The 57,043-nt window shown below is 57.8% G+C and carries 48 protein-coding genes and 11 pseudogenes (1 of these 59 running past the window's edge); 37 read left to right on the forward strand and 22 right to left on the reverse strand.

What is annotated here, in order from left to right:
* From B4968_RS03810 to B4968_RS03820, 3 genes and pseudogenes are all read left to right on the forward strand, one after another.
* Window positions 1-569 (forward strand): annotated as a pseudogene (locus B4968_RS03810) (NAD(P)H-dependent glycerol-3-phosphate dehydrogenase); it begins 393 nt to the left of the window's first position.
* Window positions 570-842 (forward strand): YciI family protein, encoded by a 273-nt coding sequence (locus tag B4968_RS03815; protein ID WP_083096747.1) that lies wholly within the window; start codon window positions 570-572, stop codon window positions 840-842.
* On the forward strand, window positions 842-1,264 hold the full coding sequence (locus B4968_RS03820; RefSeq protein WP_083096749.1) for an EVE domain-containing protein: 423 nt from the start codon (window positions 842-844) through the stop codon (window positions 1,262-1,264). Before B4968_RS03815 ends, B4968_RS03820 begins: the two co-directional genes overlap by 1 nt.
* A 393-nt stretch (window positions 1,265-1,657) precedes the next feature.
* Here the strand turns inward: B4968_RS03820 and B4968_RS03825 are convergent, their stop codons facing one another.
* Together B4968_RS03825 and ahcY are read right to left on the reverse strand one after the other, a co-directional pair.
* Window positions 1,658-1,999 carry a DUF2853 family protein gene (locus tag B4968_RS03825; RefSeq protein WP_083096751.1) on the reverse strand — a complete coding sequence of 114 codons (342 nt, stop codon included), beginning with the start codon at window positions 1,997-1,999 and terminating at the stop codon, window positions 1,658-1,660.
* A gap of 217 nt (window positions 2,000-2,216) precedes the next feature.
* Entirely contained in the window at window positions 2,217-3,608 is a 1,392-nt protein-coding gene (ahcY, locus tag B4968_RS03830) for an adenosylhomocysteinase (RefSeq protein ID WP_083096752.1), read from the reverse strand.
* 209 nt (window positions 3,609-3,817) lie between these two features.
* On the opposite strand from ahcY, the gene B4968_RS03835 reads away from it, so the two are divergent.
* Window positions 3,818-4,414, forward strand: coding sequence for an HD domain-containing protein (locus B4968_RS03835; RefSeq protein WP_083096754.1), 597 nt, complete (start codon window positions 3,818-3,820; stop codon window positions 4,412-4,414).
* 48 nt (window positions 4,415-4,462) lie between these two features.
* Here B4968_RS03835 and B4968_RS03840 read toward each other — a convergent pair whose 3' ends face one another.
* The 3 genes from B4968_RS03840 to B4968_RS03850 form a co-directional block, all read right to left on the reverse strand.
* Entirely contained in the window at window positions 4,463-5,602 is a 1,140-nt protein-coding gene (locus tag B4968_RS03840) for a glycosyltransferase family 61 protein (RefSeq protein WP_083096756.1), read from the reverse strand.
* A 9-nt stretch (window positions 5,603-5,611) separates the two neighbouring features.
* Window positions 5,612-6,166, reverse strand: coding sequence for an ActR/PrrA/RegA family redox response regulator transcription factor (locus tag B4968_RS03845; RefSeq protein WP_083096759.1), 555 nt, complete (start codon window positions 6,164-6,166; stop codon window positions 5,612-5,614).
* An 82-nt stretch (window positions 6,167-6,248) separates the two neighbouring features.
* The gene (locus B4968_RS03850) at window positions 6,249-6,869 is read right to left on the reverse strand and encodes an SCO family protein (protein WP_083096761.1); all 621 of its coding nucleotides are present in this window, start codon (window positions 6,867-6,869) and stop codon (window positions 6,249-6,251) included.
* Between the two features lie 167 nt (window positions 6,870-7,036).
* On the opposite strand from B4968_RS03850, the gene regB reads away from it, so the two are divergent.
* The 11 genes from regB (at window position 7,037) to B4968_RS03905 (ending at window position 20,263) form a co-directional block, all read left to right on the forward strand.
* Window positions 7,037-8,428, forward strand: coding sequence for a sensor histidine kinase RegB (regB, locus tag B4968_RS03855; RefSeq protein ID WP_083096764.1), 1,392 nt, complete (start codon window positions 7,037-7,039; stop codon window positions 8,426-8,428).
* An 89-nt stretch (window positions 8,429-8,517) separates the two neighbouring features.
* Complete coding sequence (locus B4968_RS03860; protein ID WP_083096766.1) at window positions 8,518-10,074, forward strand: PAS-domain containing protein; 1,557 nt, start codon at window positions 8,518-8,520, stop codon at window positions 10,072-10,074.
* Window positions 10,075-10,185: 111 nt separating this feature from the next.
* Window positions 10,186-10,743, forward strand: coding sequence for a tRNA (adenosine(37)-N6)-threonylcarbamoyltransferase complex ATPase subunit type 1 TsaE (gene tsaE / locus B4968_RS03865; RefSeq protein ID WP_083096769.1), 558 nt, complete (start codon window positions 10,186-10,188; stop codon window positions 10,741-10,743).
* The gene (locus tag B4968_RS03870) at window positions 10,730-11,728 is read left to right on the forward strand and encodes an aminoglycoside phosphotransferase family protein (RefSeq protein WP_083096772.1); all 999 of its coding nucleotides are present in this window, start codon (window positions 10,730-10,732) and stop codon (window positions 11,726-11,728) included. The genes tsaE and B4968_RS03870 overlap by 14 nt, the downstream gene beginning before the upstream one ends.
* Window positions 11,725-12,420, forward strand: coding sequence for a nucleotidyltransferase family protein (locus tag B4968_RS03875; protein WP_241525534.1), 696 nt, complete (start codon window positions 11,725-11,727; stop codon window positions 12,418-12,420). Before B4968_RS03870 ends, B4968_RS03875 begins: the two co-directional genes overlap by 4 nt.
* Entirely contained in the window at window positions 12,407-15,364 is a 2,958-nt protein-coding gene (gene addB, locus B4968_RS03880) for a double-strand break repair protein AddB (protein WP_173907528.1), read from the forward strand. The genes B4968_RS03875 and addB overlap by 14 nt, the downstream gene beginning before the upstream one ends.
* Window positions 15,361-18,744 (forward strand): double-strand break repair helicase AddA, encoded by a 3,384-nt coding sequence (addA, locus tag B4968_RS03885; protein WP_083096777.1) that lies wholly within the window; start codon window positions 15,361-15,363, stop codon window positions 18,742-18,744. Before addB ends, addA begins: the two co-directional genes overlap by 4 nt.
* 62 nt (window positions 18,745-18,806) lie before the next feature.
* On the forward strand, window positions 18,807-19,127 hold the full coding sequence (gene trxA, locus B4968_RS03890) for a thioredoxin (RefSeq protein ID WP_083096780.1): 321 nt from the start codon (window positions 18,807-18,809) through the stop codon (window positions 19,125-19,127).
* A 69-nt stretch (window positions 19,128-19,196) separates the two neighbouring features.
* Window positions 19,197-19,415, forward strand: coding sequence for a DUF6500 family protein (locus tag B4968_RS03895; RefSeq protein WP_083096783.1), 219 nt, complete (start codon window positions 19,197-19,199; stop codon window positions 19,413-19,415).
* Window positions 19,416-19,523: 108 nt separating this feature from the next.
* Window positions 19,524-19,871, forward strand: a complete 348-nt coding sequence (locus B4968_RS03900) for a Lin0512 family protein (RefSeq protein ID WP_083096786.1) — start codon at window positions 19,524-19,526, stop codon at window positions 19,869-19,871.
* Window positions 19,872-19,897: 26 nt separating this feature from the next.
* Window positions 19,898-20,263, forward strand: a complete 366-nt coding sequence (locus B4968_RS03905; protein WP_083096895.1) for a Lin0512 family protein — start codon at window positions 19,898-19,900, stop codon at window positions 20,261-20,263.
* A 96-nt stretch (window positions 20,264-20,359) separates the two neighbouring features.
* Here B4968_RS03905 and B4968_RS03910 read toward each other — a convergent pair whose 3' ends face one another.
* A complete protein-coding gene (locus B4968_RS03910; RefSeq protein WP_083096788.1) occupies window positions 20,360-20,551 on the reverse strand; it encodes a DUF1127 domain-containing protein in 192 nt (63 codons plus the stop codon).
* Window positions 20,552-20,890: 339 nt separating this feature from the next.
* Between B4968_RS03910 and hslV the strand changes: the two genes are divergently transcribed.
* The 4 genes from hslV to B4968_RS03930 all read left to right on the forward strand — a co-directional run bounded on the left by hslV (window position 20,891) and on the right by B4968_RS03930 (window position 25,096).
* Window positions 20,891-21,469, forward strand: coding sequence for an ATP-dependent protease subunit HslV (gene hslV / locus B4968_RS03915; RefSeq protein ID WP_083096791.1), 579 nt, complete (start codon window positions 20,891-20,893; stop codon window positions 21,467-21,469).
* Between the two features lies 1 nt (window position 21,470).
* The gene (locus B4968_RS03920; RefSeq protein ID WP_083096793.1) at window positions 21,471-22,541 is read left to right on the forward strand and encodes a hypothetical protein; all 1,071 of its coding nucleotides are present in this window, start codon (window positions 21,471-21,473) and stop codon (window positions 22,539-22,541) included.
* A gap of 12 nt (window positions 22,542-22,553) precedes the next feature.
* Window positions 22,554-23,864 carry an ATP-dependent protease ATPase subunit HslU gene (gene hslU / locus B4968_RS03925; protein WP_083096796.1) on the forward strand — a complete coding sequence of 437 codons (1,311 nt, stop codon included), beginning with the start codon at window positions 22,554-22,556 and terminating at the stop codon, window positions 23,862-23,864.
* 344 nt (window positions 23,865-24,208) lie between these two features.
* Window positions 24,209-25,096: an alpha/beta hydrolase gene (locus tag B4968_RS03930; RefSeq protein ID WP_241525535.1), complete on the forward strand. Its 888-nt coding sequence runs from the start codon at window positions 24,209-24,211 to the stop codon at window positions 25,094-25,096.
* A gap of 9 nt (window positions 25,097-25,105) precedes the next feature.
* Here B4968_RS03930 and B4968_RS03935 read toward each other — a convergent pair whose 3' ends face one another.
* From B4968_RS03935 to B4968_RS03945, 3 genes are read right to left on the reverse strand one after another with little or no spacing between them, the layout of a single operon-like run.
* Window positions 25,106-25,693, reverse strand: coding sequence for a Smr/MutS family protein (locus tag B4968_RS03935; protein WP_083096798.1), 588 nt, complete (start codon window positions 25,691-25,693; stop codon window positions 25,106-25,108).
* A complete protein-coding gene (mltA, locus tag B4968_RS03940) occupies window positions 25,693-26,769 on the reverse strand; it encodes a murein transglycosylase A (protein WP_083096801.1) in 1,077 nt (358 codons plus the stop codon). The genes B4968_RS03935 and mltA overlap by 1 nt, the downstream gene beginning before the upstream one ends.
* Complete coding sequence (locus B4968_RS03945) at window positions 26,766-27,422, reverse strand: Tim44/TimA family putative adaptor protein (protein WP_083096812.1); 657 nt, start codon at window positions 27,420-27,422, stop codon at window positions 26,766-26,768. The genes mltA and B4968_RS03945 overlap by 4 nt, the downstream gene beginning before the upstream one ends.
* A 115-nt stretch (window positions 27,423-27,537) precedes the next feature.
* Between B4968_RS03945 and B4968_RS03950 the strand changes: the two genes are divergently transcribed.
* The gene (locus B4968_RS03950) at window positions 27,538-28,080 is read left to right on the forward strand and encodes an FxsA family protein (protein ID WP_083096815.1); all 543 of its coding nucleotides are present in this window, start codon (window positions 27,538-27,540) and stop codon (window positions 28,078-28,080) included.
* Window positions 28,081-28,170: 90 nt separating this feature from the next.
* Window positions 28,171-28,655 (forward strand): annotated as a pseudogene (gene secB, locus B4968_RS03955) (protein-export chaperone SecB).
* Between the two features lie 74 nt (window positions 28,656-28,729).
* Here secB and dnaQ read toward each other — a convergent pair.
* From dnaQ to B4968_RS03975, 4 genes and pseudogenes are all read right to left on the reverse strand, one after another.
* Window positions 28,730-29,461 (reverse strand): DNA polymerase III subunit epsilon, encoded by a 732-nt coding sequence (gene dnaQ / locus B4968_RS03960; protein WP_083096818.1) that lies wholly within the window; start codon window positions 29,459-29,461, stop codon window positions 28,730-28,732.
* Window positions 29,454-30,078, reverse strand: a pseudogene (coaE, locus tag B4968_RS03965) (dephospho-CoA kinase). Before coaE ends, dnaQ begins: the two are co-directional and overlap by 8 nt.
* Window positions 30,075-30,908, reverse strand: coding sequence for a shikimate dehydrogenase (locus tag B4968_RS03970; protein ID WP_083096820.1), 834 nt, complete (start codon window positions 30,906-30,908; stop codon window positions 30,075-30,077). Before B4968_RS03970 ends, coaE begins: the two are co-directional and overlap by 4 nt.
* The gene (locus tag B4968_RS03975) at window positions 30,905-31,504 is read right to left on the reverse strand and encodes a Maf family protein (protein ID WP_083096897.1); all 600 of its coding nucleotides are present in this window, start codon (window positions 31,502-31,504) and stop codon (window positions 30,905-30,907) included. The genes B4968_RS03970 and B4968_RS03975 overlap by 4 nt, the downstream gene beginning before the upstream one ends.
* A gap of 410 nt (window positions 31,505-31,914) precedes the next feature.
* Between B4968_RS03975 and B4968_RS03980 the strand changes: the two genes are divergently transcribed.
* From B4968_RS03980 to B4968_RS04010, 7 genes and pseudogenes are all read left to right on the forward strand, one after another.
* A complete protein-coding gene (locus tag B4968_RS03980) occupies window positions 31,915-32,370 on the forward strand; it encodes a CopD family protein (protein ID WP_083096823.1) in 456 nt (151 codons plus the stop codon).
* A 221-nt stretch (window positions 32,371-32,591) separates the two neighbouring features.
* Complete coding sequence (gene rho / locus B4968_RS03985) at window positions 32,592-33,863, forward strand: transcription termination factor Rho (protein WP_083096826.1); 1,272 nt, start codon at window positions 32,592-32,594, stop codon at window positions 33,861-33,863.
* A 30-nt stretch (window positions 33,864-33,893) separates the two neighbouring features.
* On the forward strand, window positions 33,894-35,192 hold the full coding sequence (gene mnmE / locus B4968_RS03990) for a tRNA uridine-5-carboxymethylaminomethyl(34) synthesis GTPase MnmE (RefSeq protein WP_083096828.1): 1,299 nt from the start codon (window positions 33,894-33,896) through the stop codon (window positions 35,190-35,192).
* Window positions 35,193-35,204: 12 nt separating this feature from the next.
* Window positions 35,205-37,078 (forward strand): annotated as a pseudogene (mnmG, locus tag B4968_RS03995) (tRNA uridine-5-carboxymethylaminomethyl(34) synthesis enzyme MnmG).
* Window positions 37,075-37,695: a 16S rRNA (guanine(527)-N(7))-methyltransferase RsmG gene (gene rsmG / locus B4968_RS04000; protein ID WP_083096831.1), complete on the forward strand. Its 621-nt coding sequence runs from the start codon at window positions 37,075-37,077 to the stop codon at window positions 37,693-37,695. Before mnmG ends, rsmG begins: the two are co-directional and overlap by 4 nt.
* Window positions 37,688-38,497, forward strand: coding sequence for a ParA family protein (locus B4968_RS04005; protein ID WP_083096834.1), 810 nt, complete (start codon window positions 37,688-37,690; stop codon window positions 38,495-38,497). The genes rsmG and B4968_RS04005 overlap by 8 nt, the downstream gene beginning before the upstream one ends.
* Before the next feature lie 14 nt (window positions 38,498-38,511).
* Window positions 38,512-39,405, forward strand: coding sequence for a ParB/RepB/Spo0J family partition protein (locus B4968_RS04010; protein ID WP_083096900.1), 894 nt, complete (start codon window positions 38,512-38,514; stop codon window positions 39,403-39,405).
* Here the strand turns inward: B4968_RS04010 and B4968_RS04015 are convergent, their stop codons facing one another.
* The 4 genes and pseudogenes from B4968_RS04015 to rph all read right to left on the reverse strand — a co-directional run bounded on the left by B4968_RS04015 (window position 39,406) and on the right by rph (window position 42,252).
* Complete coding sequence (locus B4968_RS04015) at window positions 39,406-39,759, reverse strand: YbaN family protein (RefSeq protein WP_083096837.1); 354 nt, start codon at window positions 39,757-39,759, stop codon at window positions 39,406-39,408.
* Window positions 39,760-39,784: 25 nt separating this feature from the next.
* Window positions 39,785-40,936 (reverse strand): radical SAM family heme chaperone HemW, encoded by a 1,152-nt coding sequence (gene hemW, locus B4968_RS04020; protein WP_139792564.1) that lies wholly within the window; start codon window positions 40,934-40,936, stop codon window positions 39,785-39,787.
* A gap of 114 nt (window positions 40,937-41,050) precedes the next feature.
* Window positions 41,051-41,542 (reverse strand): annotated as a pseudogene (locus B4968_RS22950) (non-canonical purine NTP pyrophosphatase); the annotation flags it as partial.
* The gene (gene rph / locus B4968_RS04025; RefSeq protein ID WP_083096843.1) at window positions 41,539-42,252 is read right to left on the reverse strand and encodes a ribonuclease PH; all 714 of its coding nucleotides are present in this window, start codon (window positions 42,250-42,252) and stop codon (window positions 41,539-41,541) included. The pseudogene B4968_RS22950 and the gene rph, both read right to left, overlap by 4 nt.
* Window positions 42,253-42,394: 142 nt before the next feature.
* Here rph and hrcA point away from each other — a divergent pair, with 142 nt between their 5' ends.
* Window positions 42,395-43,459: a heat-inducible transcriptional repressor HrcA gene (hrcA, locus tag B4968_RS04030; protein ID WP_083096903.1), complete on the forward strand. Its 1,065-nt coding sequence runs from the start codon at window positions 42,395-42,397 to the stop codon at window positions 43,457-43,459.
* 9 nt (window positions 43,460-43,468) lie between these two features.
* Window positions 43,469-44,030, forward strand: a pseudogene (locus tag B4968_RS04035) (nucleotide exchange factor GrpE).
* An 87-nt stretch (window positions 44,031-44,117) separates the two neighbouring features.
* Here B4968_RS04035 and mutS read toward each other — a convergent pair.
* A complete protein-coding gene (gene mutS / locus B4968_RS04040; RefSeq protein ID WP_173907529.1) occupies window positions 44,118-46,739 on the reverse strand; it encodes a DNA mismatch repair protein MutS in 2,622 nt (873 codons plus the stop codon).
* A 165-nt stretch (window positions 46,740-46,904) separates the two neighbouring features.
* Here mutS and B4968_RS25070 point away from each other — a divergent pair.
* Both B4968_RS25070 and B4968_RS04050 read left to right on the forward strand, forming a co-directional pair.
* A pseudogene (locus B4968_RS25070) lies at window positions 46,905-49,161 on the forward strand (NADP-dependent malic enzyme).
* A 5-nt stretch (window positions 49,162-49,166) separates the two neighbouring features.
* Window positions 49,167-50,040 (forward strand): annotated as a pseudogene (locus tag B4968_RS04050) (ribokinase).
* A 51-nt stretch (window positions 50,041-50,091) separates the two neighbouring features.
* On the opposite strand, the gene msrA reads toward B4968_RS04050, so the two are convergent.
* The gene (msrA, locus tag B4968_RS04055; RefSeq protein WP_083096906.1) at window positions 50,092-50,769 is read right to left on the reverse strand and encodes a peptide-methionine (S)-S-oxide reductase MsrA; all 678 of its coding nucleotides are present in this window, start codon (window positions 50,767-50,769) and stop codon (window positions 50,092-50,094) included.
* 141 nt (window positions 50,770-50,910) lie between these two features.
* Between msrA and B4968_RS04060 the strand changes: the two genes are divergently transcribed.
* Window positions 50,911-51,819: a D-amino acid aminotransferase gene (locus tag B4968_RS04060; protein WP_083096909.1), complete on the forward strand. Its 909-nt coding sequence runs from the start codon at window positions 50,911-50,913 to the stop codon at window positions 51,817-51,819.
* Window positions 51,819-52,532, forward strand: coding sequence for a sulfotransferase-like domain-containing protein (locus B4968_RS04065; protein WP_083096848.1), 714 nt, complete (start codon window positions 51,819-51,821; stop codon window positions 52,530-52,532). Before B4968_RS04060 ends, B4968_RS04065 begins: the two co-directional genes overlap by 1 nt.
* A 75-nt stretch (window positions 52,533-52,607) precedes the next feature.
* On the opposite strand, the pseudogene B4968_RS04070 reads toward B4968_RS04065, so the two are convergent.
* From B4968_RS04070 to B4968_RS04080, 3 pseudogenes are all read right to left on the reverse strand, one after another.
* A pseudogene (locus B4968_RS04070) lies at window positions 52,608-52,891 on the reverse strand (SCP2 sterol-binding domain-containing protein).
* 126 nt (window positions 52,892-53,017) lie between these two features.
* Window positions 53,018-53,376: pseudogene (locus tag B4968_RS04075) on the reverse strand (DUF1810 family protein).
* 95 nt (window positions 53,377-53,471) lie between these two features.
* A pseudogene (locus B4968_RS04080) lies at window positions 53,472-54,699 on the reverse strand (argininosuccinate synthase).
* A gap of 136 nt (window positions 54,700-54,835) precedes the next feature.
* Here B4968_RS04080 and B4968_RS04085 point away from each other — a divergent pair.
* The 3 genes from B4968_RS04085 to ilvA all read left to right on the forward strand — a co-directional run bounded on the left by B4968_RS04085 (window position 54,836) and on the right by ilvA (window position 56,914).
* Entirely contained in the window at window positions 54,836-55,126 is a 291-nt protein-coding gene (locus B4968_RS04085) for a hypothetical protein (protein WP_083096851.1), read from the forward strand.
* On the forward strand, window positions 55,065-55,604 hold the full coding sequence (locus B4968_RS04090; RefSeq protein WP_139792565.1) for a hypothetical protein: 540 nt from the start codon (window positions 55,065-55,067) through the stop codon (window positions 55,602-55,604). The genes B4968_RS04085 and B4968_RS04090 overlap by 62 nt, the downstream gene beginning before the upstream one ends.
* 71 nt (window positions 55,605-55,675) lie before the next feature.
* The gene (gene ilvA, locus B4968_RS04095) at window positions 55,676-56,914 is read left to right on the forward strand and encodes a threonine ammonia-lyase IlvA (protein ID WP_083096856.1); all 1,239 of its coding nucleotides are present in this window, start codon (window positions 55,676-55,678) and stop codon (window positions 56,912-56,914) included.
* The last annotated feature ends 129 nt before the right edge of the window (window positions 56,915-57,043 follow it).

The raw sequence follows: 57,043 nt of genomic DNA on the forward strand, positions 1-57,043 counted from the left end.
AGTTTTGCCGCCGACATCGCGCGCGGTCTACCCACGGCTCTGACGCTGGCCTGCGCTGACGCGGACCTGTGCCGCCAGCTGCAACAGCGCCTGACCACCGCCAATCTGCGCCTGTATCGCACCAGTGACACCTGCGGCGCCGAACTGGGTGGTGCCTTGAAAAACATTATCGCCATTGCCTGTGGCGCGGTGATTGGCGCCGGTCTTGGCGACAGTGCCCGCGCCGCGCTGATGACGCGTGGCTATGCCGAGATGCAGCGCATGGCGCTGGCCTGTGGCGCAAAACCAGAGACTCTGGCCGGGCTTTCGGGCTTTGGCGATCTCACCCTGACCTGCAGCTCGACCCTGTCGCGCAACTATCAGCTGGGGCTTGCAATCGGGCGTGGCGAAGGGTTTGATCCCAAAATCACGGTTGAGGGCGCCGCTACCGCCCGCGCCACTGCTGCAAAAGCACAGACCATGGGGCTTGATATGCCATTACCGAAACCGTTGTCGGGTTGCTCAATGGCGACTTGACGATTGCCACCGCCGGCGCTCAACTGCTGGCACGCCCTTTGAAAGAAGAATGAATGCTGATTGCCCTGATTGCCCGCGACAAACCTGACCACCTGCAGACCCGAATGGATAACCGCACGGCCCATCTGGCCTATATCGAGGAGACAGGTGTTGTGGCGCAGGCCGGCCCATTGCTAGACCAGGAGGGCAACATGGCGGGCTCGCTGATTATCCTTGAGGTCGAAGACATGGCCCCCGGTGAGGCCTGGGCGGCGGCAGATCCCTATAACAAGGCAGGCCTGTTTGAAGCGGTCGAGCTGATCACCTGGAAGAAAGTCATCGGCTGATGCGCTACTGGCTGTTCAAATCCGAACCCACCACCTGGGGCTGGCCTGATCAGGTTGCCAAGGGTGATGCCGGCGAGGAATGGGATGGCGTGCGCAACTACCAGGCGCGCAATTTCATGCGCGAAATGTCGCTTGGCGACCGCGGTTTCTTTTATCACTCGCAAAAAGAGAAGTCGGTGGTGGGCATTGTTGAGGTCTGCGCCACGTCGCACCCTGACAGCTCTACAACAGATGCGCGCTGGGACTGCGTCGACATCAAGGCGGTGCGCGGATTTGTGCAACCGGTGTCGCTGGATCAGATCAAGGCGGATCCCCGGCTGGAAGAGATGATTCTGGTGCGAAATTCCCGTCTGTCGGTACAGCCCGTCACCGCCCAAGAATGGCAGTTGATTTGCGCATTGGGTCAGACAGATCCGGACTGATCTGCCTGACTTTGGCACTGGTCTGCCCGTTTTCCGCACGGGTCTGCCTGTCTCTCGTATCGCAATGCTGTGTGACTGTTCAGATGACCGGACTGTAGTTGGCCGCGCCCTGTGACGCGAGGCGTCATGGGGGCCAAAAATAAAAAAGGGAAGATCCAACAGGAGAGCAGGATCTTCCCTTCCACCCCGCGTGCTCCACAGTACCACCACACGCGTATGAAAATTCGTTCCTAGCCGTCCTGGCTGGTCTCACCTTGATAGCCTAGCTATTGTTATTTCTGCAAATCATATACTTAGACAATGTTATTCAAATCCAAAACACCCGACAGGACTGCCGGGTGTTTTGACGATATAGCGTCTGTTTGGTCAAAGCTCGCTCTCTTTAAAGAGGGCTTATCCGTAGACGGATTCTTTGCCAAAATGCTTGGTCAGCATGTAGTAGACAACGGCGCGATATTTGTTGCGTTCGGACTTGCCGTAGATCTCGACAACCTTGCCAATCGCCTCCATCAGCTCGGGACCATCGGCCAGACCCAGTTTTTTGATCAGGAAGTTATCCTTGACGGTTTCCAGCTCGCTGGCCTGGCTGGATGCCACGGTAGAGGCGTCCGCGTTATAGATCGACGGCCCACACCCGATGGTGACCTTGGTCAACAGATCCATATCCGCATCCATACCGCATTTGTTCTTCAGATCATCGGCATATTGCGCGATCAAATCATCTCTCTTACCCATAAAAGTTCTCCAGCTACATGTAAGGTTGGTCAAAGTTAAGAAATTGCAGAGGCTTAACGAGAGACTAACGCCAGTCGCGCAAGAGACAAAGGAAAAGATTTCTCTGCTTTTCCCCCCTGCCCTGCCATGCGTGGCACAGAGCAAAAGACGCAAACAAAAAGGCCGCCCAGCAAATCTGCGGGCGGCCTTTTTTTTCAGGACCTTATGAGGCTATCGCTTAGTAGCGATAGTGCTCTGGCTTGAAGGGACCTTCGGGTGTGACGCCGATATAGGCGGCCTGCTCGGAGCTCAGAGTCGAGAGTTTGACGCCGATACGCTCCAGGTGCAGACGGGCAACCTTCTCGTCCAGATGCTTGGGCAGGATGTAGACTTCGTTTTTGTAGTTGTCACCGCGGATCCACAGCTCAATCTGAGCCAGAACCTGGTTGGTGAACGAGGCCGACATCACAAACGAAGGATGCCCTGTGGCATTGCCGAGGTTCAGCAAACGGCCCTCAGAGAGCAGGATCAGACGGCTGCCCGAGGGCATCTCGATCATGTCGACCTGTTCTTTGATGTTGGTCCATTTGTGGTTCTTCAGGCTTGCCACCTGAATTTCATTGTCAAATTGGCCGATGTTGCCAACAATGGCCATGTCCTTCATCTCGCGCATGTGCTCGATGCGGATCACGTCCTTGTTGCCGGTGGTGGTGATAAAGACATCAGCGCTGTCGACGACATCTTCCAGACGCACAACCTCATAGCCGTCCATCGCCGCCTGCAGGGCGCAGATCGGGTCGACTTCGGTGACTTTCACCCGTGCGCCGGCACCGGACAGCGAGGCAGCAGAGCCTTTGCCAACGTCACCATAGCCACAGACCACGGCAACCTTGCCGGCCACCATGGTGTCGGTGGCGCGACGGATGCCGTCCACCAGCGATTCTTTGCAGCCGTATTTGTTGTCGAACTTCGACTTGGTGACCGAATCGTTCACGTTGATCGCAGGGAAGGGCAGCTGGCCGTTCTTTTGCAGCTCATACAGGCGATGCACGCCCGTGGTGGTCTCTTCCGAGACACCCTGAATGGCAGCGCGGGTTTTGGTGAACCAGCCGGGGCTTGCCGCCATACGCTTTTTGATCTGGGCAAAAATGGCTTCTTCTTCTTCCGAAGTGGGCACTTCGATCAAATCGGTTTCACCGGCCTCAACACGGGCGCCCAGCAGCACATAAAGTGTCGCATCACCCCCATCGTCAAGGATCAGGTTGGCGCCTTCAGGGAACATGAAAGAGCGGTCGAGATAGTCCCAATGCTCAACCAGGGTCTGGCCTTTGATGGCAAAAACCGGGGTACCACCGGCCGCAATGGCAGCGGCGGCATGGTCCTGGGTCGAAAAGATATTGCAGGAGGCCCAGCGCACATCGGCGCCCAGCGCCACCAGTGTTTCAATCAGGACAGCTGTCTGAATGGTCATGTGCAGCGAGCCGACGATACGCGCGCCAGCCAAAGGCTTGCTGTCACCATATTCCGCACGCAGCGACATGAGGCCGGGCATTTCGGTCTCAGCAATATCCAATTCTTTGCGACCAAAGTCAGCCAGCGCAATGTCTTTTACAATATAGTCTTCGGCCATAGTCCGCTCCGTTCTGGTTACGAGTAATGTTTGTCGCCGCAGGTAACACTGCAATAGTTTATAAGCAACGAAGATGGGCGCAATGAGAACTCAGAGTCTCTGTTTGGCTGGGGTTTCCCTTTGAAAATCTTGCCCTGCCGCAAAATAACTTTCTTCACCCGGCGCAAGCGGCTAGTCAGAAGCTGATTTTACACCACCGGAATTCGCCTATGCCCGCTAAACCCGCCCGTGCCTGGCAACGTATGCTTTCAGGACGTCGCCTTGATCTTTTGGACCCAACGCCAATGGATATCGAGATCAGCGACATTGCCCATGGGCTGGCCTTTGTGGCGCGCTGGAATGGCCAGACGCGGGGCGATTTTGCCTATTCCGTTGCTGAACACTCATTGCTGGTCGAAGAGCTGTTTTGCCGCATGCAGCCCAAGGCGCCGGTGAAATGGCAATTGGCAGCCCTGCTGCATGATGCGCCGGAATATGTCATTGGCGATATGATCTCGCCGGTGAAATCTGCGGTGGGGCCGGGATACAGCGCGTTGGACCAGCGACTGACCTCCGCTATTCACATAAAGTTTGGCCTGCCCGCACAGCTGCCAAAAACCATCAAAGCCCAGATCAAACGCGCCGATAAGGTCTCTGCCTGGGATGAGGCGGTGCAGATTGCGGGATTTTCTGAAACCGAAGCCAACAAGCTTTTTGGCCGCCCAAAAACCGAAGTGATTGCCGGGCTGACCATTGATCTGCGCCCGCCGCTGCAGGTGCGGCAATCTTTTGTGGCCCGCCATGCGGAATTGCTGAGCCAGCTCTGAGTAAGGGGCCAACACCCTAACCGGCCAACACATCAAGGGGCCGGCGCTTTACGGTGCCGCCTCGCGCCGTTTGTTCAGGGGGGCCTCAACAAAGCCAGCCTGGCCACCCACGCCTTTGTCCGTCAGGATCTGGTCGCGTTCTGCCTCGCTCAGCATCTTCCAACGGGCTGTTTCAGAGATAAAGCCGCCTCGTGCCAGATTTTCGCCGATAACCTGATGGTTCAATTCACCAAAGCTCAACCGGCTGGATTTTTGTTTGGACTTGGGCACCCATTCGGCGCGCAGTCCCCCACTCACCAGCGGTGTGCGCGCACAAAAGCTCTCGACATGTTTTGCCAGCAGATTATTGGCCCCCGAGCGGCGCCGCAGGATCATCGCGACCTCCTGGTCAGCGCGTCCCACCATGGCAAAGAGATGCAAGGCAGATCCATCCGCCGCGATAACCTTTTTGGCCGCCTTGTAACGTGCGATCTGATCGCTGAGGCTGTGCTCCTGCGGGTGAAAGATCTCGTATCCTTCGGCCTCAAGCAGCGTTTCGAGCTGCTCTTCGCCCAGCAATCCGCCCTTGCCCAACCCGAGTTTTGACCGCGAGATATAAATCTTTTCCGCGCCTTCGGCCGGGATATCAGTGGCAAAACGGTCATGCACCGAACGACGGAACCTGCGCGTGCCCTCGGTGATCTTACCCAGTCCAAACCCCTGCCCCGGCACCACCAGCTCTTCTACGCGGGTGGGCTGCGCTGCCACGTGGATCGGCAGGTCGGTGCCAAACAGAGCGAGAAAATCGCGATGAAAGCCGCGCACCTCACTGCCCACTTTCGGCCGTTGGGGAATAAAGAGGATGCCCTGAATGTCATCTTCGACACTGGGCAAAGCCCACAAACGCGAGGAGCTTTCCACCAGAAAATGCCCAAAATGCGCCCACAGCACCCCACCCCAAAGCCAGCGCCCCTCAAGGGTCTGCTTGATCTTTCTTGGCGGCCCGGGCTCGGTGGTAATCGGGCGAAACTTGCGCCAGAGTGCGGCCTCCGGGCAATAGCTTCCGTCCGAGTAGAGCACCCCGGCCGGCTGGACCAGAGCACTGATCACCGGCGGCACAACGCAGGCATCCGCCAGCGTCAGTATCTGCTCGGACCAACCGCCAGCGGGCAGCGGCTGATCATCCGGATTACTGGCGCTGTCTGACAATCTGTATCTCTATTTCGGGCTGCGTTTTGCCAAAATACGCTGCAACGTCCGACGGTGCATGTTCAGGCGTCGCGCGGTCTCTGACACATTGCGATCACACAGCTCGTAGATGCGCTGGATATGTTCCCACCGCACCCGGTCTGCACTCATCGGGTTTTCCGGCGGCGGCGGCAGTTCGTCATCGCCGCTCAGCAGTGCATTCATGATATCTGCCGCATCTGCCGGTTTTGAGAGATAATCCGTCGCGCCAATTTTGACCGCCGCCACTGCTGTGGGAATCGCGCCATAGCCGGTCAGGACCACAACCCGGCTGTCGGGGCGTTTTTCGCGCAGCACCTCAACCACATCGAGGCCATTGCCATCCTCCAGCCGCAGATCCACCACCGCAAAGGCCGGGGGCCGTGCGGCTGCGATGGCACGACCACCTGCAACTGAGCCGGCTGTTTCTACTTCAAAACCGCGTTTTTCCATGGCCTTGGCCAGACGACGCAAAAAGGGTTCATCATCATCAACGAGCAAAAGGGACTTGTCCGGCCCAATTTCCTGCAGGGCATTTTCGGCCATGACCGGTTCTCCGCCTATTCCACGCACATTGTTGAATTCGATATTAGCGACCCTGACTAGAAGGTCAAACCACTCGTTCTATTTACATATTGTCGACAAAGCAGCTGACCTTGTCCGCGACCTGCTCTGGTGTCTCGTCCCGGCGGAAGAAATCAACAAATCCCACCTCGGGCAACACCAGATAGGCAAAGGTCGAATGATCAACCAGATAATAGTCTTCATCGCCGGGCTGGCGTTTGAAATAGGTCTTGTAGGCACGGCTGGCGGCCTTGACCTGCTCAAGCGATCCGGTGAGGCCAATCATCTTTTCATGCATGTTGTAGGCAAAATCGCCCACCACTTCGGGAGTGTCCCGCTCGGGGTCGATTGAAATGAACACAGGCGCGGTGCTGATGCCGCGCTCGGCCAGCAGATCGACGGCCTCGGCATTGCGCGACACATCCATGGGGCAGATATCGGGGCAAAAGGTATAGCCAAAATACAAAAGCGACGGCTCGGTAAAGACGTCCTTGTCGGTCACGGTCTCGCCCTTGGCATTTACCAACTCAAAGGGGCCACCAATCGCGCCAGAGCCGCCCGCAACGGTACTGCTGCGACACTGGGCAAACTGGTCCTGCGGCGCACCACCACGGGTGATCAGCCAGGTGCCGCCGGCCAGGGCTGCGACAAAGAGAATGGCGAGAATTGAATAGAGGCGCGTCATGTGATCACACTTTATGTTGGAGGAGGACAGTTGATCGTTTCCGCCGCCAGACCTATCAAGAAACTCAGGCAATGCAACCAACCCCAGTGCAACTCAATGTCACAGGTGCGCGAGCCTGCCTGACCAGCCCCCATGCCACGGGAGACATACAGAATGAGCGATACAGCATGAGTGATACTCAATTTGGCCTGATGCAGGGGCAAGAACGCAGCCATTGGATTCGTCTGCGAACCCTGATCGTTCTGCGTTGGGTCGCCATCGCCGGTCAGCTTATCGCGATCACCGTGGCGCAGCAGCTCTATAACCTGCAACTGGAGCTTGGGCTGTGCCTCCTGGCTGTTGGCATCTCGGTCATCAGCAATCTGCTGGCGATTTTTGTCTTTCCCGAGAACAAACGTCTCTCAGAGTTTGAAAACTTTCTGATGGTGCTGTTTGACCTGCTGCAACTTGGGTTCCTGCTCTATCTCACAGGGGGGCTGAACAATCCCTTTGCGCTGCTGGTGCTGGCGCCCGTTACCATTTCTGCCGCCATGATGGGGCTGCGCTCAACCCTGCTAATTGGCGGCACAGCCATCATTCTGGTCACGCTCATGGCTGAGTTCCACCTGCCGCTGCGCACCGCACAGGGGTTTATCCTGCGCATTCCGGATGTCTTTATCTTTGGCAACTGGACCGCCATTGTTATCGCCATTCTGTTTATCGGTGCCTATTCCTTTCGCATCAGCGCCGAGATGCGGCGCATGTCCGATGCTGTGGCCGCGACGCAGCTGGCGCTGTCGCGCGAACAGAAGCTTACCGATCTTGGTGGCGTGGTGGCCGCAGCGGCGCACGAGCTGGGCACGCCATTGGCAACCATCAAGCTGGCCAGTGGCGAGTTGATCGAAGAGCTGGAGGATCAGCCAGACCTGCGTGAGGATGCCGTTCTCATTCGCGAGCAGGCCGACCGGTGTCGCGTCATTCTGCGCGACATGGGCCGGGCCGGCAAAGACGACCTGCATCCGCGACAGGCGCCGCTCTCGACCGTGATCCATGAGGCTGCCGAGCCGCATCTGAATCGCGGCAAAGAGATCATCTTTGAAGAAGGACCGCTGGAGGATGGCAGTTTTCAGCAGCCCACGATCCTGCGCAAACCGGAAATCAGCCATGGTCTGCGCAACCTGGTGCAAAACGCGGTGGATTTTTCCCGAACCACCGTATGGATCAATGCCGCCTGGAACGACGATTGGATCTGCCTGCATATCCATGATGACGGCCGTGGCTTTCCGCCGCACCTGCTGGGCCGTATCGGCGATCCCTTTATGCGGCGGCGGCGCAGTGAAAATGACCGAAAGCAACGCCCGGAGTATCAGGGCATGGGTTTGGGATTGTTCATCGCCAAAACCCTGCTAGAGCGTACAGGTGCCGAGCTGAAATTCTCCAACGGAGCCAACCAACCCCTGCCGCATCCGCAGGATCGCCGCGGCGCCATCGTTGTGGTATCCTGGCCACGAGACAAAATTGACGCACTGGTCGGAGAGAACGCCGTCCCAACGGGGCAAAATAAATGGATAGAAGTTTAACTATTCACTTTTCGGTAATCAATTAAACTTGGGTTAACCATTTCTAGGTCACCATAGGGAAAAACGAGCACTGAAATAGGCAGGATAAAATGCAGAACCTCATCTCGATCGAGTGGTTGATGCTGGCCACACTTTGCTGCGCCACAGCTGCGGTAGCCGTGTGGTGGCTTTCGCCTGAACAAAGATCAAAGGGTATGGAGCAGGATTTGCTTATCGGAGACGGTCGCGCAGATGCGGTCTTCCTCTTTGATGATACCAGCTTGATCGGATGGTCTTCCGGTGCCCGCAAGTTCATCGGTGAACATGCAGAGCATTTCAGCTGGAACATGCTGCGCGACCAATTGGCCCGCAACTACCCCGGCCTGCCGCAAAGCCCCGGCTTTCTCAAGGATGTCGGCCCGCTGGTTCTGTCAGGCACCGCCTCGGCTGAAAGCCGCGAAGCCCATTGCGAATGGATTGATGGCATCACCCGGGTCCAGCTGCGCCGCAGCACCCTGGAAGAACAGAACAAATCCCTGGATCAAGAGCTCACCACCCTGCGTGCCGCCGTGCATCAGGCGCCCTATCCTGTCTGGCTGCAATCTGAGGAAGGCGCCGTCACCTGGTCGAACCTTGCCTATGACGATCTCAGCCACAAAATTCGCGGCCGTGACGCTGAATTCTCAGAACCCCTGTTCAACAACCTCGACGAACCCAAATCCAGCGGCAAGCCCGAGCGGATCTCGATCCCGATGCCGGAAAGCACCAAACGTCTGTGGTACAATATCTCCACCACCGAAACCGAGGCCGGCTGGCTGTGTCATGCGGTGGATGTAAACGCCGTTGTCGACGCCGAAGTCGCCCAGCGCAACTTTGTGCAGACCCTGGCCAAAACCTTTGCGCAGCTGTCCATCGGGCTGGCGATTTTTGACCGGAACCGCCAGCTGGTGCTGTTCAATCCCGTATTGATCGACCTCACTGCCCTGCCTTCCGGCTTTCTCAGCTCACGCCCGACGCTGATGACCTTCTTTGACCGGCTGCGCGATCAGCGCATGATGCCCGAGCCAAAGAACTACTCCAGCTGGCGCCATCAGATCGAAGACCTGCTCGAAGCCGCCGCCGAAGGCCGCTATCAGGAAACCTGGTCTTTGCCCTCGGGCTCTGTCTATTCCGTCTCCGGGCGCCCCCACCCCGATGGCGCCATTGCCTTTCTGTTTGAAGACATCACCGCCGAAGTCACCCTGACACGCCAGTTCCGCTCAGAGCTGGAAATGGGTCAGTCGATCATGGACCAGATGGGCGAAGCCATTGCTGTCTTTGCCAATGACGGCACCATGACCTTCTCCAACGAGACCTACCACGCGCTGTGGAAAATGGATCCTGATGCCAGCTTTGCCAAGGTCTCGATCATGGATGCGGCCCGGATCTGGCAGGATACCTGCAGCGCCACGCCCGTCTGGGGCGAAATCCGCGACTTTGTTGCCGGCAGCGAAGCGCGCACCCCCTGGTGGTCACGGGTGCAGTTGCGCGACGGCACGCCCCTGTTGTGCAAGGTCTCGGCAATCCAGAACGGCGCCACCATGGTGAGTTTTCAGGCACCAGAACCCGGCCTGCCCCCTGTTGAGCAACAAAGGTTCGCCATCACAGATCAAGGCGGCTCTGCCTGATTTTCGCACCAAGTGCGATCAAAGGCCGACCTAACCTGAGGGCGCAATCAACAGCCAGTGATTGCGCCCTTCGCGCTTGCAGCGGCTGCCTGCCAAAGGCATTGTGCAGCCATGAGCAAAAGCCCCTCTCCAGACCATTCTGACCTCCGAAATTCGCATGGAGCAACGAGTCCGTTTTCCTGCTGGCTTTCCTCTCCCGAGGAGACCACCCGGCTGGCGCAGCAGATTGCCGCGCGATTGCAGCCCGGGGACTGCCTGCTGCTTGAGGGACCGATTGGCGCCGGCAAGACCCATTTTGCCCGCAGTCTGATCCAGTCCCTGATGACCAGTCCCGAAGACGTCCCCTCGCCGACCTTCACCCTTGTGCAGACCTATGATGTTGCCGGCACAGAGCTGTGGCATGCCGACCTCTACCGGCTCTCATCTTTGGAAGAAATCGAAGAGCTGGGCCTCACCGAGGCCTTTGACGACGCGATCTGCCTGATAGAATGGCCCGACAGGTTGGCCGAGCTGACCCCTTCCCACGCGCTGCACATTGCCCTGGCGCTGGAGTCTGATCTGGACGCAGACCATGAGGACCGCCGCCACCTGACCCTGACCTGGAGCGACGCCAAATGGCAAAACCGCCTGCGAGGCATTATCCGTGAGGCATCCAATGAGCAGTCGTGACAGCCAAATCACCGCGTTTTTGCAGCAAACCGGCCGGGGCGACTGGAGTAGCGCTGTCCTGGCCGGGGATGCCTCGGCGCGCCGCTACGAGCGCCTGACCAGCCCGGATGGCCGCTCCCTGGTGCTGATGGATGCGCCGCCTGACACCGGCGAGGATATTCGCCCCTTTGTCCGTATCGCCAATATCCTGCGCGCCCAGGGTGTCAGCGCCCCTGCGATCATTGCGGAAGATGCGGCAAACGGGTTTTTGCTGACCGAGGATCTTGGCAACGCGCAGTTCTATGACGTCATCGCCGCCGACCCCCGTCAGGAACAGGCTCTGTACGCGCTGGCCACCGATCTTTTGGTCCACCTGCATCAGGCCCCAACACCCGAGCTAGAGCCGCTTGGCCCCCGTGCCATGGCCGAGCTGTCATCGCTGGTGATTGCCCGCTATTGCGGCGCGATTCACGGCGCTCCAGATCCGGACATGCAACAGCGGTTTGAAAACCAGTTCGAGGATATCCTGCGCCAGACAGTCCGCGGCGATATGGTCTTTGTGCACCGGGATTTTCACGTGCAAAACCTGATGTGGCTGCCCGAGCGCGACGGGTTGGCCCGTGTCGGCGTGATTGATTTTCAGGACGCCCGCATTGGCCACCCCGCCTATGATCTGGTCTCGCTGCTGCAGGACGCGCGCCGCGATGTCCCCGCCGCAATCGAGATGCAGATGATCGAGCGCTATATTGCGGCGACTGGCGTCGACGCCTCCGGTTTTCGCAGCGCCTATGCGGTGATCGGTTTGCAGCGCACCCTGCGCATCCTTGGCGTCTTTGCCCGCCTGTCGCTGGATTATGGCAAATCTCAGTACCTGGATCTGATGCCACGGGTCTGGCGACATGTGATCAACGGGCTGGAGCATCCTGCGGTCGCGCCTCTGGCCGACTGGCTGCTGGCGGAACTGCCTGCCCCAACCGCCGACACCCTCGCAAAGCTGCGCCGATGAACAGCCCCGCCCCCCACAGTGCGATGTTGTTCGCCGCCGGCTTTGGCACCCGGATGAAGGCGCTGACGCGCAGCTGTCCCAAACCGATGATCCCGGTTGCAGGCAGGCCGCTGATTGATCACACGCTGGATTTGGCGCAGGCGATCCAGCCGCAGGTGATCGTCGCCAATCTGCACTACTTGCCCGAGATCCTCGAGGCACATCTGGCGCCAAAATCCGTACAGCTCAGTCATGAATCCCCAGAAGTGCTGAATACCGGTGGCGGGCTGCGTCACGCCTTGCCGCTGCTGGGCCGCGCTCCGGTTTATACCGCCAATACAGATGTGATCTGGAAGGGTATCAATCCTTTCCAGCTGGCCCGCGACAATTGGGATCCCGCCAGAATGGACGCGCTCCTGGTCTGTATTCCCAGTGCGCGCTGCCATGGTCGCATGGGTGCCGGGGATTTCTCGTGCGCAGCGGACGGGCGGCTCAGCCGGGGGGGGGATCTGGTTTATGGCGGCGTGCAGATCCTCAAGACAGACAGCCTGCATCGCATCAGCGACCAGGCGTTTTCGCTGAACCTGTTGTGGAACCAGATGGCCCGAAGCCAGCGTCTTTTTGCGGTGGAATACCCCGGTCACTGGTGCGATGTGGGTCACCCCGAAGGAATTGCCATCGCCGAGGATCTGATTGCCAATGACCTTGTTTGAACCTTCTGAAACCGCCCGCATTTTTGCTGTTCCCAATGGTGTCGACTTCCCCCGCGCGCTGGTCCGGGGGCTGGTGCAGCGTGGCAAATCCCTGCCGCCCGAGGGCCTCGCTCGGGTCGAGATCATCCTGAATACCTCGCGCATGATGCGCCGCTGCCGCAGCCTGTTTGAGGCCGGCCCGGCGCTGATTTTGCCGCGAATGCGTCTGCTCACGGATCTAGCCCGCGAAGCCAGTCTGCAGGGTCTCCCGCCTGCCTTGCCACCGCTGCGCCGCCGGCTAGAGCTGTCACAGCTGATCGCCAAACTGCTGGATGCGCAGCCCGATCTCGCGGCGCGCTCCTCGCTTTATGATCTTTCCGACAGCCTTGCGGCGCTGATCGACGAGATGCAGGGTGAAGGCGTCAGCACCGATGTGATCCGCAATCTTGATATCACGGATATGTCCGGCCACTGGGCCCGGGCGCAGTCCTTTATCGGCTTCGCGGATGAGTTTGTTGAAACCCACGATGGCGCCATGGATGCCGAGGCGCGGCAACGTCAGGTGGTTTTGAACCTCATTGAAACCTGGCAGGAAAATCCGCCGCAACATCCCATCATTCTGGCTGGTTCGACCGGCTCACGCGGCACCACCCTGATGCTGATGCAGGCCATTGCCCGCCTGCCGCAGGGGGCCGTGGTGCTGCCGGGCTATGATTTTGAACAACCGGCAGAGGTCTGGACCCATCTCAAGGACGCGCTGACGGCAGAAGACCACCCGCAATACCGCTTTGCCAAGCTGGTCGCTGATCTCGACATGACCCCGGATATGGTTCAGCGCTGGAGTGCGGATCAGCCCGCATCAGAGCCGCGCAACCGGCTGGTGTCGCTGGCGCTGCGCCCGGCGCCCGTCACCCATGCCTGGATGAGCGAAGGGCCGGACCTCAAAGATCTCGACGCGGCCTGCGCCGACATCACTCTGGTAGAGGCTCCCAATCCGCGCTCTGAGGCGCTGGCGATTGCCCTGCGGCTGCGCCAGGCGGCAGAAGACGGCAAAACCGCCGCGCTGATCTCGCCGGATCGCATGCTGACCCGTCTGGTGTCAGCGGCGCTGGATCGCTGGGACATTCTGCCGGATGATTCCGCTGGCCTGCCGCTGCAACTGACCCCTCCGGGGCGGTTCCTGCGCCACGTGGCCGACCTTTTTTGCCGCCCGCTCACCGCCGATGCGCTGCTCACCCTGCTGAAACACCCTCTCACCCACGATGGCGCCAGTACTGAGGCCGCGCGCGGTGAGCACCTGCGTCACACCCGCGATTTTGAGCTGGACCTGCGCCGCAATGGCCCGCCCTTTCCCGAGGCGGCAAGCTTTGACGCCTTTGGCGACAAACGCGATCTGATACCGGGCTGGACGCAGTGGCTGACAGAGCACTACGCCGACCAGCAGGTCATGGGCACATTGCACCTTACTGACTGGGTCGCGTTGTTGCGCAGCCGTGCCGAATCAATTGCTGCTGGCAGCCAGGTTTCCGCACCTGGGGAAAGCGGCACCCTTTGGGACAAGAAGGCCGGACAGGCCGCGCTTGAGGTCATAGGAAACCTCGAAGCCGAGGCCCCTTACGGCGGCGAGATGTCGGCACGCGACTTTGCCGATCTGCTCGCCGCGATCCTGTCACAGGGTGAAGTGCGCGACCGCGACACCCCCTATGGGTCGATCATGATCTGGGGCACACTTGAGGCCCGGGTGCAAGGCGCCGATCTGGTCATTCTTGGTGGCCTGAATGAGGGCAGCTGGCCCGAGGCCGCCAAACCCGATCCCTGGCTCAACCGCCAGCTGCGCCATCAGGCGGGGCTTTTGCTGCCGGAACGCCGCATTGGCCTGTCAGCGCATGATTTTCAGCAGGCCATTGCCGCCCCTGAGGTCTGGCTGACCCGCGCTGCGCGCTCGGACGAAGCCGACACGGTGGCGTCGCGCTGGCTCAACCGGATGACAAACCTGCTGTCCGGGCTGCCAGATCAGGGTGGCAGGGCCGCCTTGGACGCGATGACAGCACGCGGGCAAGAGTGGCTTGGCTGGGTCGAAGCACTGGAACAGCCCGCGCCTTTGCCCCCGGCACAGCGCCCGTCGCCGCGCCCACCTGTGGCCACGCGGCCGCGCCGTCTCACCATCACCGAAATCCCGCGCCTGATCCGCGACCCCTATGCGATTTACGCCAAACATGTGTTACGGCTACGGCCCCTAAACCCCCTGGTGCAGGAACCCGACGCCCTGCTGCGGGGCACCGTGGTGCATGAAATATTTGAACATTTCATTCGCGATAGCCTTCAGGATCCCAGCCGTCTGAGCCGCGACACTCTGGTGGCGACCGCACGCAGCCTGCTGGAACGCGATGTGCCCTGGCCGGTGGCGCGCCTGCTTTGGCTGTCGCGTATTGAACGCCTGGCCGGGGATTTCATCCTCGCCGAGCAACAGCGCCAACTGCGGGCTAAACCCCTGAAACTAGAGGCACAGGGCGAGGCCCGGCTGGAGCCGCCGGATTTCACCATTGCCTGCCGCGCCGACCGCATTGATCAGGACGACCGCGGCTTTTTGCATCTCTATGACTATAAAACCGGCGCGCCGCCCTCGGAAGCCCAGCAAAAGAAATTTGAAAAGCAGCTGCTGATCGAGGCGGCAATGGCCGAGGAAGGCGCGTTCAAGGAGATCGGCCCCGCCGAGGTGGCCAGCGCCGCCTTTATCGGGTTGGGCAGCACATTAAAAGAAGTCGCCGCGCCCCTGCAGGACCAGCCCCCCGCCAAGATCTGGGAAGAGCTGAAACAGCTGATTGGGGCCTATTTTGAGCCTGAGCAGGGCTATTCCAGCCGCCGCATGGTACACCGGGACGACATCGCAGGCGACTACGATCATCTGGCCCGTTTTGGTGAATGGGACCGCAGTGCGACGCCAAAGCCCGAGGATCTGACATGAGACCTGCTGCCAGAAAACTCCGCGATGCCGCATCAGAAGCGCAGTTTCGCGCCGCCCGCCCCGATGCCTCTACCTGGCTGGCGGCCAATGCCGGCTCGGGCAAGACCAAGGTGCTGACCGACCGGGTGGCGCGACTGCTGCTGAAAGGCGTGCAGCCACAGCATATCCTCTGCCTGACCTATACCAAAGCCGCCGCCAGCGAGATGCAGAACCGGTTGTTCAAGCGGTTGGGCGAATGGGCAATGCTGCGCGACGCACCACTTACGACTGCGCTGATGGAGCTGGGTGCCGATGATGTGATCTCGGATGAGGGTCTGTCACAGGCCCGCACCCTGTTTGCCCGCGCCATTGAGACCCCAGGTGGTCTGAAAATCCAGACCATTCACTCGTTCTGCTCCTCCTTGCTGCGCCGCTTTCCGCTGGAGGCCGGCGTCAGTCCGCAGTTCTCCGAGATGGAGGACCGCGCCGCCGCCCTGCTGCGCGCCGAAATAGTCGAGGACATGGCCAAGGGCGATCTGGCGCATCTGGTGGAACCACTGGCCCGCCATGTTGGTGGCAGCGATTTTGAAGATCTGACAGCCGCCCTGTGCCAGCGCCGCGCCGAGTTTGACACGCCACTGGACTGGCCCGCGATGCTGGCGCGGTTTGATCTGCCCGAAGGCTTTGATCGCTCCGCACTCGAAGACCTCGTGTTTTTTGGCGGTGAAGAAGAGCTGCTGTCTCGTAGCCGTGCCATGCTGGCCTCGGGTGGCCCCAATGACCAAAAGGCGGCGATTAAACTGGCGGGAATTGCCCAGCCGGGGCTGAACGATCTTCCGGTACTCGAAAGCGTCTTTTTAACCGGCGCCAGTGCCAAAGCGCCCTTTTCGGCCAAAACCGGCAGCTTTCCGACCAAGAAACTGCGAGAGGCCAATCACAGCCTGATGGATCAGCTAGAACCATTGATGCTGCGCGTTGAGGATGCCCGCGCCAAACGTCTGGCGCTGGTGGCGGCGCAAAAGTCGCTGGAGCTGCACCAGTTTGCCGCCGCCTTCCTGCCGAAATACGAGGCGCGCAAACGCCTGCGCGGCTGGCTCGACTTTGATGATCTGATCCTCAATGCCAGGCAATTGCTGAATGATCCCGCCGTTGCTGCCTGGGTGCTGTACCGTCTGGACGGTGGCATCGACCATATTCTGGTGGACGAGGCGCAGGACACCAGCCCGGTACAATGGGATGTGATCGAGAAACTGGCGCAGGAATTCACCGCCGGGATCGGTGCCCGCTCGGATGTGGAGCGCACCATCTTTGTGGTTGGTGACAAAAAGCAGTCGATCTATTCCTTTCAGGGTGCCGACCCCGATGCCTTTGACCGTATGCAGATTGAATTTGCTGACAGACTGTCCGAATCTGGCGCTGGTCCGCAGAACGCCGCGCTGGAATTCTCGTTTCGCTCGTCTGCGGCAATCCTGCGACTGGTGGATCTGGTGTTCAAGGACAGCCCCCGCGCCGGCTTTCACAGTGATGCGCTGCACCGCGCCTTTAAATCCGACCTGCCCGGCCGGGTGGATCTATGGCCCGTGGTCGACAAAACCGAGGACGACGGTGACAGCGACTGGACCGACCCGGTAGACCGGCCCGGCACCCGGCATCACACCGTCATCCTGGCCGAGCGCATTGCCCGCCCGATTAAAGAGATGATCGACAGCAAAACCACTCTGCCAATAGATGGACCCAAAGGCCCCGGTGGTGAGATGACTTTTCAGCGTCGGCCGGTGCATGCGGGTGATTTTCTCATTCTGGTACAGCGCCGTTCCGAGCTGTTTTCCGAAATCATCCGCGCCTGTAAAAATGCCGAACTGCCCATTGCCGGCGCGGATCGGCTAAAGGTTGGTGCCGAACTGGCAGTGAAAGACATCGCCGCCCTGCTGTCCTTTCTTGCCACGCCTGAGGATTCGCTGGCGCTGGCTGAGGCGCTGAAATCGCCACTGTTTGGCTGGTCCGAACAGATGTTGTTTGATCTCGCCAATCGCCGCAACAGCCCGCATCTCTGGCCCGCCCTGCGGGAGCGACGCGCTGACTTTGCCGACACCATGGCCATCCTGGATGATCTGCGCAGCCAGACAGATTTTCTGCGTCCCTTTGATCTGATTGAACGCATCCTGACCCGGCATAAGGGGCGGCAGAAACTGCTGGGCCGGCTGGGGGCCGAGGCCGAGGATGGCATCAACGCACTCTTGTCGCAGGCGCTGGCCTATGAGCGCTCTGATATCCCCAGTCTCAACGGGTTTCTGGTCTGGATGCAGACCGATGAGCTTGAGATCAAGCGCCAGATGGGCGCCTCGGGCGATATGATCCGGGTGATGTCGGTGCATGGCTCCAAGGGGCTGGAAGCGCCGATTGTGATTCTGCCCGATACGGCAAAACGCAACGCGCCAAGCGACGCTGAAATCATGGTCGCGGAGGGCACACCGCTGTGGAAACTGCCCAAGGATCAAATGCCCGAGCTGCTGTTCTCGGCCCGCGAGGCGGCACAGGAAAAACAGCATAACGAGCGGCTGCGCTTGCTTTATGTCGCCCTGACCCGCGCCGAGAAATGGCTGATTGTTGCCAGTGCCGGGACGCTGTCAAAAGACGGCGACAGCTGGTATCAGCGGGTTGAAGCCGCCATGCGTGAAGGCGGTGCCACAGCCTGTGATCTGCCCGGCGGCGAAGGGCTGCGCCTTGCCCATGGAGACTGGGACGGGCTGGAGTTTGTGCCCCATGTGGTTCACGCCCACGAAGCGCCTGTTTTACCTGAGGTTTTCACCAAAGTCGCGCCCAGCTATGTTGCAGCTGACCCCACAGTGAAACCCTCAGATCTTGGCGGTGCCAAGGCGCTGCCTGGTGAACAGGGGCTTGATGAGGAGGCAGCCAAGGCACGCGGCACCAGGCTGCATCTGTTGCTGGAACATCTGTCAGCTTATCCAGACGCGCGCTGGCCTGAGTTGGCACAACGGCTTTTGCCGCAGGCTGATGACCGTGAGGAGCTTTTGGCCGAGGCGACTGCCGTGCTGACAAGCCCCCAGCTTACGCATATTTTTGCCGCCGATGCCCTGGCCGAGGTCGCCGTGACGGCGGATCTGGGGGCGCAGCGCCTATATGGCATCATTGACCGGCTTTTGATCACACCGGATAAGGTTCTGGCGGTGGATTTCAAATCCAACGCACAGGTCCCGGACCAGCCCCGCAGCTGTCCCAAAGGCCTGCTGCGCCAGATGGCGGCCTATGCCCACGCGCTGGCGCAAATCTACCCGGATCGCAAGATTGAGACCGCCCTGCTTTGGACCCGCACCGCCAGCCTGATGGTTCTGCCGCACGATCTTGTGACAGATGCGCTCAAGGAGGTGCTGGAACCTTGACGATTCCTTAAGCCGTACCTAGGTTCCGACTCCAGTTGCCATAGATCTCAGGAGACATTTCAATGTCCACCGTAGCCGTCACCGACGAAACATTTGACGCCGAAGTCAAGAACTCCTCTGTCCCCGTTGTGGTGGATTTCTGGGCCGAATGGTGTGGTCCCTGCAAGCAGATCGGCCCCGCTCTGGAAGAGCTGTCAGCTGAATATGGCGAGGCTGTAAAGATCGTCAAAGTTGACGTCGACAGCAACCCAAATGCCGCCGCTGCCATGGGCGTGCGTGGCATTCCTGCGCTGTTTATCTTTAAGGATGGTCAGGTTGTATCCAACCGCGCTGGCGCCGCCCCCAAGGCCGCGCTGCAAAGCTGGATCAACGATTCTATCTGATCAAAGTGATCACTCGTTTCCAAAGGCGCTCTCTACGGAGGGCGCCTTTTTTTGTTGCAAGGAGATGTCATGACCCCGGAGTTTCGCCAAAAGGCCATTGCCATTTGCACGGGCAAAATCGCCAAGAAAGGCGAAGGCGTTGGCCTGTCGTTTTATGCCTTTTTCAAGAACAAGAACGATGACCCTGCCCTGCTGATGACGATCGCGACATGGTGGATCGAAACGCATGCGCTTGACCATTTTGAGAAGGCTGTGAAAATCCGCGATATGCTTGGCGCAGATCTGTAGATGCCACAGCCTCTCTGACGCGGCTGGCCTAAAGTCTCCTTTGATTCTGGCCCTTTCCTTTCCGCCCGCCTCAGCGAGGCTGCCTGCACAGACCAACAGGAGCAGGATATGGCTAAAACACGGGTATTGGTGGAATTCGGCATGGGCACCTCGCTCAGACGCGAAGACTATACCGAGGCGGCAAAACGAGCCATAAAAGACGCGCTCTGGCACAATTCGGTCAGTGTGGCAGAGCTGTTTGATTTCCCCAAAGACGCCATGATCATCGACGCCGAAGTGGGCGTCGCCCAGCCGGATCAGGTCGATATTGCAGCCCTGAAGGCGATTTTTCCCTATGGGCAACCAAATATCAAAGTGACCCAAGGCGGTTTGGATGTGGAAAAACCCCACGCAGCCGGGCGCACGGTGATCGCAAATGCCGCGGTGATCGTCTCGTTTGATATGGAGAGGGCATGATGGAGACTGCTGACATGGCCGCAACACTGGGCGAAAAGCGCATCATTCTGGAAATGGGCACCGGCAACGATCTCTATGGTCGCTACTACACCAAGGCGGCGCGCCGCGCGGTGCAGGATGCGCTGCATCACTCCTCGATCACCCTGTTTTCCAAACTGAACATTGACCACAGCCAGATGCGGGTTGAGGTCACCATCGCCGTGCAGGACCGGGAGCAGGTTGATTGCGTTCTGGTGGCGCAGGATCTGCCGCGCGGGCGGGCCACTGTCCGGGCGGTCAAAGGCGGCCTTAACATTGCGGATGAGACATCGGACAGCCTGCATGTCGTGGCCACAGCTGCGGTCGAGGCCTGGCTGCCGGATCAAGCCCCGGCCTACAAACTCAGCAGCTGAAAAAGATAAAACCGCCCCAGATTGGAGCGGTCATCTCATCTGGCACTTCTGTGCCCCGTCTGTTGTATCCAGTCTGTTGTGACCGGTCTGTAAAATTTACAGTTTGGCGATATCCGCATAGGAAATGCCAATGTCATCCAGCTGTGCTGCGCTCAGCTGTCTCAGAGCATTCTGGGTTTTGCGCGAGTCGTTCCACACAGCCAGGTTGGCTTTGAGGTTAAAGATGCCGTCTACCAGACGAAGAACGGATACAGCGCCCAGCGGCGCATGGAGGTTTGCGGTCGTCATTGCACGAGTCCTTTAATTCGGTCTGTTTTGTTTGGTGTGTTTGGCATGGTGTCTGCCTGTGACCTCCATGTAGGAGAGCTATCTGAGTCTCACAATTGCCCGTTTAACAGTCCCGAAATGCGCCCAATGCATAGCAAATGACCAAAGTGTTAACGCGCCGTCTGTTTTGGGCGCGCAGATCCGTGACCACAGAGCGTGGCAACCTGTGACCACAGCGCCCTGTTTGGCCCGGCTCTTGCAAAGAGTTTTACCAATATTCCAGGCACAGCCTCCGCTATGCGAACCTTGTACCGAGGCAAGGATGATTCCATATAGGAGGCAACAAATCTGGAGGCAAAGATGGCAGAGGATCAATTCCCCGGCTGGCACGGAACCACCATTATTGGTGTCAAAAAGGATGGCGAAGTGGTCATCGCCGGCGACGGACAAGTGTCATTGGGTCAAACCGTGATCAAAGGCTCTGCCCGCAAGGTGCGCCGCCTGTCGCCAGGTGGCTTTGACGTGGTGGCAGGGTTTGCCGGCTCCACCGCCGATGCCTTTACCCTGCTGGAACGGCTTGAGGTCAAACTGGAGGCCACGCCAGGGCAGTTGGCGCGCGCCAGTGTCGAGCTGGCCAAGGACTGGCGCACCGACAAATATCTGCAAAAGCTTGAGGCGATGCTGATTGTCACCGATGGCTCTGAGATGTTCGTAATCACCGGCGCCGGTGATGTGCTGGAGCCAGAGCATGACGTGGCCGCGATTGGCTCAGGTGGCAATTTTGCGCTCGCTGCAGCCCGTGCCATGATGGACAGTGACCGCACAGCCGAGGCCGTGGCCCAGGATGCCATGGCCATCGCTGCGGATATTTGTGTCTATACCAATGGCCGGCTGACGGTTGAAACCATCATGCCAGCCGATAACCCTGTCGAGAGCTGACGTGACCCAGATCGAACAGAATGACATCCGCGCCGCCGTCGGCTCTGGCCTGATCAGCGAAGCGCAGGCCGCCTCTCTGATGGCGCTGGCCCATAGCCGCCGCGGCGCCCGCGAGGATCTTGCCCTTGGCGATGAGCCTTTTGAGCTGTTCAAAGGCTTCAACGAGATTTTTATCGTCATCGGAATGCTCATTCTTGCCTCTGGCTGGGCGGCTGTCACGGCTGCCTACATTGCAGGCAGCCTAGGGGGCTACATCGAGAAAACCATTTGGACCGCAGCTCTGGGTGCTGTGGTCCTTTGGGGGTTGGCAGAGTATTTCATTCGCCGCCGCCGCATGACGGCCCCGGCCATAGCGCTCTCTGTGCTGTGGGCTGGCAATGTCGGCACCGGCATCACGGCCTATTTCTCGGAACCCTTCATGGTGGCGCAGAATGATTTCTCCAGCCTGCCGCTGCCGATGATGCTGACCACCCTCGCTGTGGGCCTGTTCTGGCTGCGGTTTCGGGTGCCCTTTGCCATGGCGCTGATCGCGCTGGGGGCCTTTGCCGTGGCCCTGATGATGACCGCGCAGCAGACAGGCAGCCCGGCTGAGATCAGCGATTTCTTCCTGCTGTCGGCCTCTGGTCCCTTTGCCTGGGTGACGCTGCTGGTCGGTCTGGGAGTCTTTGCCGTGGCGATGATGTTTGATCTCAGCGATCCACATCGGGTGACGCGGCGCTCGGCCCAGGGGTTCTGGTTGCATGTGGTGGCAGCACCTGCCCTGGTGAACACCGTTGCCCTCAGCCTGCTGGAAACGGGCACCTCAAATGCGCAAATCGCACTGATGGCGGTCTTGCTGGGCTTTGCTCTGGTGGCCATTGTGATTGACCGGCGGTCCTTTTTGATTGCTGCCATCGGCTATAGCGTCACCCTTGCCAGTACCGTGTTTGATGGCGAAGGTGCCGCGATGACTATTCTTGTGCTGGGCTTTTTCCTGGTGATCCTCGGCGCCTTCTGGGCCCGGATCCGGGCGGCTCTGCTCTCTCCTCTTGCTGGTGTGCTGCCGCTGCACCGGCTTCCCCCTTCTCACTGAAACGGACCTTGCATGACTGACTTGACCCCCCGTGAAATCGTCTCTGAACTGGACCGCTTTATCATTGGCCAGAACGATGCCAAACGCGCTGTTTCGGTGGCCCTGCGCAATCGCTGGCGCCGCAAGCAACTGTCGGATGATCTGCGTGATGAGGTCTATCCAAAGAACATTCTGATGATCGGCCCCACCGGCGTTGGCAAAACCGAAATCTCTCGCCGGCTGGCAAAACTGGCCAGGGCGCCCTTTATCAAGGTCGAGGCCACCAAATTCACCGAAGTCGGCTATGTCGGGCGCGACGTGGAACAGATCATCCGCGATCTGGTGGACACCGCCATCGTCCAGACCCGGGACTTTATGCGCAACGACGTCAACGCCAAGGCAAAAAAGGCGGCTGAAGATCGCGTCATCACGGCCCTTGCCGGCGAGGACGCCCGGGGAACCACCCGCGAGATTTTCCGCAAGAAGCTGAAAGCGGGTGAGCTGGACAACGCTCTGATCGAGCTGGATGTGGCCGACACCTCCAACCCGATGGACAAGATGTTCGACATGCCCGGCCAGCAGGGCGGCAATATGGGCATGCTCAATATCGGGGATCTGCTTGGCAAGGCCATGGGCGGCCGCACCGTTCGTAAGAAAATGACCGTATCCGAAAGCTATGATGTGCTGGTCAGTGATGAGGCCGACAAATTGCTGGATGACGAAATTGTCACCCGCAACGCCATCGAATCCGTCGAGCAAAGCGGCATTGTCTTTCTGGATGAAATCGACAAGGTCTGCGCCCGTTCGGATGCCCGCGGCGGCGATGTCAGCCGCGAGGGCGTCCAGCGCGATCTGTTACCCCTGATCGAAGGCACCACGGTCAGCACCAAATATGGATCCGTAAAAACCGACCATATCCTGTTCATTGCCTCCGGTGCCTTTCACATTGCCAAACCTTCGGACCTGCTGCCAGACCTGCAGGGTCGCCTGCCGATCCGGGTCAATCTGCGCGCCCTCAGCGAAAAGGATTTTGTCCGCATTCTGACTGAAACCGACAACGCGCTGACGCTGCAATATACCGCTCTGATGAGCACAGAAGATGTCAACGTGACCTTTACCACGGACGGTATCGCCGCTCTGGCCAAAATCGCAGCCGAGGTAAACCATTCGGTGGAAAACATTGGGGCGCGTCGACTGTATACAGTGATCGAACGGGTGTTTGAGGAGCTTTCCTTTACCGCCCCGGATCGCGGCGGCGAGAAAATCTCCATCGATGCGGCTTATGTCGGCAAACATCTGGGTGAGCTGGCAAGCAAGAGCGATCTGAGCCGCTATGTGCTCTGACCGGCCCCTTGGACGCTAATAGACACTGAGGACAAACCTCCAGTTTCCAACTGGCCGCGAGCAGAGTACCTTGCGGTCAGACCAAACAGGAAGTGTCACAGGAAGTGTCCATGTCAGTTACGCGTATTTTGACCGGTGTTTGCCTTCTTTTGCTACTGGGGTGTACGGATCGCAGCTTGTCGCCGGTCACCCCAGAAGCCTTGGAAATTGGCCCGTAAAAGCCCATTTTTGCCGCCACCAACCGATCCCGCCATGAGGATGGGACATTTGGGCCGCAACGCACTGACGACTATAGTTTGTTAGAGCTCACGGTTTCCATCCCGCCCAATCATACCCCCGGGACATTGGAATTTAGCTATGCCGAACCGGATCCCTATACCCAGTTCACGATGGCAGCGCGCCATAGGTTTGAGAAGACCTCTGATTTTGATGCACGTTTGCAGGACGAGGTGCGCAGTTTTCCCCGCAATGAACGCGATGTCATCGTATTTGTGCATGGCTTCAACTCTACCCAGGCTGAAACTGTCTTTCGTGCAGCCCAGCTGACATATGACCTCGAGACCCCTGGTGCCACGGTGATCTATTCCTGGCCCAGCCTCGGCAGTCCTCTGGGCTATGCCTATGATGCCGACAGCATTCTTTTTGCCCGTGACGGGTTAGAAAATCTGTTGCGGCACTTAAAAAAGGCAGGTGCCAATCGCATCGTCCTGGTGGCCCATTCAATGGGATCTATGCTGGCCATGGAAACCCTGCGACAAATTGAAATTAAGTCTCCCAACTGGTCAGAACGAAACCTTGGCGGCGTTGTTCTGATGTCTCCGGACCTGGACATTGATGTTTTTCGCAGTCAGATGCGCCGGTTTGAAAAGGTGCCACAACCCTTTTTGGTGCTGGTGTCCCGTAAGGATACCATTCTGAATCTCTCGCGGCGGATTCGCGACTATAGGTGTCGCGAACGCCTCGGCAGTCTCAGCTCGCTCGACCTGGTGTCGGACATGCCCATCGACATCAGTGATACCACGCAATTTTCCAATAATGCAGAATCCGGGCACTTTGTCGCCGCGACCTCACCAGCGCTCTTGTCACTCTTCAACTCGGCCCGTGAAACGGCAGAAGCCTTTCAGAAAGGCAATGCTAAACTATCAGTGAATGATTTTCTTCCGGGAACTATTCTGCGGACAGGCCAGGTTACCGGGGTTTCGGTGACCCCCGTTGCAACGTTGCGACGGTAAACGACACCGCTATCGGCTACGCCGCAGATAAACGTAGTAAGCGCCTTCTCCCCCATGGCTCACATGGGCGGGAGTGACCTGCAGAACCGCCTGCGCCAGTGGCGGCAGCGCCAGCCATTGAGGCACGTGATGCCGCAGTATACCGCGTGGCACCGGCATTGGGCCGGGAACATCACGATCCTTGCCCTTGCCCGTCACCCCCAAAACGAGACGTTTGCCTGAGGCCTGCGCCGTCAGGATGAACCGGTTAAGAGCCGGATGCGCGCCATCCACCCGCATCCCATGCAGGTCAAGCTTGCCCTCTGGCCTGAGCTTGCCGCGCTTCATCCGGCGAAAGGCCTTTTCATCCATCTGCACCGGGCTGGAGGCAAGAGACATCGCCAGCGCCGGTTTCAGATCATGTTTCATGGGTTTCGACTTGGCATGGCTGCCGAGGTCGAACTTTTCCAGCCTCGGCTGCGGTGTCTTGGCGGGTTTCGGCTTTGGCAGCGGCAGGGGTGGGGGGTGCGAATGGCTGCCAGGATGCAGCCTCTCGGCATGGGCCACCACCTGATGCCAAAGATCGATTTCCTCGGAGGAAAGTTTACGCCTGCTCATCAAAACTCATCCGGCAAAAGCGCAAAGGCGCGTTGGATTGGCAGCAGAACCACCATGCGGCCAGGGTCTCGCAGACGTCCGGCTGCCTGGCCAGCGCTATCGCCGGTGCCATAGAAAATATCTGCCCGTTGCGCGCCTTTGATGGCTGATCCCGTGTCCTGTGCGATCATCAGCCGCCGCATCTGCGTCTCGCCATCCTTTTCCAACCAGACCGGCGCCCCAAGAGGAGTGTATTTTGGATCGACCGCCAGACTGCGCAGCGTTGTCACCGACCGGTTCATCGCGCCAAACGGCCCTTTTGAGGGACGAATTTTGCGAATCTCGCGAAAGAACACATAGGATGGATTGTGCAGCAGCAGCTCGGCGCCATCAATGGGGTTGCGCCGCACCCAGGCCTTGATCACCTGCGCGCTGACCTGATGCGCATTGTAGATGCCACGCCGCACCATCTCTGCCCCGACAGAGCGGTAGGGATGACCATTGGCGCCGCCATACCCGACCCGAATGGTACTGCCGTCATTCAGACGAATACGGCCAGATCCCTGAATTTGCAGAAAAAATAACTCTACTGGATCATCAACCCAGGCGATCTCCAGACCTCGCCCGCGCATCACATCGCCATTCAGGATATCGCTGCGGGGCAGCCAGGGATTGCTGCGTTTGGCCTCTGGCGGCATCTTGTAGACCGGATATCGGTAGCGTGCCGAGCGATAGCGCGCGCCATCCAGCTCTGGCTCAAAATAGCCGGTGAACAGGGCAGGGGCGCCATCCTCGATCAGGACGGGGCGAAAAAACAGCTCAAAATAGCTGCGGGCGGCCTTCTCTCCCTCAGCTCCTGTTAGGGTAGGTGCGTTTGATTGCGCCAGGGCACATAGGTTTTGCCAGTCCTGATCTTTCAGATCGGCGCAGGTCTCAAGAAACACCTTAAGCGCGGCGGCGTGATTATCCTCCTCCCAGCCCCTGAGCTGAGAGAAGTCCAGCATTTTGTAGGTCGTCTCGGCCCCTGCGGCCGGAGCCGTCATGGCAGCCCCCGCAAGTGCCGCTGCCCGGAAAAAATCCCGGAGCCCTGCAATCATCCGTCCGTAGCCACCAACTGCCAGTTCGGATCGTCAGCACCCATGCTGCGGGCAAAGACCCAGATGTCTTTTTGACGTTTCACGGCTTTTGGATCACCCTCGACAATCTCGCCGTCGCGGTTGCGCACAACCGAGGTCAGCTCAGCGACAAACCGCATGGTCACTTCGGCGACCCGGGTGGTTTCATCAAAGCTGGCATTTATCACAGCGGTTTCACGCACGCCGATAAACTCTGCCTCGATGGTCAGACCCTGATCTTCGCGCTGTGCCACCGCGTCAACAAAGCTGTCAAAGACATCTTCGGCCAGAAAGCCCTGAAGATTATCCAGCTCGCCGCGTTCAAATCCCATCAGGATCATTTCATAGGCGCTGCGGGCACCCTGAACAAATTCGCCCACCTGGAACGAAGGCTCAGCGCGCTTCATCGCCGACAGGGCCGTGGCCTGAACAGAGCCCTCTTCGACATAATCGGTGATATCGCGGTCGGGTCCGCCTTCGATCACTTCAAAATCGGGGCGACTGCTGCGCTTTTCGGTGGGGGCTGCGGCCGGCTTTTCAAACCCTTCACGCGTGCCCAAAACGCTTTTCAGACGCAGGATCAAAAACACCGCAATACCGGCTAAAACCAAAAGCTGAATCAAGGGCGACTCCATAAGAACCTCTCATTGGGTATTCATGCCCGGTTTGAAACCCGGGCGGTCTGTCCTTATGTAGGGGGTCAGGGGTAGCAAGTCTACCGTACAGCGAAAGATCAGAGGAAACCGTCAAATGTATCTTTTCATCGCCTTTCTGATGGTGCCCCTTATTGAAATCGGCCTGTTTATCCAGGTCGGGGATGCCATTGGCCTGTGGCCCACCCTAGCCATTGTTGTGCTGACCGCGATTCTGGGCACCTCGCTGGTGCGATCGCAGGGTAGACTGGCTCTGGGGCAGATGCGCAACTCGTTCCAAACCCTGTCAGACCCGGCCGAGCCGCTGGCCCATGGCGCCATGATCCTGTTTGCCGGAGCACTGCTGCTGACGCCGGGATTTTTCACCGATGCGATCGGTTTTGCGCTGCTGGTGCCACCGGTCCGCATGGCTGTTTACCGCTACCTAAGAAAAAAGGTCACCGTGGCGCAGTTCCAGATGGGGCCGGGCACAATGCAGGGGCGGCAGTATCCAGGCGGGCAGTACCCGGGCGGCCCGCACCCAGGCGGGCAGGGGCGCGGGCCTGCGGGCAGTGGCGACATTATTGACGGCGATTTTGAAGAGGTCACTCCCAAACGCCCCACAGCAAAGCCCTCTGGCTGGGTGGAAGGGCCGAAATAGGCCTTCGTGCAACTGCAGTTACCCGTAACCGTTGAGATACCCGATCCAAGCTGATAAGCACGGGTCAAGCTAATTTTTAGGAGTATCTCAATGGCCGAAAATGGTACAACCGAGGGCGCGCAGCAGCCCCAAGTCCAAATGAATATCCTGGGTCAGTACATCCGGGACATGTCGTTTGAAAACGTCATGGCGCAAAAAGGTGCCGGTGGCGAAGTTCAGCCCGACGTCAATGTTTCGGTCAATCTCGACGCCAAAAAGCGCTCAACTGAAAACCAGTATGAGGTCATGACCAAGCTGAACATCGAGCCAAAAACAAAGAGGGCGGCGACGTTCTGTTTGTGCTTGAGCTGGAATATGTCGGTGTGTTCAACATCTCTGGTGTTCCCGAAGATCAGATCCACCCCTTCCTGTTGATCGAATGCCCCCGCATGACCTTCCCGTTCCTGCGTCGCATCGTTTCAGACGTGACCCGCGATGGCGGCTTCCCACCTCTGAACCTCGACAATATCGATTTTGTTGCGATCTACCGCAATGAGCTGGCCCGCCGTCAGGCCGAGGCCGCACCACAGCAGTAATCTGCAAGACCACCTGATAAAAACGGCCGCTGAGAGAATTCAGCGGCCGTTTTTTATTCTATAGATCAACGGGCCTAGCTGCTGTTCTGATTCCACAACGCCTCGTCGCCCAGTTTGGCCACAAAAGCCTCATGCGCCTCTGTCTCCGCTGCTGTCAGCCGGGATGGCAGCGGATTGGGCCGCGGGGCAGGGCGCCAGTCATCGCTTATCTGTTGCCCGCCGCCACTGGATGTGGTGGACAGACCAAAGTCCGGCTGCCGGCCGCCTATCAGTTCGAGATAAACCTCGGCGAGGATTTCGGAATCGAGCAGAGCACCGTGCAGAGTCCGGTTACTGTTGTCGATATTGAACCTGCGGCACAAGGCATCCAGCGTGGCAGGCGAGCCGGGAAAGCGTTTGCGCGCGATTGCCAGCGTATCCAGGGCCTGATCCATCGGCAATTGCGGCAGGTTTATCCAGCCAAGTTCCGCGTTAAGGAACTTCATATCAAAGCTGGCGTTGTGGATCACCATTCTGGAATCGCGGACAAAATCAAGAAAGCTCTGGCCGAACTTGGAAAAGACCGGCCTTTCGCGCAGCGTGACCTGGCCTTTTTCCGGCCGTTGTGGCGGCTCCAGCAGGTCAGGACCAATGCCATGCACGCCAAAGGCTTCCTGCGGCATGCTGCGCTCGGGGTTGATATAGACATGGTAGGTCTCACCGGTGGGCATGTGATTGAACAGCTCAACCGCACCGATCTCGACAATGCGGTCGCCGGAAAAGGGATCAAAACCAGTGGTCTCGGTATCGAGGACAATTTCACGCATCAGGCTGTGCCTCTTTGTTTTTAGTCTCTGGCGGCAGTGTTTTTCTGATTTGCTGCAACACAGTTTCTACCTGCGCGCGGGCATGGTCCGGCGTATCCGTTTCGATGACAAAATCGGCGCGGGCGCATTTTTCGTCAATGGGCATCTGTTTCGCCAGGATTTGTTCAAACTGAGCCTCTGTCATCGTGCCCCGCTGCATCACCCGGTCGCGCTGCGTCGCTGCATCGACCCGAACGCAAACGACCGCATCCATTGCAGCCTCGCCGCCGGTTTCAAACAAAAGCGGGATGTCAAAGACCAGAATATCGCTTTTGGCAACGTCGCGAAACGACTTGCGGTCTGCCGCCAGCAGCGGATGCACAATCGCCTCGAGCTGGCTGAACAGCGCAGGATCCGCAGCCAGGATCTGTTTCAGCGCGTCCCGGCTGACCGCGCCGTCAATAACGGCGGCTGGAAAAGCCTTTTGCATCGGTTGCAATCGCAGCGCCACCCTGGGCATAGATCCGGTGCACCGCGGCATCGGCATCCCAGATCTCGCAGCCCGCCTGCGCAAAGAAGCCGGCCGTGGTGCTTTTGCCCATGCCAATGGAGCCCGTCAGCCCAAGAAGAAAGGTCATGCGAGGGCGGCCGCGCGGGTGGCATCATCCACATCCGGGCGCTGGCCGAACCAACGTTCAAACCCTGGTACCGCCTGATGCAACAACATGCCAAGCCCATCAACCACGGTACAGCCCACCTCATCGGCGGTTTGCAACAGATCGGTTTTGATTGGGGTATAAATCAGATCGGTGAACACCATATCAGGGCGCAGCCCGGCCAGCGGCACCCGCAGACGCGGATTGCCAACCATCCCCAGCGAGGTTGTGTTGACCAACAGGATACCTTCTGCGATGATATTGCCCGCCTTAACCCAATCAACCACCCGAATGCGTTTGCCAAATTCCTTTTGCAGCTGTTCTGCGCGACCGCGGGTGCGGTTGGTCAGCAGGATTTCAGGCGTGCCCGACTCTAACAAGGAGGCCACAACCGCGCGGCAGGCGCCGCCCGCGCCCAAAACCACGGCCGGACCACTGGCAGGATCCCAATCCGGCGCGCCCTGCTGCAGGTTTTTGATAAAGCAATAGCCATCGGTGTTGTCGGCAAGAATACTGCCATCACTGCGAAAGATCATGGTGTTGGCCGCCCCCATGAGCTTGGCCCGGTCAGTCACCTTATCCGCGATGTCCATCACCGCCTCTTTATGCGGAATCGTCACATTGGCGCCGACAAACCCTGCCTTGGGCAGGGTGCGGATCACCGTTTCCAAATCCTCAGGCTCCACATGCATCGGCACGTAATGTCCGGCGATGCCATGGGCCGTCAGCCAGTGGCGTTGCAACTGCGGCGATTTGGAATGCGCCACAGGGCAGCCAATGACACCGGCCAGAGGAATTTTGTTATCACTCATTGTTCGATTACTCCCTGTAGTCCCAGGTAGTTGAGCAGCTCCACCAGAGGTAGTCCTAAAACGTTAAAGTAGCTGCCTTCTATGTTGGAAAACAAGCGAACCCCCTCTTCTTCGAGCTTATAGCCGCCAACTGCGTCCTGGATGCTCTGCCAGTTTCGCGTCACATAAGAAGAGAGGTAGCCGTCAGAACAGTCATGCATCCGCAGGCGAACCTGTCCCACGTGACGCCAGATCGGCTCGCCATCGCGGTATATAACGGCTGCGGACAACAACATGTGACGTTTGCCGCGCATCGCGCTAAGCTGCGCCAATGCCTCTTCGGGGGTTTTTGGTTTGGACAGAAGCTGGCCCTCAAAGTCGAGGACCTGATCACAGCCCAAAACCAGCGGGCCGGGTTTTTTCAGGCTCACCTTGCGGGCCTTTGCCTCGGCCAGGGCATCCGCAATGTCGCGCGGGCTGGCGCCTTCGGCCAGAAGAGCCGCCTTGATCGCCTCTTCATCCACACGGGCAACGGCTACCTCAAACGGCACCCCTGCCTGTCGTAAAAGCTGAGCACGGATCTGAGAGCCAGAGGCCAACAGGATGTGGGCAGACATGTGGAAAACCCCATGGAAAAGATGCACAAGTTAGTAGGATGGTTTGTATGGTTTTTCCCGGTTTTGGCAAGTGCACAGGAAAAACCGGAATTCCACGGAACTGCGCGCTGATTCCTCCTCGGGGGATAGGGATAACTTTGCAAGACGGGATATCTGCGATCTCCACGATTCCTCCAAAGGTTATCCCCATAGTAATCTTCATTAACAAAACCTTAATTTTCCTTATTTTTAGGCGTGTTAACCAAAGTGTCATCAATAAGGCAGGTACTTTGCCGCAAAGTTATGCCCGTGGGGATAAACCCGTGAGGGAGTCAATAATCCACCGAAATCCTTGTCCCTACAAAAACATCATCCTTTAAATCTTTCTTTATTATTATAAGGGTGACCAATCAGAGCAAAGAGACAGACCTATGGACCTGACAGACTGGATGTACATCCTGTACCCCTATGCGAAATCCCTGCACATCATGGCAGTGCTCAGCTGGATGGCGGGTCTGTTCTATCTCCCACGTCTGTTTGTGTATCACGTGGAGCAGGCTGAGAAGGTTCCTGAAAGCCTGGCGATCTTTGTCACCATGGAGGACAAACTGCATCGTTTGATCATGCGGCCTGCAATGATGGTCACATGGGGTGCCGGGCTGTTCATGGTGTTTACGCCGGGAATAGTCGACTGGAGCGATCTGTGGCCCTGGAGCAAGGCTGTAGCGGTGATTGGCATGACCTGGTTCCACTATTGGCTTTTGCAGCGTCAGCGGGCGTTTTCTGCTGGGGAGAACGCGCTCTCTGGCCGGCGCTTTCGCATGATGAACGAGGTGCCGACCTTGCTGATGGTGGTGATCGTCGTTTCTGTGATCTTCAAGTTCTGACACTGGAAGTTCTGACTCTGGGCGGCTTTGGCCCGCTATCGTAGCAGAGATTTGATCTGAGGCGGCTGAGAGGGTCGTAAGGCGCCATTGGTTACTTTGTTTGACTTACACAGCCTCTGCCCCTATGTATGGCCTCCAACGCGCCCGTCCGGGCATCCGTGTTCTCCGAACTTTGTAAAAAACCTCTCCCTGAATAGCCGGGGCATAAGGGCCATATATTGATGACCGTCGACTCCCTAAATCTTTCTGATCTCAAGGCGCAAAGCCCTAAAAACCTTCTGGCTATGGCCGAAGAGCTCGAGATCGAAAACGCCTCGACAATGCGCAAGGGCGAGATGATGTTCCAGATCCTGCGCGAACGTGCGGATGAAGGCTGGGAGATCGGCGGCGATGGGGTGCTTGAGGTGCTTCAGGATGGATTCGGTTTCCTGCGCTCGCCTGAGGCCAACTATCTGCCGGGTCCGGATGACATCTACGTTTCGCCAGATATGATCCGCAAACATTCGCTGCGCACCGGTGACACCATTGAGGGGCAGATCAAGGCGCCGCTGGACGCAGAACGCTATTTTGCCATGACCAGCGTCACCAAGATCAATTTTGAGGACCCTGAAAAGGCGCGCCACAAGATCGCTTTTGACAACCTGACGCCGCTTTACCCTGATGAGCGCCTGAAGCTGGAAGTTGAGGATCCAACGATCAAGGACCGTACCGCACGCGTCATTGATCTGGTGGCACCCATCGGTAAAGGCCAGCGTGGGCTGATCGTGGCGCCGCCACGTACCGGTAAAACCGTGATCCTGCAAAACATTGCCAACTCGATCGAAAAGAACCACCCTGAGTGCTATCTGATCGTGCTTTTGATCGATGAACGCCCCGAAGAAGTCACCGACATGCAGCGCTCCGTAAAGGGCGAGGTTGTCTCCTCTACCTTTGATGAGCCTGCAACACGTCACGTTGCTGTGTCAGAGATGGTGATTGAAAAGGCCAAACGTTTGGTCGAGCATAAGCGAGATGTTGTTATCTTGCTCGACTCGATCACAAGACTTGGTAGGGCCTTCAACACTGTTGTGCCGTCCTCTGGCAAGGTTCTGACCGGTGGTGTGGATGCAAACGCGCTGCAACGTCCCAAGCGCTTCTTTGGTGCTGCCCGTAATATCGAAGAGGGTGGCTCGCTCACCATTATTGCAACGGCGCTGATTGATACCGGCAGCCGGATGGATGAGGTCATCTTTGAAGAGTTCAAAGGTACCGGTAACTCTGAACTGGTTCTGGATCGTAAAATCGCCGACAAACGTGTGTTCCCGGCGATCGACATCCTCAAATCCGGCACCCGGAAAGAAGAGCTTTTGGTCGACAAAGGCGATCTCGCCAAGACCTTTGTTCTGCGCCGGATCCTCAACCCGATGGGCACGACCGATGCTGTCGAATTCCTGCTGGGCAAGTTGAAGCAAACCAAATCAAACTCTGATTTCTTTGATTCGATGAACACCTAAAACCCCAGCTGGCTGAAAAGGAAGGCCAACATGGATACGATTTTTGCGTTGGCCTCCGCCCAAGGGAAGGCCGGAGTGTCCGTAGTGCGCATTTCCGGACCCAATGCCTTGGAGGCCGCGAACCAGATCTGTGACCGTCCTTTGCCCGAAAAGGGCCGGGGGCTGCGCATTCTACGGGATGCGGACGGCAATCATCTGGACGAGGCTTTGGTGCTGACCTTCAAGGCGCCGGCCAGCTTTACCGGCGAAAATATCGTTGAATTTCAGGTGCATGGAAGCACCGCTGTGGTGTCATCTGTATTGGATACTCTGTCTGCGACCCTGGATCTGCGCCTAGCCGAGCCCGGAGAGTTTACCAGACGCGCGCTTGAAAACGGTAAGTTGGATCTGGCTCAGGTCGAGGGTCTGGCAGATCTGATTGATGCTGAAACCGAGGCGCAGCGTAAACAGGCGCAGGTGGTTTTGTCTGGCGGTGTTGGTCAATTGGCGGAACGCTGGCGCATCGATTTGATACGGGCAGCTTCGCTTATTGAGGTGACCATTGATTTCGCGGACGAGGACGTTCCGGTTGATGTCACCCCAGAGGTAACAGCGTTGCTAGAGGGTGTTGCGACCGATCTGCAACGCGAAACCGATGGTGTCAAAATAGCAGAGAGGATTCGGGACGGCTTTGAAGTTGCCATTATAGGTGCGCCAAATGTCGGAAAATCTACTCTTCTCAATGCCTTAGCTGGACGAGAAGCCGCGATTACATCCGAATATGCCGGCACGACACGCGACGTGATTGAGGTTCGTATGGACCTTGGCGGGTTGCCTGTGACGCTATTGGATACAGCCGGCCTGAGAGAGACCGACGATCATGTCGAAGGAATAGGTATTGAACTGGCGCGTAAACGCGCAGAGCATGCCGATCTCCGGGTTTTTCTCGCTGAACGCGCGGATTCCCTGGATCTCGAAATGCGCGCGGGTGACATACGCCTGATACCAAAGGCCGATACCCTTGCTGACACTTTGTCTGATACCCAGGGGGCGATTTCTGGAAAAACCGGCGAAGGGGTCGACGCCCTTGTCCTGCACATTTCCAAAGTCCTGAAGGATCGCTCGACACAGGTAGGGGTTGCAACCCGGGCTCGGCATCGCGACATGATGATGCAGGCCTTGGCGAGCATTAAGGATGCTCAAAAGGTTCTTGAGCGTGGATCAGAGTTTTATGATATAGCAGCCGAGGATATGCGGTCGGCCATCCGGGCTCTCGAGATGCTTGTTGGCCGCGTCGGTGTTGAGAATCTCCTTGATGAGATTTTCTCTAGTTTCTGTCTTGGAAAGTAAGGAGTGTTTCACGTGAAACATTCAAAGTTTGATGTCCTGGTTATTGGCGGCGGTCACGCCGGCACAGAAGCCGCCCATGCCGCGGCCCGTATGGGCGTGCGCTCGGCTCTTGTGACTCTCACGCGAGATGGCATTGGTGTAATGTCTTGCAATCCAGCGATTGGTGGATTGGGTAAGGGGCATTTGGTCAGAGAAATTGACGCCATGGATGGTGTCATGGGCCGTGTGGCAGACCTGGCAGGAATTCAATTCAGATTACTGAACCGCCGAAAAGGTCCCGCAGTCCAGGGGCCTCGGGCGCAGTCAGATCGAAGCATCTACCGCCGGGAAATGCTCAAAGCGACCGAAGAACAGCCTAATCTCGAGATCATAGAAGGGGAGGCGACCGACTTTTTGATGACAGGATCACGCGTCTCTGGCGTTGTTTTGGCCGATGGCAGTGAAATCCCCAGTCAGACAGTCATTTTGACGTCTGGCACCTTTCTGCGTGGCATTATTCATATTGGTGACGTGTCAAAGCCGGGCGGCCGCATGGGAGATCGCCCGTCGATCAAACTTGCAGAGCGACTTGATAGCTTTGACCTTCCCATGGGGCGGCTCAAGACCGGCACACCCCCGCGGCTGGATGGACGGACGATCAATTGGGACATTCTGGAAGGCCAGCCGGGCGACGAGGATCCGACCTTCTTTTCGTTTATGACTAAGAGCATATCAGCAAAGCAGGTTGTCTGTGGCATTACCCACACAAACGAAAAAACCCATGATATCATTCGGGAAAATCTGACACGGTCAGCAATGTATGGCGGACATATTGACGGTGTCGGGCCGCGATATTGCCCCTCGATTGAGGATAAGATTGTCCGCTTTGGCGAAAAGACATCGCATCAGATATTCTTGGAACCCGAAGGTGTAAATGATCACACGGTGTATCCAAACGGTATTTCGACCAGCCTGCCGGTCGATGTGCAAAATGACTATGTTAAATCCATAGTTGGGCTGGAACAGGCCGTTATCCTGCAGCCAGGTTATGCCATCGAATATGACTACATCGACCCACGGGCGCTGACGCTCGAACTGGCGCTTAAGGACGTGCCCGGTTTGTATCTTGCAGGCCAGATTAACGGCACCACCGGCTATGAAGAAGCGGCGGCCCAGGGGTTGGTTGCGGGACTGAACGCAGCCAGCTCCTGTTTAGGGCGGGATCCGGTGATGTTTGGGCGATCAAACAGCTATATTGGGGTCATGGTTGATGACCTCACCACCCACGGCGTGACAGAGCCCTATCGTATGTTCACTTCCAGGGCTGAATTTCGCCTGTCCTTACGAGCGGATAATGCAGACCAAAGGCTTACGCCACTGGCGATTGGTCTGGGTGCGTTTCAGATACCCGACGTTTTGCCTACGAGGAAAAGTGGGATCGCTTGCAAGAGACCCGGAGTGAACTGGAATCTTCGATTTTTACACCAAAACAAATTTCTCAAGCCGGGATCTATGTCAATCAGGATGGAAATAAGCGCAGCGCCTTTGATGTGCTTGCTTTTCCAGACGTCAGTTTTGACGATCTTATTCCGCTTTTGCCCAGTTGCGAAGCTGCAGATGAAGAGATACGGCGTCAGCTGGAACGGGATGCGCTTTACGTTCACTACATAGCACGTCAGGAAAAAGAGATCGCGGCAGTAAAACGGGATGAAGGACATGTCATTCCAACGGGTTTTGATTACGGCGCTATCGAAGGCCTTTCTGCTGAGCTGAAGCAAAAGCTAGCCATGGCTCGCCCTGAAACACTTGCAAAGGCCAGTCGAATTGGCGGTATGACGCCAGCAGGATTGGCTCTCATACTGGCCAGATTGCGAAGAGATAAGAGAATTCAGGAGAAAACCGCATGACTCAAATGGACCTCCCGGAGCAACTGGGTGTTTCACGTGAAACAATGGAACGGTTGAAGAAATTCGAGGAAGTTCTTTTGAAGTGGAACCCTCGTATCAACTTGGTGTCCAAAAACAGTCTTCCCCACCTGTGGCAAAGGCATATCGCGGATTCTGTCCAAGTCTATGATTGCGCAAAGGACATTGGTGAAAGCTGGTTGGATATTGGCAGCGGCGGCGGTTTTCCTGGTATCGTGATCGCTATTCTGGCCGCCGAACGCTCTCCTCATACCAAAGTCACTCTTATTGAGAGTGATCAGCGCAAATCTGCCTTTCTGAGGACAGCAGCGCGGGAATGTGGTGTGTCAATTACAGTATTGAATAAGCGCATTGAACAGGTTGAACCTCTTGGTGCCCAAATCATGTCTGCGCGGGCTGTGGCGGATCTGGATACATTGCTTGCCTTTGCTGAACGACATTTAGCTGATGGCGGTGTTGCGCTCTTTCCTAAAGGGGAAAGTTGGAAAAAAGAATTCGATGCCGCAACGAAGAGATGGCGATTTGACGTTGAAACCATTACAAGTTTGACTGAAACTGAAGCAGTTATTCTGAAGATCAAGGGAATCACGCGTGTCTGATCTATCCCGCCCGGAGGGGCCACGAATTATCGCGGTTGCAAATCAAAAGGGTGGAGTGGGAAAAACAACAACAACCATAAACCTTGCAGCAGCTTTGGTTGAAACCGGTTTGCGTGTTCTTGTTGTTGACCTTGATCCCCAGGGAAATGCTTCAACCGGGCTTGGAATTGACAGCGCGGATCGGGATGCAACAACCTACGATCTTCTTGTCGACGATGCGCCGTTAGGTGACGTTATTCGGACAACTGAGATTGAAGACCTTTGCATTATTCCGGCAACTGTTGATCTGAGCTCTGCTGATATCGAGCTTTTTGCCAATGAAAAACGCAGCTATCTTTTGCATGATGCTTTGCGGCAGACGGCCATGGACGAGTATGAGTGGGATTATGTGCTGATTGACTGCCCTCCGTCTCTTAACCGTTGGACAGTAAATGCAATGGTCGCGGCGCATTCGGTTCTGATTCCACTGCAAAGTGAATTCTTTGCTTTGGAAGGTGTGTCGCAGCTGCTTTTGACAATTCGGGAAGTCCGTCAATCCGCGAATCCAAACTTGCGGATTGAGGGTATTGTCTTAACCATGTTTGACCGCCGCAATAACCTGTCACAGCAGGTCGAGAAAGATGCGCGCGACAATCTTGGTGAACTGGTGTTTAAAACCAAGATCCCACGAAATGTACGTGTCAGTGAAGCACCTTCTTATGCTCTGCCCGTGCTTAACTATGATAGCAACTCTCTTGGAGCCAAGGCCTATCGGTCGCTGGCAGAAGAGTTGATTTCGAACAACCAGAACGTGGCAGCGTGACAGCGGAGCAGAATATGTCTGAAAAGAAAACTAAACCTCGGGGCCTAGGGCGTGGACTGTCAGCATTGATGGCGGATGTGAACCCAGAGCCGGTGAGCACAGAAGTGCAATCCCCTCGCAATGCGGAAATTCTGGTTCCGATTGAAAAGGTTATCGCAAACCCGGATCAGCCTCGTCGTCAGTTCCTGCAGGAGGATCTGGACGATCTAACTGCGTCCATTAAGGAAAAGGGCGTTCTGCAGCCGCTGATCGTGCGTCCACGTCCCGGCGATATGTATGAAATTGTTGCTGGTGAACGGCGCTGGCGCGCGGCGCAGGCCGCACAACTTCATGAAGTTCCCGTGCTGATCCGTGACTATTCCGATGTTGAGATGATGGAAGTTGCCATCATTGAAAACATTCAACGTTCCGATCTGAACGCGATGGAAGAAGCGCATAGCTATAAGCAGCTGATGGAACGCTTTGGCCACACTCAGGAAAAAATGGCAGAGGCTCTGGGGAAGAGCCGCAGCCATATTGCTAACCTGGTTCGCTTGTTGCATCTGCCCGAAGATGTGCGCACCCTGGTGCATGAGCGCAAGCTGTCAGCGGGTCATGCCCGCGCTCTGATCACGTCTGACAATGCCTCTGAGCTGGCCAGCAAGATTGTCAAAGGCGGCTTGTCTGTCAGGGCAACCGAGGCACTGGTCAAAAAGGACGCGGCGGGGCTTCAGCCAACTGCTGTCAGAAAACCCCGCAGTGCTGCAGAAAAAGATGCAGATACCAAGGCACTGGAAGGGGATCTGTCAGCGATTTTGCGGATGAAAGTCTCGATTGATCACAAGGCAGGTGGAGAATCCGGGTCAGTGACGATCAGCTATGACAGTCTTGATCAGCTTGATGAGCTTTGCAATATCCTGAGCAAGTAATCAGGAGTTTGGCCGGGTCCAGATAAAGGTCAGGACTGCTGTCAGAACGACAATCTGAATGCCCACCACATGCGCTGGGGCGCCCAGGATAAAAGACAGCATTAGGACGGCGGCAATCGAAACGGTTGCCGCTTTTTTTGCGCCCGGCCGAATAGCGCCGCGCTCGTTCCAGTCCATAATCATCGGCCCAAAGGTACGGTGAGAGATCAGCCAGGAATGCAGCCGTTCCGATGAATTGGCAAAACAGAACGTCGCCAATAGCAAAAATGGCACGGTCGGAAGAAGCGGAAGAAGCACGCCGATCAGGGCCAGGCCGAGGGACAGAATGCCGATGCCGGCGTAGAGAAATCTCATCTGTCTGATCCCATCTGCAAAAGGGTTAATCTACCAAGAGTTCCCGGAGAATGGCGTTCAAAACGGCGCGCCCCTGATCTGTAGCCTGAAGCCTGTCACCCGAGATAGTTACCATGCCAAGATTGACAAGGTCTTCAAGGCGTTCGGCTGGCAATTCCTGTCCAGACAGGCCCCTGTAGCGGGGGATGTCCATGCCTTCGCGAAGGCGCATCGACATCATCATGTACTCGATTGCGGTGTCTTCACGGGGTAGGGGCTGGCACAGGCTTTCGCCTGATCCTTCTGAGACGGCCTTGAGCCAGGCACCGGGGGCGCGATGGGTCTCGGTGGCATAGCGCTGCCCATTGAGTGGCAGACGTCCGAGCGCACCGGGGCCGATCCCGAGGTAGTCGCCATAGCGCCAGTAGATTTGGTTATGGCGGGATTCGCCGGGGCGCGCATGGTTTGAAATCTCGTAGGCGGGCATGCCATGGGGGCCGCAGATATCCTGAGTCGCCTGATACATGTCTGCGGCCGTGTCGTCGGTTGGCAGGTTTCGCAGCTTGCCCCGCGCGTAGCGGTCGCCAAATGCGGTGCCTTCTTCAATGGTCAGCTGGTACAGGGACAGATGGTCAATCGCCATGTTGAGGGCTTCGGACAGCTCATTTTTCCAGTGCTGCAGGTCCTGTCCCTGACGGGCGTAAATCAGATCAAAGCTAACCCGATCAAAGCAATCTCGGGCAATGTCAAAGGCCGCGCGGGCCTCAGAGACGGAATGGATGCGACCCAGCCGACGCAGGTCCTCATCGTTGAGAGCCTGTATGCCCATGGAAATCCGATTGACGCCGGCATCGCGATACCCGGCAAAACGAGCTGCTTCAACCGAGCCAGGATTGGCTTCAAGAGTGATCTCTATATCATTGGCAAAGGGCCATATTTCACGTGCGGCCTCGATCACGGCGGCGACGGTTTCAGGCATCATCAACGAGGGTGTGCCGCCGCCAAAGAAAATTGAGTTTAGAATCCGGCCAGAGAGCGGTGGGGAGACACGTTTCAACTCGTTCAAATAGGCTCTAACCCAGGCCTTTTGGTAGATATTGGCGGTGACGTGACTGTTAAAGTCGCAATAGGGGCATTTGGCCTGACAGAAGGGGCAGTGTACGTATAGGCCAAAGCCCCCATGCCGCCAATCATCCACTGAAGCAACCCTTGATAAAACCTTCAACGGCTTTCGCGCGATGGCTGATCTTGTTCTTTTTCCGCGATCCATCTCGGCAAATGTCACCTCATGGCCGTCTGGCACAAACATCGGATCATAGCCAAAACCGTCCACTCCGCGCAGCGGCCAAATCAGATGGCCAGGGGCTACGCCCTCAAAGACTTCGTCATGGCCATCCGGCCAGGCAAGAACCAATGTGCAGCGGAACTGTGCGGTGCGCGGGTGCGCAGCGTTAAGAGCGTCGAGCTCGCTGTTGGCGCGGGTCATGGCCATCACGAAATCGCGGCCATTGCCGGTTTCGGCCCAATCAGCGGTATATACACCAGGGGCACCATTCAGCGCGTCGATGGTAATGCCAGAATCGTCGGACAGGGCAGGGAGGCCGGTTGCCTTGGCTGCGGCATGTGCCTTGATACGGGCGTTGCCAACAAATGTATCTTCGGTTTCTTCGGGTTCTGGCAGATCCAGCGCTGCGGCGCCCACAACCTCAACACCAAAGGGCTTGAGGAGATGCGCCATCTCCTCAAGCTTGCCTTTGTTGTGGGTCGCGAACAGCAGCTTGCTGCCGTCGAATTTGCGGCTCATGCGCAGGCTGCCTTTTGCATCGCTGCGAGCTCGCCTGTGCCTTTTTCGGCCAGATCCATCAGGATGTTCATCTGGTCGCGGGAAAAGAGCGAGCCTTCGGCGGACATCTGCACTTCGATCAGCTTGCCAGAGCCGGTCATGATAAAGTTGCCGTCAACGCCGGCTTCAGAATCCTCGGGGTAGTCGAGATCAAGAATGGGCTGTCCAGCATAGATCCCACAGGAGATAGCCGAGACCGGGTCCATCAGCGGATCAATTTTGACGTCGCCAGCTTTCATCAGCTTGTTCACGGCCAGACGCAGGGCAACCCAGCCGCCGGTGATTGCGGCACAACGGGTGCCGCCGTCAGCCTGCAACACGTCACAATCGATGGTGATCTGACGCTCTCCCAGGGCAACGCGGTCAACGCCGGCCCGCAGGGCACGCCCGATAAGGCGCTGGATTTCAACGGTGCGACCGCCCTGTTTGCCTGTCGCGGCTTCGCGGCGCATGCGGGTATTGGTTGCGCGGGGCAGCATGCCGTACTCTGCCGTCACCCAGCCAAGGCCGGATCCTTTGATAAACGGCGGAACCCGTGGCTCGAGGCTTGCGTTGCACAGGACATGCGTATCGCCCATTTTGATCAGGCAAGAGCCCTCGGCATGTTTGGTGAAACCGGTCTCAATCGACACGGAGCGCATTTGGTTTAGTTCTCTTTTCGAGGGTCGCATGGGCTATCCTTTTTTTGCTGCTCTTCCGATAGCCGCCGGGGCCGCGGGGATGCAAGCATGATTGACCTTTTACCTGATCGCTCTTTAATGCAAATTGGAGCATGGGTTCCCCTCATTGCAGAAATTGACCGTAAAAACGCAAATGACCGATGCCAGAGAAATACTGAATGACATGAATGACCGCTCGCGGGAGGTGTTTCGCACGGTTGTCGAAAGCTATCTTGAAAGCGGTGAGCCGGTGGGCAGCCGGACTCTGACGCGGTCGCTGAACGAAAAGGTCAGTGCGGCGACAGTGCGCAATGTCATGCAGGATCTGGAGTATCTGGGCCTGCTGGACAGCCCGCATGTGAGCGCCGGGCGTATCCCGACCCAGATGGGGCTTCGGATGTTTGTTGACGGGTTGCTGGAGGTCGAGGACCTCAAGTCGCGGGATCGAGAAAAGATTGATGCTACCCTCGGGAAAAATGCAGGCGACGTTGGTGGTATGCTGGACCGGGTTGGCGCGGCGCTGTCTGGTGTGACCCCGGGCGCCTCCCTGGTTTTGACTCCGAAACACGAAGCAGAGATCCGGCATATTGAGTTTGTCTCGCTGGCGCAGGACCGTGCCTTGGTGGTTTTGGTGTTCTCGGATGGACGAGTTGAAAATCGTCTGTTCAGCCCGCCGCCCGGCCAGACGCCCAGCTCGATGCGCGAGGCTGCCAATTTCCTCAATTCGCTGATCGAGGGGCGGACCCTGGGTGGTTTGCGGCGCGATATGCAAAAGGAAATTGATGCCCGTCGTCAGGAGATTGATGTGCTGGCGCAGGACATGATTGAAAGCGGCCTAGCCGCCTGGGAAGAAGACAGCAGCGAAAAGGCGCGTCTCATTGTGCGGGGACGGGCGAATCTTTTGGGCGAGGGCGGGGCAGCAGCAGAGCTGGACCTCATTCGAAACCTGTTTGATGACCTCGAACGCAAGCAAGATATCGCCGAATTCCTTGAACTCACCGAAGACGGTGAAGGTGTACGCATTTTTATCGGCTCCGAAAACAAACTTTTCTCACTTTCGGGTTCCTCTTTGGTGGTCTCTCCCTATATGAACTCGGATCGAAAGATCATTGGTGCGGTTGGGGTGATTGGCCCGACTCGCCTGAATTACGGACGGATTGTGCCGATTGTGGACTACACGGCGCAATTGGTTGGAAAGCTACTTTCTGACCGGAGTTAGAGGTGAAAAATGGCAGAGCCCAGAAACGACGAGTTGTTGGACGATATCGCAAATGTCGAAGCTGAAGAGCTGGCGGCGGAAATGCTGAATGGACGATGCTGCGATTGAACTTGATGAGCTGAGAGCCGAACGGGACGAGTACAAAGATCGCTTTGTGCGCGCCCTGGCCGATGCTGAAAACTCCCGCAGGCGCGGCGACAAAGCCCGCCGTGAGGCTGAACAATACGGTGGCTCAAAGCTGTCGCGTGACATGCTGCCGGTGTTTGACAATCTCAAGCGCGCGGTTGAGTCAGCAACAGATGAGCAGAAAGAGGTTGCCTCTGCCCTGATCGAAGGTGTCGAGTTGACCATGCGTGCCCTGTTGGGAGTGTTTGAAAAACACGGCGTGCGCATTGTTTCACCGCAGGTTGGCGACCGGTTTGACCCTCAGCTCCATGAGGCGATGTTCGAAGCGCCTGTTCCGGGAACCAAGGCCGGCGATATCATTCAGGTCTCAGGTGAAGGTTTCATGCTGCACGACCGTTTGCTGCGCCCGGCGCAGGTTGGTGTGTCGTCAACACCAGCGGGCTGACGTTTATCGGGCCCAGAGGGCCCGTGCCTGCGGCGCAGGTATTTTTGGCAAGATGAAAAGGCGGCTCCGGGATGGGCCGCCTGTTTTTTATTCTGTGGCCGCGTCTTTTAGCTTGTAGAGAAGATCAAGTGCTTCACGTGGGGTGAGCTCGTCCGGGTGGATGCCACCAAGCAGCTCTTCCAGCGGTGAGGGGCCTGCCGCTGGTTTTGGTTGTGGCGGTGGGGCGGCGGCAAACAGCGGCAGATCGTCGATCTGGATTTTTGCGCCTGCGCCCTCGCGGCTGCCTTTCTCAAGAATGTCGAGCACATCACGGGCGCGGGCCACCACACTGGCAGGCAGGCCGGCCAGCTGCGCCACCTGTACCCCGTAGGAGCGGTCAGCGGCCCCTTTTTTGACCTCATGCAGAAAAATCACGTCGCCTTCCCATTCCTTTACCGTGACGGTGGCGTTTTCCACGCCTGCCAGTTTGTTCGAAAGCTGGGTCAGCTCGTGGTAATGGGTGGCAAACAGGGCGCGCGATTGGTTGACTTCGTGCAGGTGTTCCAATGTGGCCCAGGCGATAGACAGCCCGTCATAGGTGGCCGTGCCACGGCCGATTTCATCCAGAATGACCAGGGCACGATCATCGGCCTGGTTGAGGATCGCTGCGGTTTCCACCATTTCAACCATAAAGGTTGAGCGCCCGCGGGCCAGATCGTCGGAGGCGCCAACGCGGCTGAACAATTGGCTGACCAAACCGATATGGGCGGCTTCTGCCGGCACATAGCTGCCCATCTGCGCCAGCAGCGCGATCAGGGCGTTCTGGCGTAGAAAGGTCGATTTACCCGCCATGTTGGGACCGGTCAAAAGCCAGACTGCGGCGCCTTTGGTGGCGCTCAGATCGCAGTCATTGGCCACAAATCTGTCGCCGCCTTGTTGTCGCAGCGCGCGTTCGACCACCGGATGGCGTCCGCCTTCGATCTGAAAGGCGCGAGAGTTGTCGACGCGGGGCCGGGCCCAGTTTTCGCCACGTGCCAGATCTGCAAGGGCGCTGAGAAGATCCAGCTCTGCAAGGCCCCGCGCGGCACCATTTAGACGGGCTGCCTGGTCCAGGATTGCGCTTGAAAGTACGGAATAGAGCCGTTTTTCGATCTCGAGGGCGCGATTGCCAGAGTTCAGGATCCGAGTCTCAATTTCGCTGAGCTCTACCGTGGTGAAGCGCACCTGATTTGCGGTGGTTTGACGGTGGATATATTTTTCCGATAGCGGCGCCGACAGCATCTTATCTGCATGGGTTGCCGTGGTCTCGATGAAATAGCCCAGTACATTGTTGTGTTTGATCTTGAGCGAGGCGATGCCGGTATGAGCAGCATAATCCTGTTGCATTGCAGCAATGACCGAGCGCCCCTCGTCGCGCAGGGTGCGGGCCTCGTCGAGTTCATCATCATAGCCGGCGGCAATAAAGCCACCATCACGGGCCAAAAGCGGTGGCTCGGCCACCAGGGCAGCGTCGAGCAGATCCAGCAGGCTGTCAAAATCAGTAAGGTCTTTGCTTGCCTCGGAAATAAGCGGCGGCAGGTCCTCACGCGCGTTACGCGCGGCGATGGCGCTGGCCTGTTCCAACCCGTTGCGGATGGCGGCGAGATCACGGGGGCCGCCCCGGTCCAGCGCCAGTCGCGACAGGGCGCGATCCAGATCGGGGGTTTGGCGCAGGGCACTGCGCATCTCTTCGCAGAGCTGGTCGCGTTCCACCGCAAAATCAAGGGCGGCCAGCCGTGCGTTGATCACATCCAGATTTCGCGAGGGGCTTGAAAGCCGCTGCTCTAGCAGACGCGCGCCGCCCGGCGTGACGGTGCGATCTATCACCGCCAAGAGTGATCCGGCCCGCGCACCGGAAAGGGAGCGTGTGAGCTCCAAGCTTGCCCGCGTTGAGGCATCAATCTGTACAACACGGTCCTCAGATTCCTGTACAGGGTGCTGCAACAGCGGCAATTTGCCCTTTTGGGTGATCTCAAGATAGTCGATCAGCGCGCCCATGGCCGAGACCTCGGCGCGGCTGAAGGTGCCAAACCCATCCAGAGCGCCCACGGCAAACAGGTTGCAGATCCGCTTTTCGGCCGCCGTGCTGTCAAAGCTTGCTTTGCCCAGCGGGGTCAGGGGGATTTTGTACTCATCGGCCAGCGCGGCGGCTGCCTCATAGGGCGCGCCCTCGGCCACGATCAGTTCTGACGGCGCAAGTCGGGCGAGTTCTGGCGACAGGCGCACCCGGCTGATCGGCATCACGTGAAACGCGCCGGTCGAGATATCGGCCCAGGCCAGGGCAGCGTCATCGCGCAGCTCGGAGTAGGAGACCAGGAAATTGTGCCGCCGCGCCTCAAGCAGAGAGTCCTCGGTCAGGGTGCCGGGGGTGACCAGACGCACCACGTCGCGTTTGACCACGGATTTGCCACCGCGTTTTTTGGCTTCGGCCGGGGTTTCCAGCTGCTCGCCCACCGCGACGCGAAACCCCTTGCGGATCAAGGTCAGCAGATAGCCTTCGGCCGCATGAAAGGGCACGCCGCACATGGGGATGTCCTGATCGTTGTGTTTGCCGCGTTTGGTGAGGGCAATATCCAGCGCTTCGGCGGCGTTGACCGCATCGTCAAAGAACATCTCGTAAAAGTCGCCCATCCGATAGAACAGCAGCGCATCCGGATATTGTGCCTTGATGTCGAGGTATTGCGCCATCATGGGCGTGACTGTGGCCAAAAGAGGTCTCCGCATATCGGGGTAGGTTTTGCGTCGCGACCATACAACCCGCCAGCCTGCGGCGAAAGGTGAAAACGCATACCCGTTGTGGCAACTCCCCGGCTGGGCTATGAAGTTCCAGCCCCCATAGAAAGATCGACAGAACAGATGCCCAAAGCGAAGATAACCGACCAAGAAGCCCTCGCCTTTCACCTGGATCCTTCGCCGGGTAAATGGGAGATCAATGCCACCGTTCCGATGACGACGCAGCGCGATTTGTCGCTGGCCTATTCGCCAGGCGTTGCGGTGCCTTGCGAGGCTATCGCGGCCAGTCCCGAGACCGCCTATGACTATACCAACAAGGGCAACCTTGTTGCGGTGATCTCGAACGGCACTGCGGTTTTGGGTCTTGGCAATCTGGGCGCGCTGGCGTCAAAGCCGGTGATGGAGGGGAAATCCGTTCTCTTCAAACGGTTTGGCCGATGTGAATTCGATTGATATCGAGCTGGATACTGAAGATCCAGATGAGATTATCAATGCGGTGCGCCTGATGGGGCCGACATTTGGCGGCATCAACCTCGAAGACATCAAGGCGCCAGAGTGTTTCATCATTGAGCAAAGGCTCAAGGAAGAGATGGATATTCCGGTCTTCCACGATGACCAGCACGGCACGGCTGTGATCTGTGCTGCCGGGTTGATCAACGCGCTGCATATCTCGGGCAAAAAAATCGAAGATGTGCGCATTGTTCTGAACGGCGCCGGGGCCGCTGGCATCGCCTGTATTGAGCTGCTCAAACGTATGGGCGCACGGCACGAGAACTGCATCATCTGTGATACCAAAGGCGTGATTTATCAGGGTCGTACCGAGGGTATGAACCAGTGGAAATCGGCGCATGCCATTCCGACTGAACTGCGCAGCCTCGAAGAGGCCATGGAGGGTGCCGATGTGTTTCTTGGCGTCTCTGTCAAAGGGGCCGTGACCCAGGATATGGTCCTCAAGATGGCGGATAATCCGGTGATCTTTGCCATGGCAAACCCCGATCCCGAGATCACTCCGGAACAGGCGCATGAGGTGCGCGTTGATGCCATTGTCGCCACTGGGCGTTCGGATTATCCCAACCAGGTCAATAACGTGCTGGGTTTTCCCTATCTGTTCCGCGGTGCGCTGGACATCCATGCCCGCGCCATCAATGACGAGATGAAAATCGCCTGTGCCCATGCGCTTGCCGCTCTGGCGCGTGAGGATGTGCCGGATGAGGTGGCGCTGGCCTATGGCAAATCGCTGACCTTTGGCCGCGACTACATCATTCCGACGCCGTTTGACCCGCGCCTGATCCACCGCATCCCGCCGGCTGTTGCCAAGGCTGGCATGGATCCCGGCGCGCCCCGTCGTCCTATCATTGATATGGAGGCCTATGAGGTGGGCCTAAAAGGGCGGATGGACCCAACCGCCTCTATCCTGCGCGGTCTCAATGCGCGGGCGCGGTCGGCGCAAAGCCGGATGATCTTTGCCGAGGGCGATGATCCACGGGTGCTGCGGGCTGCCGTCAATTATCAGCGCTCCGGCTTTGGCAAGGCGCTGGTTGTCGGACGTAGTGAGGATGTCAAAGAAAAGCTGCAAGCCTCCGGTCTTGGCGATGCGGTGCGCGAGTTGGATATTGTCAACGCTGCCAACACCTCGCATTTTGATGTCTATAAGGACTTTTTGTACAAACGCCTGCAGCGCAAAGGCTTTGATCGCAAGGACGTTCACCGGCTTGTTGGCCGCGACCGCCATGTTTTCTCTGCCCTGATGCTGGCCCATGGACATGGTGACGGTCTGGTGACAGGGGCGACCCGCAAATCGGCGCATATTCTGGACCAGATCAATCATGTGTTTGATGCTGACCGCATTCATGGCGCGGCCGGCGTGACGGCCTTGCTGCACAAGGGGCGCATCGTGCTGATTGGCGACACATTGGTGCATGAATGGCCGGATGAGAACGATCTTGCCAATATTGCCGAGCGCGCCGCAGGCGTTGCCCGTCACATGGGACTTGAGCCACGGGTGGCCTTTGTCAGCTTCTCGACCTTTGGCTATCCGGTCTCTGAGCGGGCGGAAAAGATGCATCTGGCGCCGGCTGTGCTGGACAAACGCGGGGTGGATTTTGAATATGAGGGTGAGATGACCGTCGATGTGGCCCTGAATGCCGCCGCACAAGAGGCCTATCCCTTCCAGCGTCTCAGCGGTCCGGCCAATATCCTGATTGTTCCGGCGCGGCACTCGGCCTCAATCTCGGTCAAGCTGATGCAGGAAATGGGCGGCGCCACGGTTGTTGGCCCGATCCTGTCTGGTGTCGACAAGTCGATCCAGATCTGTTCGACCACCTCGACCGCCAATGACGTGCTGAATATGGCGGTGCTGGCTGCCCGCGGTATCGGGTAATCAGCATGGCGATCTGGAATCTGGGGTCAATCAATGCGGATATGGTTTACACCATGCCGCATCTGCCCGTGGCTGGTGAGACCCTGGCCGCGACGGGGTTGGACCAGTTTCTGGGCGGCAAGGGGGCCAATATGTCGGTCGCCGCCGCCCGCGCCGGATCACGCGTGCATCACATCGGGGCCGTTGGTCCCGAGGGAGGCTGGGCTGTGGCCCGGCTGATGGAATACGGCGTCGATACCCGACGCATTGCCACCCTGGACCTGCCGACAGGGCATGCCATCATCGCGGTGGATCACAGGGGTGAAAACCAGATCATCCTTTTTCCGGGCGCCAACCGGGCCATCACACGCGATCAGGTTGGCCAGGCGCTGTGCGAGGCCAATGCCGGCGACATTCTGGTGCTGCAGAACGAAACCAACATGCAGGCCGAGGCGGCTGAGATCGCGCGCCATCTCGGGCTCAGGGTTGCCTATGCCGCGGCCCCGTTTGAGGCGGCAGCGGTGCAGGCGGGTTTTGCCCTTTTTGGATTTTTTTGTTCCTGAACGAGGTTGAGGCGCAGCAGCTCCAGCAGGCGACCGGTAAAGCACCCGAAGAGCTGGGTGTGGCGCATGTCATTGTCACGCTGGGTGCGCGCGGCGCGCGGTACTTCAATGGCGAGACGGGCGACAGCCTTGATATTCCGGCCTTACCGGGACGCCGGTTGATACCACCGGTGCGGGCGATACATTCACCGGCTATGTTTTACCCGGGATAGATCGAGGCCTGCCAATGCCGCAGGCGATGGCACAGGCGGCGCGGGCAGGGGCCTTGATGGTCATGCGCCACGGCACCGCTGATGTGATCCCCGACCTCAAAGAGGTGCAAGACGCGCGGTTCTGATCTCCGCGCGCTTGCAGGATCACGGTCTCTTTTGGCTGAAGAGACAGACGATCAGTGCCCCTTGGCAAAGGGGGCTGCATCCCCCCAAAGCTGGGCCACCCGCGCATCGCGGCCGCAGGCCTTGCGGTAGCGTTTATAGGCTGCGGCCTGGCGTTTTGGTCCAAACCGGGTAAACACCAGCTTGCTGCCTTTATAGTAGTCCTGATGGTAGTCTTCGGCACGGTAAAAGACCGTGGCCGCCAAAACGGGCGTGACGATTTTTTGCCCCAGATCTTTTTGTGCTTTGGTCAAAGCCTGCTCTGCAAGAGCTTTTTCACCTTTGTTAGAGACAAAAATGGCGGTGCGGTATGTGTCGCCGCGATCGCAAAACTGTCCACCTGCATCCGTGGGGACAACCGAGCGCAGGAACATATCCAGCAATTGCGCGCGACCTATTTGTTTGGGGTCAAAAGTGATTTCGACGGCCTCGTAATGTCCTGTGCCCCCTTTGCCCACATCCCCATAGGTCGGGTTGCTGTTTGTGCCGCCAGTATAGCCAGACAGGGCTTCAATCACGCCGGGCACGGATTCGAAATCGCTCTCGACACACCAGAAACATCCGCCAGCCACCGTCAGCGTTTCAATGTTCTGTGCTTCGGCGCTGTGGCTGCGCAGAAGCAGGGCTACGACCATGAATGTGGTCAGCGCAATGGGCTTGGCAATGGGCTTGAGTCTGTCCAGAATCTTCATGATGGCCTCCGTTTTCACTACTCTGCTGCGCCCTGGCTCCCGGCTCAATGCCATGACATCGAATGTCACGGGGAGGTGAGCGCAAGTTACCGCTTGGAAATTGGATCCAATCCTTCTAGCGTGCGGCAAAAGGAGCATCCCATGACCGAGAAAATGAGCACGCATCAGGCGACTGAAGATCAGCGCAACGAAGAAATCCTGATCTATCTCAATGGCAAGATCGTGCCCAAGGCCGAGGCGACGGTGAGCGTCTATGACAGTGGGTTCATGCTGGGCGATGGGGTCTGGGAAGGGCTGGGGCTGTACAACGGTACCTGGGCCTTTATCGATGAACATCTGGACCGTTTGTTCGAGGCGGCAAAGGCGATAGATCTGGATATCGGTTTGGACCGAGAGGGCGTTAAAGACGCTGTGTTAGAGACACAAAAGGCCAATGGTATGAGTACGGATGCCCATGCGCGACTGATGCTGACGCGGGGGGTGAAAACACGACCCTTTCAGCATCCTTCGCTGTCGCAGCAGGGCCCGACCATGGTGATCATCATGGAGCATTCCAAACCCAATCTGCCGCGCCCTATTCGCCTCGCGACGGTGCCGCATCTGCGGGGGTTGCCAATGACGCAGGACCCAAAGCTGAACTCGCACTCGAAACTGAACTGTATTCTTGCCTGTATCGCCGCTGAAAAGGCCGGTGCCGATGAGGGGCTGATGCTGGACGTAAATGGCATTGGGAACACCACCAATGCCTGCAACTTTTTCATCGTGCGCAAAGGGGCTGTTTGGACCTCGACCGGGGATTATTGCATGAACGGCATCACGCGCCAAAAGGTCATCTATCTGTGTCGCGCCAATGGTATCCCAGTATTTGAGCGCAACTACTCGCTGGTCGACACCTATGGCGCAGATGAAGCCTTTTTGACCGGCACCTTTGGCGCGCAGACCCCTGTGGGGGATATTGATGGACGTCAGATCGGCAGTGGCGAGATGGGCCCCATGACCAAGCGCATTCGTGCACTTTATAAGGCCATGATAGAAGCGGAGTGTGTCTGATGCGGATTGCAATGTGGTCCGGACCACGGAATCTTTCGACTGCAATGATGTATGGCTTTGGCAATCGCGGCGACTGTGCCGTAGTGGACGAGCCCTTTTATGCCGCCTACCTGGCAATGACGGGGTTCGAGCATCCGATGCGAGAGGAGATCCTGGACAGTCAGTCGCAGGATCCAAACACCGTCGCAGAGGCTCTGTTGGGGCCGGTGCCGGCAGCCAAGCCCTATTTTTACCAAAAACACATGACCCAGCACATGATAGATGGCGTGCCGCGTGACTGGATGCGAGAGGTCAGCAATGTGTTCCTGATCCGCCACCCGGCGCGCGTTATCGCGTCTTACGCGGCCAAACGCGAAAACCCTGTGCTGGATGACATCGGGTTTCGCCAACAGGCAGAGCTTTATGATCTGTGCTGCAGTTGGGGGCAGTCGCCGGTGGTGGTGGACAGTCATGACATCCGCGATGACCCCGCAACCAAGCTGGAACAGCTGTGCGAGGCGGTTGGCATGCCCCCGTCGCCAAAGATGACCAGCTGGCCAAAGGGTGGCCATGTGAATGATGGTGTCTGGGCTTCGGTCTGGTACGGGGCAGTGTGGAACTCAACCGGTTTTGCCGGACCGGAAGGGCCGCTGCCAGAGGTGCCGGAGGTGCTGTTGCCGGTGCTGGAGGCCGCCATGCCTTTTTATCAGGCACTGAAGGGGAAAAAAATCTAGCTGGTGCAGTTGGGGGCTTTGGCCCCCCGCGCCAAAGGCGCTCCCCCCAAGGTATTTTTGGCAAGATGAAGCGTGTTAGCCGATCAGCTTGCCCAGTTTCATGGCGGTCGCCATATCGCCTGAGATCTTGAGCTTGCCCGTCATCACCCCCGTCATCGGGTTGAGCTTGCCTGTCAGCAGTTTTACCAGATTGTCCTGCACAGTTTGATGGTGCAGTCGGTGTCGTGATCCGTGGTGCTGGCTGTGCCATCTGCCAGGATGATGACGCCATCGTCACCGCAGTCAAATTTCAGCGAGCCATCAAAGCTTTTGCCCTGCAACCCGTCGGAGATGCCCTTGGCAATGTCTTGCAGTGTCATCGTTGCTGTTCCCTTGCGCTATTGCACCTTGGGGTAGGTCGCCGCGCGACAGCTGGCAAGCCTGACGAGGCGGCAAGTGCACGATGTATGGTGAAAAGGCCCTATAGCAGAGCCTGATCTGTCCGTTTACGTGAGGGCCTGAAGAGTAACGTCGCAGGGTGTGGCCGCAAAGAACGTCGCCAGCACTTCGGCAAAGATATCTGGAGCCCCGGGAACCGTGGCAAACAATGTCATTGAGGAGCGCAGTTTTTTGGCATCAGTCGCACCCAGAATAGTGGCCGCCTCTTGTGACTGATGGGAGAGCATCAGCGCGCTGACCTCTACCAGTCGGGCCCGCAGGATGCAATGGCCAAGATAGGCCGTGGCCTCGGAGAGATCTTCGATGCCATAGAGTTGCGCCATATGCGACTGGCCAAGCTCTGCCAGTTGCGGAAAGACGACCACATCCAGTGGCCCGTCTTTTTACCCGCGGTAAGCTCTGCCAGGACATCCGACCAAACGGTGTCCTGGGCCTCAACAAACATCTCCAGCTCTTCCTCGAAGTCGTCCTCGAAATCGCCGTCTATGTCGTCAAACTCGCTCATTTTTTCAACCGGCGCTCGCGGGCGGCCAGCAGTTTTAGCCGCAGCGCGTTGAGCTGAATAAAGCCCGCAGCATCTGTCTGATCATAGGCGCCGGCATCGTCTTCAAAGGTCACATGCGCCTCGGAGTAGAGCGAGTGATCCGACCAGCGACCAACGCAGGTGGCAGAACCTTTGTAGAGCTTCAGACGCACAAAGCCGGTGACATGGGTCTGGCTGGCGTCAATGGCGGCTTGCAGCATTTCGCGCTCGGGTGAATACCAAAACCCGTTGTAGATCAGCTCTGCGTATTGCGGCATCAGCTGGTCTTTCAGGTGCATCGCCCCACGGTCCATGGTGATGCTCTCGATACCGCGATGGGCCTCAAGCAGCAGGGTGCCGCCGGGGGTCTCGTAGATGCCGCGCGATTTCATGCCCACAAAGCGACCTTCAACAAGGTCAAGACCGACCGCAGCCGTGTTTGCCGCCGTACTCGTTCAGCTTGGTCAGGATCGTTGCAGGCGACATGGCCTCGCCATTGATCGAGACCGCGTCGCCTTTTTCAAAGCCGACTTCGATGTATTCGGGCGTGTCGGGCGCATCTTCCGGGTTCACCGAGCGCTGGTAGACGTAGTCGGGCGCCATGACGGCGGGGTCTTCCAGCACTTTGCCCTCGGAGGAGGTGTGCAGCAGGTTGGCATCGACCGAGAAAGGCGCTTCGCCGCGCTTATCCTTGGCGACGGGGATCTGGTGCGCCTCGGCGAATTCCAGCAGGCGGGTCCGTGAGGTCAGATCCCATTCGCGCCAGGGCGCGATCACCTTGATGTCGGGGTTCAGCGCATAGGCTGCCAGCTCAAAGCGCACCTGATCGTTGCCCTTGCCGGTGGCGCCATGCGCAACCGCATCGGCCCCAACGGCCTCGGCGATCTCAACAAGACGTTTGGAGATCAGCGGACGCGCGATCGAGGTGCCCAGCAGGTAGAGGCCCTCATAGACCGCATTGGCGCGGAACATCGGGAATACAAAGTCACGCACGAACTCTTCGCGGACGTCTTCGATGTAGATGTTTTCGGGCTTGATGCCGAGCATCTCAGCCTTCTTGCGGGCGGGCTCCAGCTCTTCACCCTGGCCGAGGTCGGCGGTGAAGGTGACAACTTCGCAGCCATATTCGGTCTGCAGCCACTTCAGGATGATTGAGGTATCAAGGCCACCGGAATAGGCCAGCACAACTTTCTTGGGCGCGGACATAGAATTTCCTCTCAGTCAGATCGAGTGGGCGATACCGGGTTTCAACCGCGAGGGCAAGGTTTAGCGGGGTTTTCCTTTATGGCCTACTCGCATAGCTTGTACCCGAGATCGCTGTATCACGTTGGAGAGAAATTGGATGAAATCCTGGTCTATTTTTGCGCATTCCTTTGGAATGGTCTTTCGAAACTTTCGGCAGGCCTTGCAGATTGGAGTTGTCCCGGTCCTGCTGACTTTTGCTGTCGTCTTTGCACTGCTTTCTCTTTTGGGCGTTTCTTTGTCCAGTTTTCTGAATGATGAGGAAGCCATGGACCTTCTGGTACAAACCAACTCAGGGGCCCTATTTTTGGGGCTTCCTTGGGGTCTCGTTGATCATTGCGATCATGATGCTGTGGATCGTTGTTTCCTGGCACCGGTTTGTCCTGCTTGAGGAATACCCACAGGGATGGGTTCCTCCGTTCCGTTTTGATCGTGTTCTGTCCTACTTCGGGCATGGTTGTCTGTTGGGCATTCTGATGATGGTTGCCATGATTCCTGGATTTCTGATTGTGGTGGTTCTGGGGTCCGGCGCTCCGGTATTAGGAGGAGCCGTTTTCTTTGTTCTGATGGTCACGATTGTGGTCGGGTTATACCGTTTGGTTCCAATTTTGCCTGCTGCGGCGATTGGTAAGCCGCTGACACTAAAAGAGTCGTGGTCCGCAACAGCTGGTGAAACCGGAACCTTTCTGGGGCTGATGTTTATTGGGTTTCTGTTCCAGATGGCGCTCAATATTTTTGCGGCTCTCTTCATGCTCATTCCATTTGTGGGAGTTATTTTAGTCTATTTGGTGTTGCTGGTTATGTCCCTGGTAAATGTCAGCATCCTGACCACTTTGTATGGGCACTACATCGAAGAACGTCCGATCTAGCCTGATATTCTTGAATATGCGTTGGTCTTGCCCTCTTGTCTTGGGGCAAGACTTGCGCCACTCAATACCACATGAGCGATCCAAACACCCCTTTTAGAACCGCCGCCCGCGCTGCCGAAGAGGCGATGCGCGATGTGTTTCCTGCCACACCCCTGCAGCGCAATGTGCATCTGTCCGAGCGGTTTGAGGCTGATATCTACCTCAAACGCGAGGACCTGAGCCCGGTGCGGTCCTATAAAATCCGGGGTGCCTTTAATGCGATGCGCAAACAGCCCGGCCAAGAGCTGTTTGTCTGTGCCTCTGCCGGCAACCACGCGCAGGGTGTGGCCTTTATGTGTAAACATATGGGGGTCAAAGGCGTGATCTTTATGCCGGTGACCACACCGCAGCAAAAGATCCAGAAAACCCGGATCTTTGGCGGCGAGAACATCGAGATCCATCTGACTGGCGACTATTTTGATGACACGCTGGCCGCGGCGCAGGACTGGTGCGCGCGCGAAGGCGGGCATTTCCTGTCGCCTTTTGATGATTGGGATGTGATCGAGGGACAAAGCTCTATTGCGGTCGAGATCGAGGCGCAGCTGGGGCGGCTGCCGGACCATGTCATCCTGCCGGTGGGCGGCGGCGGCATGTCAGCGGGGGTCACCAGCTGGTTCGCAGGTGCGGTGCATTGTCTCTATGTGGAACCCGAAGGCGGTGCCTGCCTGCGTGCTGCCCTAAAGGCAGGCCGACCTGTGTCGCTGGACAAGGTTGATACCTTTGTCGACGGCGCGGCTGTTGGTCGGCTGGGCGAGCGCCCTTTTGAGTTGCTGAAACATATTCCGCTGCCGGATGTCATCGCCCTGGCTGAGGATCGTGTCTGCTCGACAATGATCGAAATGCTGAATGTTGAGGGAATCGTTCTGGAACCCGCAGGCGCCCTGGCTGTTGAGGCGCTGGGCGATGTGCGCTCATGGATTCGCGGCAAGACGGTTGTCTGCGTCACATCCGGCGGAAATTTTGATTTTGAGCGCCTGCCAGAGGTGAAAGAGCGGGCACTGAGATATTCGGGTGTAAAAAAATATTTTCTGCTACGTCTGCCGCAGCGACCCGGCGCGCTGAAAGAGTTTCTTGGTATTTTGGGGCCCGAGGACGATATCGCCCGATTCGAATATCTGAAAAAGTCGGCGCGCAATTTTGGCTCTGTGCTGATCGGGATCGAGACCAAGCGGCCTGAGAATTTTTCGGATCTTTTTGCGCGGCTGGATGCAGCTGGGATGTCCTACACGGACATAACGAATGATGAGACCCTGGCGCAGTTCCTGATCTGACTCTTGCGGCGCAGGATATATCTGGAAGAAGCCCGGTGCATCTGCCAATCAGGGCTGCGCAGGATTAGCACAGGCGCATAGCGTTCCGCCTGGACCGCATCTCAGCAGGGGAGGAAGTCAGGGCGTTTA

This window comes from Pseudophaeobacter leonis (genome assembly GCF_002087335.1).
GTDB classification, from domain to species: domain Bacteria; phylum Pseudomonadota; class Alphaproteobacteria; order Rhodobacterales; family Rhodobacteraceae; genus Pseudophaeobacter; species Pseudophaeobacter leonis.

Excerpts from the sequence above, each read along its gene's own strand:
- B4968_RS03815 (WP_083096747.1), top strand. The coding sequence starts at position 570 with ATGCTGATTGCCCTGATTGCCCGCGACAAACCTGACCACCTGCAGACC.
- B4968_RS03820 (WP_083096749.1), top strand. The coding sequence starts at position 842 with ATGCGCTACTGGCTGTTCAAATCCGAACCCACCACCTGGGGCTGGCCT.
- B4968_RS03825 (WP_083096751.1), bottom strand. The coding sequence starts at position 1,999 with ATGGGTAAGAGAGATGATTTGATCGCGCAATATGCCGATGATCTGAAG.
- ahcY (WP_083096752.1), bottom strand. The coding sequence starts at position 3,608 with ATGGCCGAAGACTATATTGTAAAAGACATTGCGCTGGCTGACTTTGGT.
- B4968_RS03835 (WP_083096754.1), top strand. The coding sequence starts at position 3,818 with ATGCCCGCTAAACCCGCCCGTGCCTGGCAACGTATGCTTTCAGGACGT.
- B4968_RS03845 (WP_083096759.1), bottom strand. The coding sequence starts at position 6,166 with ATGGCCGAAAATGCCCTGCAGGAAATTGGGCCGGACAAGTCCCTTTTG.
- B4968_RS03850 (WP_083096761.1), bottom strand. The coding sequence starts at position 6,869 with ATGACGCGCCTCTATTCAATTCTCGCCATTCTCTTTGTCGCAGCCCTG.
- regB (WP_083096764.1), top strand. The coding sequence starts at position 7,037 with ATGAGTGATACTCAATTTGGCCTGATGCAGGGGCAAGAACGCAGCCAT.
- B4968_RS03860 (WP_083096766.1), top strand. The coding sequence starts at position 8,518 with ATGCAGAACCTCATCTCGATCGAGTGGTTGATGCTGGCCACACTTTGC.
- tsaE (WP_083096769.1), top strand. The coding sequence starts at position 10,186 with ATGAGCAAAAGCCCCTCTCCAGACCATTCTGACCTCCGAAATTCGCAT.
- B4968_RS03870 (WP_083096772.1), top strand. The coding sequence starts at position 10,730 with ATGAGCAGTCGTGACAGCCAAATCACCGCGTTTTTGCAGCAAACCGGC.
- B4968_RS03875 (WP_241525534.1), top strand. The coding sequence starts at position 11,725 with ATGAACAGCCCCGCCCCCCACAGTGCGATGTTGTTCGCCGCCGGCTTT.
- addB (WP_173907528.1), top strand. The coding sequence starts at position 12,407 with ATGACCTTGTTTGAACCTTCTGAAACCGCCCGCATTTTTGCTGTTCCC.
- addA (WP_083096777.1), top strand. The coding sequence starts at position 15,361 with ATGAGACCTGCTGCCAGAAAACTCCGCGATGCCGCATCAGAAGCGCAG.
- trxA (WP_083096780.1), top strand. The coding sequence starts at position 18,807 with ATGTCCACCGTAGCCGTCACCGACGAAACATTTGACGCCGAAGTCAAG.
- B4968_RS03895 (WP_083096783.1), top strand. The coding sequence starts at position 19,197 with ATGACCCCGGAGTTTCGCCAAAAGGCCATTGCCATTTGCACGGGCAAA.
- B4968_RS03900 (WP_083096786.1), top strand. The coding sequence starts at position 19,524 with ATGGCTAAAACACGGGTATTGGTGGAATTCGGCATGGGCACCTCGCTC.
- B4968_RS03910 (WP_083096788.1), bottom strand. The coding sequence starts at position 20,551 with ATGACGACCGCAAACCTCCATGCGCCGCTGGGCGCTGTATCCGTTCTT.
- hslV (WP_083096791.1), top strand. The coding sequence starts at position 20,891 with ATGGCAGAGGATCAATTCCCCGGCTGGCACGGAACCACCATTATTGGT.
- hslU (WP_083096796.1), top strand. The coding sequence starts at position 22,554 with ATGACTGACTTGACCCCCCGTGAAATCGTCTCTGAACTGGACCGCTTT.
- B4968_RS03935 (WP_083096798.1), bottom strand. The coding sequence starts at position 25,693 with ATGAGCAGGCGTAAACTTTCCTCCGAGGAAATCGATCTTTGGCATCAG.
- mltA (WP_083096801.1), bottom strand. The coding sequence starts at position 26,769 with ATGATTGCAGGGCTCCGGGATTTTTTCCGGGCAGCGGCACTTGCGGGG.
- B4968_RS03945 (WP_083096812.1), bottom strand. The coding sequence starts at position 27,422 with ATGGAGTCGCCCTTGATTCAGCTTTTGGTTTTAGCCGGTATTGCGGTG.
- B4968_RS03950 (WP_083096815.1), top strand. The coding sequence starts at position 27,538 with ATGTATCTTTTCATCGCCTTTCTGATGGTGCCCCTTATTGAAATCGGC.
- dnaQ (WP_083096818.1), bottom strand. The coding sequence starts at position 29,461 with ATGCGTGAAATTGTCCTCGATACCGAGACCACTGGTTTTGATCCCTTT.
- B4968_RS03970 (WP_083096820.1), bottom strand. The coding sequence starts at position 30,908 with ATGAGTGATAACAAAATTCCTCTGGCCGGTGTCATTGGCTGCCCTGTG.
- B4968_RS03975 (WP_083096897.1), bottom strand. The coding sequence starts at position 31,504 with ATGTCTGCCCACATCCTGTTGGCCTCTGGCTCTCAGATCCGTGCTCAG.
- B4968_RS03980 (WP_083096823.1), top strand. The coding sequence starts at position 31,915 with ATGGACCTGACAGACTGGATGTACATCCTGTACCCCTATGCGAAATCC.
- rho (WP_083096826.1), top strand. The coding sequence starts at position 32,592 with ATGACCGTCGACTCCCTAAATCTTTCTGATCTCAAGGCGCAAAGCCCT.
- mnmE (WP_083096828.1), top strand. The coding sequence starts at position 33,894 with ATGGATACGATTTTTGCGTTGGCCTCCGCCCAAGGGAAGGCCGGAGTG.
- rsmG (WP_083096831.1), top strand. The coding sequence starts at position 37,075 with ATGACTCAAATGGACCTCCCGGAGCAACTGGGTGTTTCACGTGAAACA.
- B4968_RS04010 (WP_083096900.1), top strand. The coding sequence starts at position 38,512 with ATGTCTGAAAAGAAAACTAAACCTCGGGGCCTAGGGCGTGGACTGTCA.
- B4968_RS04015 (WP_083096837.1), bottom strand. The coding sequence starts at position 39,759 with ATGAGATTTCTCTACGCCGGCATCGGCATTCTGTCCCTCGGCCTGGCC.
- rph (WP_083096843.1), bottom strand. The coding sequence starts at position 42,252 with ATGCGACCCTCGAAAAGAGAACTAAACCAAATGCGCTCCGTGTCGATT.
- hrcA (WP_083096903.1), top strand. The coding sequence starts at position 42,395 with ATGACCGATGCCAGAGAAATACTGAATGACATGAATGACCGCTCGCGG.
- mutS (WP_173907529.1), bottom strand. The coding sequence starts at position 46,739 with ATGATGGCGCAATACCTCGACATCAAGGCACAATATCCGGATGCGCTG.
- msrA (WP_083096906.1), bottom strand. The coding sequence starts at position 50,769 with ATGAAGATTCTGGACAGACTCAAGCCCATTGCCAAGCCCATTGCGCTG.
- B4968_RS04060 (WP_083096909.1), top strand. The coding sequence starts at position 50,911 with ATGACCGAGAAAATGAGCACGCATCAGGCGACTGAAGATCAGCGCAAC.
- B4968_RS04065 (WP_083096848.1), top strand. The coding sequence starts at position 51,819 with ATGCGGATTGCAATGTGGTCCGGACCACGGAATCTTTCGACTGCAATG.
- B4968_RS04085 (WP_083096851.1), top strand. The coding sequence starts at position 54,836 with ATGAAATCCTGGTCTATTTTTGCGCATTCCTTTGGAATGGTCTTTCGA.
- ilvA (WP_083096856.1), top strand. The coding sequence starts at position 55,676 with ATGAGCGATCCAAACACCCCTTTTAGAACCGCCGCCCGCGCTGCCGAA.